The following is a 54,870-nucleotide window of genomic DNA, read 5'->3' on the forward strand; positions in this document are numbered from 1 at the left end:
TCTGAGCCTGTTTCTGCTTCAAGCTAGCCGCAGCCAGCATTGCCGCAATCACGACAAACAGATGCCCCTCAGACGAATCAAGCAGAAATGAGTTAAACAGATGACAAGCCATATAACTGGTCAGCACTGCAATCAGTAAATTACGGCACGTTTGTGCTTGGCGCCATCCAGCACGAAAACAGCACAACATCCAACCAAGGAACAGCACCAAGCCCAATAGGCCACTATGAACCGTCTGCAACAGATATTCATTATGTGGGTTATTGATACTATAGCCAGTTGTTTGATTACCATACCAGAAACTGCCTGCGCCATTTCCCAGCAATGGGGCTTGTTTGATTAGCCGAAACGACTCGCGTGCAAAAGAGAGCCGTTGCCCCATTGAATTATCACAAGCTTGATGTTGCCTCTCTGTTGGTGCTTGCAGGCACTGCTTGATTTCTTGTATCCCAAGAGCAAAACGATCGCTAGCACGATTTGGTACCAGTATCATTACCAATAACACCAGTATGCCGCCTGCCACAGCTACCATGCGCATCCGGCAGGATAACGCCAGCAGCAACCAACTGCCCACACCGACAAACAAAGCAATATAACCAGTACGTCCCTGTACCATGAGTAAAATATTGGCTACTGCCAATATCACTAGCAAGCAATAACCCCAGCGTTGCCAGCCAACCGCAGAGAATGTGCGAGCAAGCCAGAACAGTGCTGCAAATGCCATAAAAACATTCTGAGTAATATGCAGTTTAAACACTGTCGGGTTTTCAGGATCAATACCAAGCAATGAAATATGGCTGATGCCAACACAGAAACTGAGCAGCAGGATCACTGCGTTTGCCAGTAAAAAACCGCTAATCACGCGTGATACCAGGTGTGGTTGCTTAAGAAAAAACAGTGCCAGTGGTAGCACAAATAGCAGTTTTTTATATTTGCTGACCATCTTTGCACCATAGTCATGGTGCTGTGTCAGTAGTGAGAGCGCCAACAGCATAAACATCACTGCAGGCAACCAAACTAAGGGATGACGTAGTAACGGCAGTAGATAACCGAAATCGGGCTTCCAGAGTAAGCAGATCACCACCATTCCCAGTGAGAGATTCATCAGAAAATTCGATGTTGGGAAGGAAAAACCCAGTAGAAAAGCCGTCGTACTGAGCAGATAAAAATGCCAGCCAGCAGCATCTATTGATAATGGAAATGGGATTTTATTCAATGACATAATGAAAAGCTCATCGGTTGTTCGCGACTCTATTCGCTATTATAGTTCGGTTATTGATTGGGTTATTGGCGGCAGAAATGGCTGGCAAGCCAAGCAGCATATCCGATTATGCTAGGACACTAAGATACCCCCGATTGGGACCACTTTTGTTGCCAAATTATCCCAAGCAAGGTGCAAAATTCTCACTCAGTGTACGTAAGCTGCGGTTTGTCTACACTGTCGCTGGCCAAGCTGGCGGTGCTAGTAACGTTGTTTACTGAGACTGGCTCTAAATAACGGTCTATGGCACTGATCACATCAGCACTCGGGATCGCTTCCAGATAGCGCTCGCTAGTATTGGTATCAACTTGATTAGGCTCAGGTAATTGACGATAGTCACCTGCCCAAAGTAACGTATGTGGTGCTTGCCAAGGCGACCACTGAGCCAGATTGCTAGGGCCAAACAACACTACCGATGGCGTCTGAAGCGCTGCGGCCATATGCATTGGAACCGAATCGACCCCCACAAACAGTTTGGCGCGTTCAATCAGAATGGCCAGCTCAGGCAACGCCAAAGCACCGGCTAAATTGACCACACGTTCTGGCTGCAAACAGCCAGCAACAATCGTCGCCGCCATCACAAGCTCTTCCTGTGCAGCACCGCCGGTTAATACCACCCTTTCACCACGAGCGGTAATGTGGTTTATCACCTCAGTGAAGCCAGTGATCGACCAGGTTTTAAATGCCCAACGCGCCGTAGGCTGTATCAGGACAAAATCGGTGAGTTGATGCTGTTCAATGAGACGTTGGACACTATCAACATCGCGTGCTCGGTAGCTCTGCCTAACTGCTGTAATAACTTCAGGCAGTGCTAATGGGGTAAGAATATCAAGATTATTTAACACCGTATGCTGTTGCTGATGTCCCTCCATCGGCACCAACAGCGAATGGCAAAAACGCCATAAGCGATTATGACGCTTAGGGTGGTCAAACCCCAAGCTGAACGCCGGTTTCAAACAACGGCAGTAGAGTGCAGCGCGCCACTGTTCAGAAAGATTAACCACTAAATCATACTTTGCAGCACGTAGACTATTCCACAACGCCCGCTCACCACGATATCTCACTTTATAATTTTGCTGTTTTAGAGTGCGATCAACAGTATAGGCAAAGTTAACATCCGGATTACCGGCCAGCATCGCCTCAGTTCCTTTATAGAGCAGAACATCGATCAATGCATTCGGGTAGTGGGCACGCAGTGTACTTAGCAGGGGAGTAATCAGCAACACATCACCAAAGTGACGCAATTTAATGACTAGGATCCGTTTAACCTGCTCATGTTGAAGTAAATGTGCTGGAATTGCACTATCTGCAATTGCACTATCTGGAATTGCACTATCCGGCAAACACTGGGAGAGAGCCTTTTTCGATACTCCTGAACGTTGGGTCATGGTCATCTTTTGTCGTCTCGAAAAATGCCTAGTCATGCTTGTCTGTTAAGTCATGTTTGTTCACGCGGATACACGGTACTGGGGTGCCATTATATCGACAAATTAAATATAATGAAGTGCAATTATCATAAAAAAAGAGCAGTTTGAGCTCAATCTGTCATCTCCAAATCATTTTATTACTCATCACTGCTGACAATCAGCAAAATTTGTTATCCGCGACTCACTCAAGCTAACCAGTGTAGTTACTCCGAGCTAGAACGCCAAAGGCAATTACCCCCTTTTTTGCTCACCAAATCCAAACGTGCTTCATGTGCGGCAACCTCTTCTGCGCTGGCATAAATCACCCTAATTGAGGCGTTATCAGCCCGTGAGATCGGCTGAATGTTCTGTACTGCCTCTACATTTGATGCGTGGTTTCCCTCAACCTGAAAGGCAATTGAAGTTTGCCCACCAGTCATGGCCAAATAAACTTCGGCCAAGATCTCAGCATCAAGTAATGCACCGTGCAGCGTGCGCTTACTGTTATCTATTTCATAACGGCTGCATAGCGCATCAAGGTTGTTACGCTTGCCTGGAAATAGGCGTCGTGCCAACAACAGGCTATCAGTCACGCTACAGAACGTTTCCGTTTTTGGCATATCGCGCTGGAGCATGCGTAACTCATAATCAATAAAGCCGATGTCGAACGCGGCGTTATGGATCACTAATTCAGCACCTCGAATAAATTCGATGAACTCGTCAGCAACTTGAGCAAATTGCGGTTTATCAGCCAGAAACTCGTCACTGATACCATGTACCCCATAAGCTTCAGGATCAACCAGTCGATCAGGCCGCAAGTAAACGTGGTAATGTCGCCCAGTCAAACGACGGTTGATCACCTCGACAGCACCGATCTCAATGATCCGATGCCCCTCGTAGTGAACACCTAATTTATTCATACCGGTAGTTTCGGTATCGAGTACAATTTGTCGATTGGGTATCGCTATCATTTTACCGTGCTCATCTATTCATCAAACCGTGGAATAAAACAGACGCAGAGAGTCTACCAGAGATGCTTAAGAAGATAGAAATTTTCACTGATGGCTCCTGCCTTGGCAATCCAGGGCCGGGGGGTTACGCTGCCATTCTGCGTTACAAACAACACCAGAAAGAGCTAACTGGTGGATATCGCTTAACCACCAACAACCGCATGGAACTAATGGCAGCGATTGTTGCACTTGAGGCTCTGACTGCACCGTGCCAGGTAGTGTTGAGTACCGATAGCCAGTACGTTCGGCAAGGCATTAGCAGTTGGATCCACAACTGGAAAAAACGCGGTTGGCTCACTAGCGAGAAAAAACCGGTCAAGAACGTTGATCTGTGGCAACGGCTCGATCTGGCAATTCAGCGCCACAAAATTGATTGGCTGTGGGTCAAAGGCCATTCAGGACATACAGAAAACGAACGTTGCGACAGTTTAGCGCGCCAAGCGGCTGAACAACCTACCCTTGACGATATTGGTTATCAAAACACACTGTAGTTGCGAGCCGGCAGTCACAGAACAAGATCCCGACACAACGCCAGCGTGTCATGCCACCCGGTTGATAACGACGTTATTCATGCTCACAATTCATGCTCACAACGTTGATTGACGCCAACCGCACGGCCTAGCGGTGTTTTTTTGCTCAAAACCTTACCGAACACCGGAGTAAGCGGCAACATGCGCTTACGTGCCACGGTTAAGTTCAAACAGCCAAAGATGGATAAACCGGAAACACCGCTGCCAGCGATCGCCGCGCGCCAAGGCTTAGGATGGAAACATTGTTGTGCCATAACCTGATAATTGAGCTGTTTCAGCCAGTGCCGCAGTGCACGTTGTGTCACTCGATGGTAGCCAGTACAGCTTTTATCCTGCTGAATGGACAGCCTTTGTGAGATCGCAGCCAAACTGATCGGATTGAATGTGCTGATCAGCAGCCAGCCATCATTTATCATGACACGATCGAGCTGCTGCAACAGCAGTTGTGGATCGTGGCTATAGCAAAGTGTATGTGCTAACAGGCAGGCATCAATACTCTTTTCAGCAAATGGCAACCGTAAGCTATCGGCGCACAGATGCAACTTGTTACCGGCCACATCTACGTTCATCTGATGCAAGATCGGACACCCTTGCGTGTTCAGTTCCGCACTCAAGTTACCCAATTTCAGCAGATGAAAACCAAACAGCTTCGGCCACCAGAGTTCCAGTTGCTGTTCGAGCGCAGCACGATAATATTCACCCCACGCTATTTCTGCCCAAGAGCTTGGTATTTGACTTTTTGATGGCGTGTTGATTGACTTCATGCTCTATTATCCTTCAATTGGCGATGAGGCCAAAAGCAGCGCGGCGATGACACAATCGAACTGATTCAATCTGGTTTGCCAAAGCAAATGAGTCCAGCGAACTATTCAATCCCGCTCAAACCTGCAACTTGGTCAACTCGATAACGGGTTTATCGATTCTATCCAAGCTGCTCCATAAACAACATCAATATCTGCCGGTCAAAGAGTTAGACTACTCATCTGGCGTTAACCATGCCTATGGAGAAACATCATGGCCCTTATCACTATTGCCGCTCTACGGGATAACTATATTTGGCTGCTTAGCCAACAGCAGCAGTGTGTGATTATTGATCCGGGTGACGCGAGCGCTGTTCTGGCAAAGCTTGAGCAGTTACAGTTAACACCGGTTGCGATACTGCTCACTCATCATCATGCAGATCATGGTGATGGTGTCTCAGCTATCGTCAAACACTACCCTGGTTTGCCGCTTTACGGCCCAGCAGAAACTGCACACTACGGTACCGATTACCTGTTAAATGATGGTGATATTTTTCAACTCGTTGGCCGAACCTTCACCACCTTTGCTGTTCCTGGACACACCGCAGGGCACCTGGCGTTTTACAGTGCGCCGTACCTGTTTTGTGGTGATGTACTCTTCTCCGCCGGCTGCGGACGTGTGTTCGAAGGCACGCCGCAGCAGATGCATCACTCACTGCAACGATTAGCACAACTCCCTGATGAAACCCTAATCTGCTGTGCACATGAATACACTCTGGCTAATCTCGCATTTGCCAGAATGCTACTGCCAGAAGATCAGCAGATTTTAGACTATCAGCAACAAGTTGAACAATTGCGCGCAAAAAAACAACCAAGCGTTCCTACAACATTGCAGCTCGAGCGAAAAATAAATCTATTTTTACGCTGCAATGATATTGATTTACAGAAAAAAATAGGCGTCTTTTCACCACCTGAGCCACTCCATACCGTTTTCGCAGCATTACGTCGTTTCAAAGATAACTTATGAGCTTTGTGGTTGTGTTGTTGGCACAAGCAAAGTATTATCTACTGTCTTTTAAATAATCAACCAACCGACGACTCGAAAATGAAGGCTAAAGCGATATTTCTCGCCTCCGTTTTGCTTGCCAGCTGCCAATCCTCAAAACAGGATAATGCGTCGGCAGCAGAGCAACATAAATCAGAAACATCAACCGATCATGGGCAAGCACAAAAGTTAATGATCGATGATCTTGCCGGTTTGGCATGGTTGCCTGATGAGCAAGCCAGTAGCACACAATCTGAGTTGTGGCGCTCGATCCGTCGTGGTATGCAGCTGGAGATCCCGAGAAATGATCGGGTTCACGAGCAAAAAGAGAATTATTTAAAACGCAAAAACTCGCTTCAAGACATAGCCATTCGTTCTGAACCCTATATGCACTTCATCGTTGAGCAGTTGAAACAGCGCAATATGCCGATGGAGTTAGCGCTACTGCCGATGGTAGAGAGTGCCTTCAATCCTCATGCAACTTCACACGCCAGCGCTGCAGGATTATGGCAAATTATGCCGCAGACCGGGCGTAATTACGGGCTAAAAAACAACCAATGGTATGATGGTCGTCGTGATGTGGCGGACTCCACCAGTGCAGCGCTCGATATGTTGCAGTATCTCAATCGCATGTTTGACGGAGATTGGCTGTTAACCATGGCCGCCTACAACTGTGGCGAGGGGCGTGTGCTACAGGCAATCAAGCGCAATAAAAGTGAAGGTAAACAGACTGATTACTGGTCACTAGCATTACCGAAAGAGACCATGTTATACGTGCCGAAGATACTGGCATTAAGCGACGTGATCAGACACAACCAACGCTATGGGCTGCAACTGCCGGAGACCGATGAGACGCGAGCTCTGGCACAGTTCGATATCGGTCAACAGATCATGCTAAAACAAGCGGCACAAATGGCTGGATTACCGTTAGCGCAAATGAAGGCATATAACCCAGGCTATAAACGCGGTGTCACCGCCCCCAATGGCCCACACTACATCATGGTGCCAAGACAGAACTTGGCACAGCTACAAGATTCACTCTCGAGCGAAAAGATAGTCGTGCCTGCCTCGGCGCTGGTGATTAAAAATGACAGCAAATCTGCCAACGGCAGCTACAAAGTACGCTCCGGCGATACACTGACCAGCATCGCGAAACGACTGGATGTCAAAACGAAAGATTTAAAACGCTGGAATGGCTTAAAAGACAATAGCGTACTAAAAGTAGGGCAGACGCTACAGGTGGCTAACAAGAGCAGCATCACCTATAAAGTGCGCAAAGGCGATTCACTCTACAGCATTGCTCGTCGCCACGGTGTCAACGTCAACGATGTTAAACGTTGGAATTCAGAATTGAGTAAAAAAGGTAACCAGTTACAACCTGGAATAAAATTAACGCTCTATGTCAATCACAGCAATGCTTCAGGCAGCTAATCTGCCGGCCATGGTTAGGTGTTAACATTGCTCGGTTACTCATCATCACTTATGAACAGAATCACCTTATTTAGCGCAGTGCTTGCCGTTGCTGCGGTGCTGTTTAGCCAGGCAATGCAACAGCCAGCAATGGCTGCCAGCGGCAGCAACCATGCCATTAATCAGCAACATATTGATCAACTGACAGAACAACAGCACGTTATCCATTACCTACAGCAACACCAGCGTTTGCCTGACTATTACGTCACCAAACAGCAGGCACGAGAACAGGGTTGGGATGCGCGTCGCGGCAATTTATGCCAAGTATTGCCAGGTAAAGCGATTGGCGGCGATCGTTTCTTTAATCGCGAAGGCCAACTACCGATGGTCAAAGGGCGTCAGTGGCGCGAGGCAGACATTAACTATCGCTGCGGCCACCGTGGCAGTGACCGTCTGCTCTACTCCAATGACCAACTGATTTTCGTTACCCACGATCACTACCAAAGCTTTATACGGATAGAGTGAACTGATGCAAAACAACTGCTTTGATTTTGATCTGATCCCTGATCTCGCTACTTTCTACCGCGATTTCGCGACGCAATTCACCTTAGAACAGGGGTTTGGTGCCAACTTAGATGCACTGTGGGATGTTGTAACTGCAGATATCCCACTGCCGGTTAACATTGTTTTTATCCACCTTAACCCACAACGTCGACAACAATTCGCCGCCATCATTGCGCTGTTTGAGCAGGCGGAACAGGAGCTTGCGGGGCGGCTACGATTTCAGATCACCGACCGCCTACCCCAATCACCTGCTTGCTAGCTCACTGACACAACCGTGCTCATCACCGTTAGCAGCAAAACAGGAACAATACGCCAACTGTCGCCATAATACGAGGCGACAGCGCGCAGCAAAATCGTGCTGACGACGCCTCACCCCTCTCCTTCCGCCAAGGCACGCAAATACTGAAATATCTGCCGTTGTGACTTTGGAGGCTTATTGGCAGTTTTTTCCTTCTGTGCATTACGCACCAGCGAACGCAACTGCTGGCGGTCAGCCTCTGGATAAAGCTCTAATACTGCTGGAATGGCATCATCACCCTGCTCCAGCAGACGATCGCGCAGCATCTCCAGTTTATGGAACAGCGCGACTTGCTGATTATGGCGATTTTTTAGTTTATCCAATGCAGTCTGGATTGGCTCTACATCACGCCCGCGCAACATTTTACCAATCAGTTGTATCTGACGCCGCCGCCCCTCTTTCTTGATTTTCTGTGCCAACTCAATCGCGGCACGTAAATCTTCATCAAGTGGAATACGATCGAGCGCGTTCTTTCCCAGTTCCATCAACTCAACACCTAGCACCTTCAGTGCTTCGGCATCGCGCTTAATTTCGCTTTTACTGACCCAGATAATCTCGTCATCGTCCTCGTTTTCCTGCTCCGGGACATCGTCGAGCCAATCTTCAGAAGGTGTATTCATAGTAGGCTCCGCTAAAAAGAGGCATATGCTAACAGGTTACTGGCGGTATGCGAAATTCTCGACGCTTCCTGTTAGACTAAAGAACAGCAAGCGTATACACGCTGGGGTACGCATCAATCAACAAGATCAGTAACAATATGGTGCTGATCGTTACGTTACCCCACCATACCGTGCCATCACGGCATATTCATTTAACGATTTTCTGATCAATTATGGCCGACGGATGAAAATAGTCACTCAGATTGCACCACAGCGTAAAGCACTGGAACAGGCTGTCGCCTACGCGCTAGAACTGGCAAGCTCCGCTTGTGACGGCGCAGAAGTTGCGATAGCGAAAACCACTGGCATCAGCGTGAGTACACGCTTTGGTGAAGTAGAGAATGTCGAATTCAACAGCGATGGCGCACTGGGCATCACCGTGTATTGTCAACAACGTAAAGGGAATGCCTCCTCGACCGATCTCAGTCAGGAAGCGATTGCGCGCGCCGTGCAAGCCGCATTAGACATTGCGCGCTACACCAGCCCTGATCCCTATAATGGCCCGGCCGAAAAATCGCTATTAGCATTTGAAGCACCGGATCTTGACCTTTTTCACCCCACTGAACTCGATGCAGAACAAGGCATTGAGTTAGCCGCACGCGCCGAACTGACCGCACTAGCAGCCGATAAACGCCTCACCAATACCGAAGGTGCCAATTTCAACAGCCACTATGGCATCAAGGTATTTGGTAATAGCCACGGTATGTTACAGAGTTACTGCTCGAGCCGTCACTCACTCTCATGCAGTGTTATCGCCCAGCAACAGGGGGAGATGGAGCGTGACTACGCTTATAGCGTCAGTCGAGCAATCGCCGATCTCGCCAGCCCAGAATGGGTAGGCGAAGAGTGCGCACGCCGCACCCTGGCCCGTTTATCACCGCGTAAATTGCCGACCATGAAAACCGCCGTGCTGTTTGCCGCTCCAGTGGCGACGGGGTTATTTGGCCATTTAGTCGCTGCCATCAGTGGCAGCAGTGTGTACCGTAAGTCGACCTTTCTGCTTGATTCACTCGGGCAGCAGATCCTACCACAGTGGTTAACGGTGGAAGAACAACCTCACCTGCTGAAAGGTCTGGCCTCTACGCCGTTTGACAGCGAAGGCGTGCTAACACAACGACGTGATATTGTTAAAGATGGGGTACTGCAAACCTGGTTATTAAACAGTTACGCGGCGCGTAAACTGGGGTTACAAACCACTGGTCATGCTGGCGGTATCCATAACTGGCGGATTGCTGGGCAAGGTGAGGATCTGGCGGGAATGCTACGTCAACTCGGCACCGGACTCCTGGTCACTGAACTGATGGGACAAGGTGTCAGTACAGTAACGGGTGACTACTCACGTGGCGCGGCTGGCTTCTGGGTGGAGAATGGGCAGATCCAGTATCCGGTCAGTGAGATCACTATTGCTGGTAACCTAAGAGAAATGTTTCGCCATATCGTCAGTATCGGTAGCGATATCGAGACGCGCAGCAACATTCAATGCGGTTCGGTACTACTGGCAGACATGCAGATTGCTGGTGAATAAATCGGATTTATGGCACTAGATTGTCGCTCTACCGAAATGGGAGAGCGACAATTCGGTTATCTTGAACTTGGTTGGTTCGAACTCAGTGCGCTGAAACAATACCGCCGATAGCGTCAAGCGTACTTGGTTCAATTAATACACCGCACTGCCTGTTCAAGAAGCCTTGCGAGCCATAATTTCAATAATCTGGCGATCAGTTTGCTGCATTGAGTGGTTGGCTAACGCGCAAAGGTTAGCGATCGACTGCTCAACATCGTCAGCCACAATGCCCTCATTACCGGTCACACCGGTATTATCCAGCGCCATCAGCACCGACTTCCAGGCCGATGCCGCACTGGTAGAGACCTTCATCGCACAGCTATTCGAAGCACCATCACAAATCATGCCACTGACATCACCAATCATACTACTGATAGCCCTGGCAATAGTCTCATAACGACCGTCGATCAACCACACCATACCGGCAGCAGCCCCCATCGACGCAGTAGTTGCTGCACAAAGTGCCGATAAGCGCGGCAACTGATGATGGATATAGATTGCACTGAGATGAGACAACATCAGTGCTCGAGCCAACTGCTCCTCGCTGGCGTCAAAGTGCTCCGCCACAACCACCACTGGCAGTGTCGCTGCAATGCCCTGATTACCTGAACCGGAGTTACTCATTGCCGGCAGCGTTGCACCACCCATGCGTGCATCAGAAGCGGCACTGGTACGGATCACGATATTGCTGGATAGATCACGCGCTAATAGCCCCGCAGCACGCTGCTTTTCCAGTGTGGCTCCGATATGCAGCCCCCACTGACCGGTTAATCCTTCACGTGACAATGCTTCATTTAATCGTGCTGCCTCAAGAATAAAGGCAATCTGCTCTGGTGGTACTTCGCTAATAAAGTCAAAAATCTGTCGCAAAGAGCTGTGTGCCAGTTGTTGACGAGCCTCTTCAGCCTGACTGGCTGCCTCCGCTTCATCCAACATAAACAGACATTGGCCCTGTTTTTCGATCTGTATAATACGCGTATGCCCACCAGCAATAGTGACACTGGCCCACTCATCACCTGCATACACTTTCGCTCGAGAGTAGAGGATCTGATCACAAGGCTGCTGTAGCATCACACTCACCGCACCAGCGTGCAGCAGCGCCTTAGCGTCAGCAATCTGCTGCTCACTGGCGTGGCTCAACACTTCTAACCCGGCCTCAGCATCACCCCCGATTGCGCCTAATGCCGCCGCGATCGGCAAACCAACCATACCGGTACCGGGAACCGTCACACCCATACCATTTTTCATTAGGTTAGGAGAGACCCAAGCCTCGATACGCTCAACTGGCGCAGCCAATTGTGCAGCCGCAGTCGCACTGGCCAACGCCAATGAAATCGGTTCAGTACAACCCAGTGCAGGCTTAACCTCCTCCCGCACAATGTGAATAAATTGTTGCCACAAGGCGTGATTCTCTGGTTTAGACATCATCAATACCCCAATAGGAGAAAATGGCTCCCCGACGTCAACCGATTAGGAGCAATTAGATCGTTTATTGTCTTGTTTTATTACCAACAGCGCGTTACTTGGCTGCCGATAGTGAATGCGCTCTAGCGCGATAACAAAATCATACTGCTTGATGCAGAGAAAAATTTCACAATCTCAACCAGCCTCGGGCAGGTAAAGGAGAATTTTTTTCTCTTTCTCAGATAAGACACGCCCCCTGCCAAGGAGGCAGTTGGGAGGGAGCGTGTTTCGTGGTGAGCCGTCAACCTCAGTCACAGAATTGAAATTAGCATTTTTAATTCAATAAATTGAAAAAAATCACCGCATGTTATTTAAGCTTGAAAGTACCGCTTTGGTCTGCTGCCGCCAGTAAACAGAGCTGACGAGCGACTTGGTAAGATGCCTCAAATGACTTCAGTGGCAGGAATTCGAACCGAGAGTGGAAATTATGTGCGCCTGTGAAGAAATTGGGAGTTAGCAACCCCTTAGCTGAAAGTGCTGCACCATCAGTGCCACCCCGCATTGGGATCGGCTTTGGAGTAATCGCTAACTGTTCCATGGCACGAAACAGCAGTTCAATCGCGCGCTTATCCTCAGCAATCGCATTACTGATATTGCTGTAGACATCCTCAATTTGATACTCGACTTTAGCAGTGGGATATCGCGCAGCGATTTTCTCTGCTACATCAGCAATCTGCTGTTTCCGATCAGCAAAACTGGCCTGATCAAAGTCACGAATGCTAGCCTCAAGCCGAGCATGACTCTGTACCGCCTCAAGGCCATTAAACCAAATGTAACCTTCACGATCTGCGGTATGTTCCGGTGTCTGCTGGCGGTCAAAGTGGCTGATGTAATCCATCGCCATCAATAACGGATTGACCAGTACACCCTTAGCAGACATCGGATGCGCAGTCACGCCAGTAAAATGGATCTGTGCCGAAGCAGCATTAAAGTTTTCATAGACAATTTCACCCAACTCACAGCAATCGATAGTCCAGGCAAAATCGACGTTAAAGCGTTGCTCAATATCAAGAGCCTTAGCACCACGTAACCCGACCTCTTCATCTGGCACAAAGGCGACCACAATATCACCGTGGCGATCGGCGTCTGTCAGGTTTTCCAGCAAAGCCATTACCACCGTCACTGCTGCTTTGTTATCCGCCCCTAACACGCTGGTACCGTCGCTGAAAATGATCTCCTGATCACGATAAGCCAAGATTTCCGGATGCTCTTCCACACGCAGCCAAATCTGTTCGTCACGATTAAGACAGATATCCTCACCAGTAAAGCGCAGGATTTGCGGGCGAATATCAGGTGACAATCCCACATCAACGGTATCAGTATGTGTAATAAAACCAATACGTGGCGCACCCACCACGTTACCCTTTTTCACTGCTGTCACAGTGGCATACTGATCCACTACGATCTGTTCTAGGCCTAGTTGCTCCAGCTCTTTCGCCAGTAATTGCGCCATCTCATGCTGACCAGGTGTTGATGGCAATGTGCTAACAGCCGCATTACTCTGGCTACTGATGGCCAAATAGCGGAAAAAACGTTCAGTTAATTGATGAGATAAAGACATACTAATTCCTTCTTTGTGAATAACAGTTGTTGGCTGTAACAGCTGTTTAATGTTATTTATGGTGGGCTAGATCAAATAAGAACAGGAAATCGACATGAAAAGCAAATTGACTACACTTGCTCTGGGAGTTGCCGCACTAACATTGAGTTCCACCTTGGCGGCGAAAACGCTGGTTTACTGTTCAGAGGGAGCACCCGAAAATTTTAATCCGCAGTTATATACCGCTGGCACCAGCGTTGATGCCAGCGCGGTGCCTATTTACAACCGACTGGTCGATTTTAAAGTCGGTACCACCGAGCTGCAACCGAGCCTAGCGGAAAGCTGGCAGATCAGCGAAGATGGCACAGTCTACACTTTCCACCTGCGTAAAGGAGTAAAATTCCACGATAACAAATACTTCACACCGAAGCGTGACTTCAACGCCGATGACGTAATTTTCTCTTTTATGCGGCAAAAAGATCCAAATCACCCCTACCACAGGGTCTCTGGTGGCAGCTATACCAATTTTGATAGCCTTGAGTTTGGCAAACTGATCACAGCAATCGATAAAGTTGATGATCACACGGTGCGCTTCACATTAGCGCACCCAGAGGCACCCTTTATTGCTGATCTTGGTTGGTATTTTGCTTCCATTCTGTCAGCGGAGTATGCGCAGGCAATGCTGAAAAATGGCACCCCGGAGCGGGTAGATAGTGATCCGATCGGCACTGGTCCATATAAACTAGTTCGTTATCAAAAAGATGCACGAATTCTCTATACCGCCTTCCCTGAACATTGGCGTGGCAAAGCAAAAATTGACCGCCTAATCTTCACCATTACGCCTGATGCCTCGGTGCGTTATGCCAAACTGGAAAAGAATGAATGCCAAGTGATGCCATTCCCCAATCCAGCCGATCTGCAACGCATGGCGAACAATAAAAACATAAAATTATTGAGCAAGTCTGGCTTAAATACCGGATTCCTTGCATTTAATACCCAGCGAGCACCATTAGACAAAGTGAAAGTGCGCCAGGCACTGGCGATGGCAATTAATAAAGCGGCTATTATTGACGCGTTATTCTACGGCACCGGCACCGTGGCAAAAAATTTATTACCGCCTGGTGTTTGGAGTGCACATAGCGAGCTGAAAGATTACGACTACGATCCCAAACGAGCCAAAGCACTACTCAAAGAAGCCGGTTTTGCCAACGGTGTGACTATTGATTTATGGGCAATGCCGGTACAGCGCCCCTATAACCCAAATGCTAAACGTATGGCAGAGATGATCCAGGCCGACTGGGCAAAAATTGGCGTCACTGCCAAAATCACCTCATTTGAATGGGGTGAATATCTCAGCAGGGTCAAAGAAGGGCAGCATCAAGCGGCACTAATGGGCTGGACAACCGCCACTGGCGACCCCGACAACTTCTTCGGTCCGCTATTCAGCTGTCAATCTGCCAATGGTGGTTCAAACTCGGCTAAATGGTGCTACGCCCCGTTCGATCAATTGCTGGTAAAAGCAAAATCGATCACAGATCAACAACAGCGTACCCAACTTTACCGACAAGCCCAAGAGATGATGCATGAACAGATGCCGGCAGTCATGATTGCGCACTCGACCATCTTTGAGCCAGTACGCAAAGAGGTCTCTGGTTATGAGATTGATCCCTTTGGTAAGCACATATTTTACCAAGTCGATATTAAATAGATCGTCTCAGTAGCCATCGCCTTTGTTGCCACACAGTCGGGTCAGAAAACGGTTCTGCCTGACTGTGATTTTGATCTGTGCTGACTCTGCTCCCAACCACTGCCTGAGTTGCCGTTAAAGGCATAATCATTCGGTCACTGACCTTCACCAATTTTTGATGCACCTCAACAAAGTTGCTTATTTTTTGTCACCCACAATCGACAACCACTGTGCTGCACCTTAATTCACTCTGCCTCTCATGTCCGCAACAAAATCTGCCCTCTATACTCCTAACACGAGCAAATAAGAATTATTGCAATTTAATTTCAGATAGATAATAAAAATCCTTAAGCCTAAAACATCAATCCAATCGAATCTTGAACACAATGAAGATACCAACATCGGTTAAGAATCACTCTTTCACCCCATGAAAAATAACAAAAAATATACAATTGCAACCATAACACCCCATTTGCACTACCTCCGCTATTAGTGTTAAAACTAACGCCAGTGAGCCATTTCTCCCTTCTGCACTTAACGTCAATGATTGCTAACTGGCACAGCCCATTTGGCAACCGAGTGTGCGAAGAAACCAGAACACACCGATAATAGATTGAATGCGCTAGCTGCTAACTGTGATGGTGTTGGCAAATGTGAAGCAGGAGGCGTTTTCTGTGTTGCATTCGATAATGATTCTCACTATTATTATCATGCCTGTTTCCTGCTGCAAGGTCTGTCGCGAACAGACGGTTTCAAGCAACAGTAACCAGCTATATACACTCGGAATTAAGACCATTTACTGAGAAGCAAACATGCATCTTCAACCGAAACAGAGCTATAAAATCAACGGATTTTCCAGTCAAATCAGCCCGGCCTACCGCCAAAAACTGCTGTCACTGGGGATGTTGCCCGGTTCACGTTTTGATGTTGTGCGTGTTGCACCACTCGGTGATCCAATCGAAATAAGAACACGTCACGTTAACCTGATACTGCGCAAGAAGGATCTCGACTTGCTTCTGTTAGATGCTCAGTAGCCTCGCGATGTAAGCAGGCTCACCGGCTTTTATTGGCCCAGGTTGCCAACAGCGACACAGTGCCGCTTATCGAACAACAGACAACCGTCCGCCGTAGCATATTGAACAACACTGGATCTATGAAAAAAATCACCATTGGCTTAATCGGCAACCCCAATTCAGGTAAAACGACCCTCTTTAATCAGCTAACTGGCGCTCAACAACGTGTCGGTAACTGGGCGGGTGTCACCGTTGAACGCAAAGAGGGGCTATTTAACACCACCCAATCGGAAGTCACACTGGTCGATCTGCCAGGTACCTACTCACTGACCACCATCTCAGAACAGACCTCACTGGATGAACAGATCGCCTGCCATTACATCCTGGCAGGAGAGGCAGATCTGCTGATCAACGTCGTCGATGCTGCCAACCTTGAACGCAACCTCTATCTGACACTACAACTACTTGAGCTTGGCATTCCCTGCATTGTCGCACTCAATATGCTCGACATCGCCAAACGCCAGCGGATTGACATAGATGCCGCAGCACTGGCTGAACGTCTGGGTTGCCCGGTGGTGCCGTTAGTCTCCACCAAAGCCACCGGTATTGACAGGTTAAAGCAAACTATCGACCAGCATCAGGCTTATCAACCTAAAGCACGGGTCGACTACCCAGCACAGTTGCTGCAACAAGCGGAACAGTTGGCCGCTGTCATGCCAACACCGCTGCCAGCAATCCAGCGTCGCTGGTTGGCAATACAGATGCTAGAGGGCGATATCTATAGCCGACAACTGACTGGGCAGGCGAACGCACTATTGGCACAATGCCAGTCAGCTATCGAACAGCAACTGGATAATGAAGCGGCACTACTGATCGCCGATGCACGCTACCAAGCGATTGCGACAATTTGTCAGGCAGTCAGTAATAGCCAACAGGCCGAACCTAACCGGCTAACGGAAATACTTGACAGCGTGATCCTGAATCGCTGGCTCGGATTACCGATCTTTCTACTGGTGATGTACCTGATGTTCCTGTTGGCGATCAACATCGGCGGCGCACTACAGCCGATGTTTGATCTCGGCTCTGCCGCAATCTTCATTCAAGGTATTCAGTGGCTCGGGCACACACTTAGCTTCCCGGAGTGGTTGACGCTATTCCTCGCACAAGGGATTGGTGGTGGTATCAATACGGTGCTGCCATTGGTACCGCAAATCGGCATGATGTATCTATTCCTCTCATTTTTGGAAGATTCTGGTTACATGGCACGCGCCGCTTTTGTGATGGATCGCTTGATGCAATCGATTGGCCTACCCGGCAAATCATTTGTACCGTTGATTGTCGGTTTTGGCTGCAATGTCCCCTCAGTAATGGGAGCACGCACACTCGACGCACAACGCGAACGGCTGATCACCATCATGATGGCACCCTTCATGTCCTGTGGCGCACGCTTGGCCATCTTCGCCGTATTTGCTGCCACCTTCTTTGGTCAAGGTGGTGCCAGCATTGTCTTCTCGTTGTATCTGCTCGGTATTGCCGTTGCTATCTTCACTGGTCTGGTACTGAAATACACCATCATGCGTGGTGAAGCCTCGCCATTCATTATGGAATTACCGGTCTACCACGTTCCACATGTGAAAAGTCTGCTACTGCAAACCTGGCAGCGGCTGAAAGGCTTCGTTCTGCGAGCGGGTAAAGTCATCGTGCTCGCTAGCATATTCATTGGCGCCCTGAACAGCTTCTCGCTACAAGGCAAACCGGTCGACAACATCAATGACTCAGCATTAGCCTCGGTCTCTCAAGTGTTAACGCCGCTGCTGCAACCAATGGGTGTTAACCGCGATAACTGGCAGGCAACCGTTGGCCTGGTCACCGGTGCGCTGGCAAAAGAAGTGGTTGTAGGAACACTCAACACGCTCTACACCGCTGAACAACTTACCAGCGAACCCTTTGATGCAGGTAATTTTAATCTGCTTAATGAACTAAACGCCGCACTGCAAGAGACTTGGCAAAGTTTGCAAGATACCTTCTCGCTGAGTGTACTGTTCAATCCCATAGAGGCTAGCAAAGGGGATGGTGAACTGAGCGAAAGCTCAATGGGTATGATGAGTGAAAAATTCGGTGGTGCAATCCCAGCTTATAGCTACCTGATTTTTGTACTACTCTACGTACCCTGCATCTCAGTGATGGGTGCAATTGCGCGTGAATCAAGCCGTGGCTGGGTCATGTTCTCAATCCTCTGGGGATTGAATATCGCCTACTCTCTAGCCACTCTGTTCTATCAACTGGCAACCTTTAGCCAGCACCCGCAACAAAGTGCAATCACTATCGCGCTGGTCGTCCTGTTTAACACACTGGTACTATTTGGTTTACGCCAAGCACGCAACAGAGTGACCTTCCACCTCTCGGCAGCGAAGACCAATCCTGTCAACTCACGGGGTGACTGCCACTAATGGCTACTTTATTACAACTTCGTGATGCTCTAGCGCTGCTCGGCAGCGCTCAGGCTCAGCAATTAAGTCGTCAACTGGCAACACCGTTGCCCTTGGTCGAGGCGATGCTAGAACGCTTAGTCGCGATAGGAAAAGTCGAACAATTGCAAATGGCGCCTAACGACTGCTCCAGTGGCCGCTGCCAAGGTTGTGCCGAAACCGCTCAATGCTGTAGCACTGTTTTTTACCGCCTGAAATAAGCGAATCAAACCACTACAGCGGCAGCGCACCACACGCTAATCTGACCACTGCTGCCGTTAACCTTTTTCTACAAACTGGTTAACGGCAGCGCTAAACTGTTGCGGATGAGAGATAAACGGTGCATGTGCTGCTTTCGCGATCACTACAGATTGGGAAGTTGGCCAATATTGATCCAACAAACCTGCCACCTTACGTGGCACCAACCCATCCAGATAGCCATAGATCCGTAGCATCGGCAAATCACACTGCGCGAATACCTGCCGCTGATCGACAGTACGCAACATCATCAACCCGGCATTCAGCACCTCAATCGTGGCGGTTGGATGACTCAGCACCGCTTGCTTCAACTGTCGGGTATCCTGTTTGGCACTCTCGGTGCCAAGTGTCTGTAGAGCAAGAAAACGCTCCACTGTACGGCTGAAATCCTGGCTTAACTGCTGCTCAAAATTGTGCAACACTTCAGGCCGAATACCGGGCCAATCTGGCTGTGTACAAAAACAGGGCGAAGAAGCGACGCTAATCAACCCACTCACGCGCTCAGGTGCCATCAACGCGACCTCTGCCGCCACCAAACCACCCAACGACCAACCTAACCAGTAGGCGCGCGCCGGTGCGACCGCTAACAGCAACGCGGCCATCTGCTGCAATGACAGCGCACCGTAACCCTGGCTACGTCCATAGCCAGGCAGATCGACCAAGTGCAGACGAAAATGTGCCGTCAATCGCGGAATAGTGCAATCCCAAACGGCGGCATTCAGCCCCCATCCGTGCAACATCACAAGATCGCGATCACCGTTACCTATTGTTTGCCAAAACAGCGCGGACATCAGTTATTCTCCTGCATCAACCACTGAGGATAAAAATCGGGAGCGCTATGCTAACAATCCACAGCCGTTGTTGGCTATGCCGGCAACCCCTAAAACTAAAACAACAGGGGATCTGTAGCTACTGCCTAAACTCACTGCCAACCAAGCCGTGCTGCTGCCCTCGCTGCGGCCTACCCAGCGCACTGGCCGATCGCCCTTGTGGTCGCTGCCTGCAAAAACCGCCAGCGTGGCAACAACTCATTTTTGTCACCGACTACCGCCCACCTCTCAGCACGCTAGTCAAACAGTTCAAATTTCAACGCTCACCCGCACTGGCAACTGCATTAGCCCGCCTGATACTGCTCGAATGGCTAACCGCGTATCGCGCACAACGGCTAGGCAAACCTGATCTGATCCTGGCTGTTCCGTTACATAATAAACGTGCCTGGCAGCGTGGTTATAACCAAACAGATCTACTCGCTCGCCCCCTCGCCCACTGGCTCGGTTGCCAATATCAGCCAGCAACACTGCGCCGAGTTAAAAGTACTGCTCCACAGCAACAACTACCCGCACGCTTACGACAACACAATCTACATAACGCCTTCCGCTGCGATGAAAACCTGGCTGGATGCCATGTTGCGCTACTCGATGATGTGGTAACTACCGGCAACACCGTCGCCGAAATCACCCGCTTGTTACAGCAAAACGGCGCGGCATCGGTACAGATATGGACGCTCTGCCGCACACTATAGGCTGAACAACACTACGCTATAAATATCGCTTATCGAACATTCCCCAGTAGGCACGATCGCTATGCTCAGTTTTGGCGCAGTTCGCACGCAGAAAACTCAACCTACCGGTCGTCGATAAGAATGATGAGCACACCCGAGAACAACATCGAGCGCGTAGCATGAATAGGATAAGCGCTCAGCCAATATCGGCAGTTTGTCAGCAAGAATAAGGGTATAAACTGACGGCGTGATCAGCTAGAATTAGCGCCAACCTTGGCTGCACGCCAATGATCACACTCACAACCTAAGCACACAGAAAATCATGTTTGAAATTAACCCAGTAAAAAATCGCATTCAGGATCTGTCTGAACGCACCAGCGTTCTCAGGGGGTATCTTTGACTACGATGGCAAACAAGAACGCCTAGAAGAAGTTAATGCCGAGCTAGAACAACCCGATGTCTGGAATGAACCTGAACGAGCGCAGGCTCTCGGTAAAGAGCGTTCAACACTTGAAGCGGTCGTCGCTACCATTGATCAACTGCAACAAGGGTTTGAGGATGTCAACGGCCTGCTGGAACTGGCTGTTGAAGCAGAAGACCAACAGACCTTTGACGAAGCGGTCGCGGAACTGGATCAACTGAGTAGCAAGCTGGAACTGCTTGAATTCCGTCGTATGTTCTCTGGCCAACACGACAGCGCTGACTGCTACCTAGATATCCAGGCGGGTTCTGGTGGCACTGAAGCACAGGATTGGGCCAGCATGTTGTTGCGCATGTACCTGCGTTGGGCTGAAGCCAAAGGCTTTAAAACCGAAATGATCGAAGAATCTGATGGTGACGTTGCCGGTCTAAAATCTGCCACCATCAAAGTGAGCGGTGATTACGCCTTTGGCTGGTTACGTACAGAAACCGGGGTACATCGTTTAGTACGCAAAAGCCCATTCGACTCTGGTGGCCGTCGCCACACCTCATTTAGCTCGGTATTTGTCTACCCGGAAGTTGATGATGATATCGACATTGAGATCAACCCGGCTGATCTGCGTATCGATGTTTATCGTGCTTCAGGTGCTGGCGGCCAGCATGTGAACAAAACCGAATCCGCAGTGCGTATCACTCACTTGCCAACCAATATCGTGGTGCAGTGTCAGAATGACCGCTCACAGCATAAAAACAAAGATCAGGCATTCAAACAGTTACGCGCCAAACTATATGAATATGAGATGCAGAAAAAGAATGCTGATAAACAGATGATGGAAGATAACAAATCGGACATCGGTTGGGGCAGCCAGATCCGCTCTTACGTACTGGATGATTCACGCATTAAAGATTTACGTACCAGCGTAGAAACACGCAACACACAGGCCGTGTTGGATGGCGACCTGGACAAATTCATTGAAGCAAGTTTGAAAGCAGGCCTATGAGGAACAGAAATGTCTGAGCAACAAGCACACAGCGCCGAGCAGGTGTTAGATCTCAACAACGAGTTGCAGTCACGCCGGGAAAAACTCGCCGCGCTGCGCGAAAATGGCATTGCGTTTCCGAACGATTTCCAGCGTGATACCACTGCCGATGTGCTGCACACGCAGTACGATGACAAAGAAAACAGTGAACTGGAAGCGTTGGGTGTTGAAGTGAGTGTCGCTGGCCGAATGATGACACGTCGCATCATGGGCAAAGCCTCTTTCGTCACCCTGCAAGATGTGGGTGGACGCATTCAGCTCTATGTCGCACGCGATGACCTGGCAGAAGGCATCTACAACGAACAGTTTAAAAAATGGGATCTGGGCGATATTCTCGGTGCTCGTGGCAAACTGTTTAAGACCAAAACCGGTGAACTATCGCTCCACTGTAGCGAACTACGCCTGTTAACCAAAGCATTACGCCCACTGCCGGATAAATTCCACGGCCTAGCGGATCAAGAAACCCGCTATCGCCAACGCTACCTGGACTTGATCGCTAACGAAAACTCACGCAACACCTTTAAAATTCGTTCCCACGTCATGGCCGCAATCCGCAACTTTATGGTCTCGCGCGGCTTTATGGAAGTGGAAACCCCGATGATGCAAGTGATCCCTGGTGGTGCTTCTGCACGCCCATTTATCACCCATCACAATGCGCTGGATATTGACATGTACCTGCGCATCGCACCAGAGCTATACCTCAAACGCTTAGTTGTCGGTGGTTTCGAGCGGGTATTTGAGATCAACCGCAATTTCCGCAATGAAGGTGTGTCACCACGCCACAACCCAGAGTTCACCATGATGGAACTCTATATGGCTTATGCCGATTACCGTGATTTAATCGAACTGACTGAATCGCTGTTCCGCACAGTGGCACAACAGGTACTCGGCACCACTCAAGTCCCGTATGGCGACGCCCTGTTCGATTTTGGTCAACCCTTTGCCAAACTGACCATGCGTGAAGCAATCAAAAAATATCGACCAGAGACAGAACTGAGTGATCTGGACGATATGGCAAAAGCAGTCGCGATTGCCGAATCGATTGGCATCAAAGTGGAAAAAAGCTGGGGCTTGGGTCGCGTGGTAACTGAGATTTTCGAAGAGACAGCCGAAAGCCATCTGATCCAGCCGACCTTCATCACTGAATATCCGGCTGAGGTCTCACCGTTGGCTCGTCGTAACGATCACAACCCAGAGATCACTGACCGCTTCGAATTCTTTATCGGTGGACGCGAGATCGGCAACGGTTTTTCGGAATTGAATGATGCAGAAGATCAGGCACAACGTTTCGCTGATCAAGTTGCAGCGAAAGATGCTGGTGACGATGAAGCGATGTTCTACGATGAAGATTACATCACCGCCCTCGAACATGGCTTGCCACCAACAGCAGGCCTTGGGATCGGTATTGATCGTATGGTGATGCTATTGACCAACAGCCACACCATCCGTGATGTGATCCTGTTCCCTGCCATGCGACCAGGCAAATAGCCCTCGCAACCCCCAACAAGCGTAGCGCTAACATACGCCAAACACCGCCAGAGTCACCAACCGATCTTGGTGACTCTGCTGTTAATAACCCGGCAACCGCAGCAACAACTGTGCCATCAACGTTATCCAACATGGCAACAACTCGGCTTTAGTGCCACATTATTTGCGATTATGCTATCGTGCCACTTGCTCAGCACAAATAAGCGGTTATAATGCCAGCCAGATCGCTCATGCGGGTGTAGTTCAATGGTAGAACGGCAGCTTCCCAAGCTGCATACGAGGGTTCGATTCCCTTCACCCGCTCCAAACGCACTTCCTACACCCGCTGCTGCAGTCCATCAACTTCTGTAAAATAGAGACATTCAGTCAAGCCCTGTCAGCGTAACGCCGACTCGATTATCCCGAAATTTACCACTCATATGGGCGTAGACAGAGGGGTGCCAGATTACATATTCGCCAAAAATTCAGCGAGCAGGCTCAATGTCTGGATACCTGCCCCTGTTGCAGTTGAACAGCTTACTTAACTCAGTGTCCGATTGTTCTCGACGACTATCGCAAGCTGACAATCGGCAAAAGAACAGAACACATGCTACCGCTATGGTGAACTATAAGGTTACCCCTGCCAGTACATCTGTTTTACAAAACAGATGTACTGGTTCAAGGTGAATCAGTTAATGATTTTCTTCTGGCGCAGTTGCTCCATGTCCTGTTCCCAGCGTTCGAGTTGTGGTTTAAGCCTGAATAAATTCTCGTTGATGGTCTGTCGTTTATAGACCAGCTTATTCTTTGCTGCATCTAGCTGATAAAACGCTTTATATTTTTCTTGCTTCATTTTTTCTACATCTGCCTGCATTTTATTATATTCGGCACGATATTTTTCTGAATATTCATAAAATACTTTGGCTCTTTTATTCGCTAACTCATGGTCATAAATATTACCACCAGCTCTTTTTCTTGCTTCTACTGCTGGTTGGTAGACTTCCTGATTATATTTCTTCTCAAAGGCCGAAGTCGAATTTTTCTCTGCATAATCTTTGAGATCTCGCCTTAGCTTTTTGTCAGTATTTTCAGTAAAGCTAATCCGATTCTGTTGATTACCATTTTCATCCTTACCCCAAAGTTCATCGAGCTTTTTTTCAGCACCGATGATGTCATTATCGACTTGCTGCAATTGGATGGTCAGGTTTTCTATTGTCTGTTTTTTTTGTTGATAACTGCGCTTCGCTTCTGCCATTTTTTCCTTGAATTGACTAGAACCGATCACAATATACCCTTCGTGCTCATCGATACTTCCAATTATCTTCCCCTTAAATTCAGGTGCAGTCTGGATATCGAAGAAATTCACCACCCATCCTGTATCAGCACTACCTATGCTCGTTATAGTCGCACTAAAAGTGACTGCTTTGCCTTTTTTCCAGGTTTTTTCCAGAATAGTATAATCATTACCCAAACTACTTACTTGCTGGTAATAGTCATTTTCAGGTAAAAATTTTCCCACTGCCAAATAGGTACGCAGATTACCTCGAACTAAAGTTTCAGTAAGTTTGATCTTATCCAGTTGTGCTTGCTCGCGAAACTCCTCTCTGAAATTTTCTTTCAATACATCCTCTGGCGGCATATGTTTATCACGGCATCCACTCAACAACAGTACGAGTAATGCTATTCCCACAGTCAATAGACCTGTAAATCTCATTTTTAACACAATCGCTCTTCCTTCTTTAATTGTTTTATTTATCTATAAAGAAATAAATAAAAAGTGTATTTTTATAAAAATAATGATATGCATTTCAGAAACCCTTCATTTTAATGAAAAGCAACCATCTCCATCAACTGAGCCTAAGCGCAGCTTGTGGTTGCAGATTAAATAATTAAGATGCAATGTCAAGATACAGCCCAAAAATTTAAATATGATTTAGCAATGCATTTTACTATCGTGACAAGATGCGCTGGGTATGATCGTGATTATGCACTACCATCAACTCACTTCATTTAACATTTCATTGACAAAAATGCACGATACGTGCATCCTCTTGCGTAACTTATATCAGCACAAGCATGAACCTTATTAATAGCGTTTTATGTTGTGCATTATGAGGATTGTGATGTAACTGCACTGGTTTTTAATCCATAGGTTGTAAATTGTGACTGACAATATAAAAAATGTCTTTGTCGCTATTCTTAGCGGCTTCTTTCTTACCTTAATGTTTCAATCTAATAGCAACTTATCTGGACAAACCTCTCCGGTGATCGCTTCATGGCTGGCACACGGTACTGGCATGTTGTGTTCATTTATACTTGTTATTTTATTGATAAAGAAAGCACCATCAAAATCTAATACTCAAGTAAGCAAGAGACACAAATGGTTGTATCTCGGTGGCATTCCTGGTTCTTTTACTGTCATTTTGGCAACAATGGCAATTAATGGCGGGATCCCTCTCTCTAGTACCATTGCTCTTAGCTTGGTTGGGCAATTACTCTTTGGCTTTATTTCAGATCACTTCGGTTTATTCGGCTCAACAAAACGCAAGCTATCACGTAGTAGTCTGTATATCTTCCCACTGATCATTTCCGGTTGTTTTCTCATCATCTATAGCCTCTAGGGAGTAATTACCGTGGATATGCTTATTTTTATTGCGTTACTGAACGGGATAGTGATTAGCTCGGCGAGAGTAATAAATGGTCAATTGAGTACCTCAGTCGGTGCTTTGCATACATCGCTTTGGAACCATAGCGTGGGTTTTCTTTTTTTGACTCCGATAGTAGCTCTATTGTACTGGCAACAGTTAAGTCAATTAGATTGGTTGCAAATTCCCGCCTATTCTTGGCTCGGTGGTGTGTTTGGTGCGCTATTCATAGCAACCAGCAGCTACGTTTTTCCCCGCATGGGAGCGCTGAATACGTCAGTATTGATTATTGGCGGTCAGATGTGTTCGGCAGTTCTGTTTGATGTGCTCAGTCATGGGGGACGTGGTCAGATGATGCAACTGTTGGGTATCGCACTGATCACCATCGGAATTATCCTATCTACACTTGAGAGAAATCATAATGATGACCGTCTATCTGAATAAGCATTATTGACTCTGCCAATTTGAATACCGCTAACTGTGTGGTGTGATCGACGCCCTTTTCTGTGATGCCTGTATTGTCCTAGTGGCGATTAGATTCACAGCAGCGGAGCAGGAGATCCCACCACTACAGAGTTAATGATGGGACAGTGTTGCTGGGTAGTGTCAAGCGATGCTGTAAGTCATGCTGCGCACAACCAGCACGGCTACAACTTAGTGATGCTTATGATGTTTGTGTGGGTGCTTCTTCTTGTCATCATGCTTTTTATGGTGTTTCTTTGACTTATCATCCTTTTTCAATTGCTCTTTGTGCAGCGCTTCTCTTCTCTGTAGCTCTTCTTTACGTAGTGCTTCCCTTCTCTGCAACTCCTCTTTACGTAGTGTCTCTCTTCTGTGCAGCTCTTCTTTGCGTATCGCTTCCCTTCTCTGTAACTCCTCTTTGTGCAGTGCTTCTCTTCTTTGCAACTCTTCCTTAGTGATAACGTCTCTTGGTGGGGTAGCGTGATGCGGCATCTGATGCACTTCATGGCCTCGGAGACTACTTGGCGCCATATTATCTGCAGCGTTAGCAGTGATAGCGCTGAGCATCAATGTGCTGTACGCCGCGATCGAGAGCAACTTGTTCATAAAACCACCTCTTAGCATAAAAAAACGGAAAATAAGACTAAAATGCAAAATAGCGGCGGATTTTTAGCATAAATAGCTAGGAAGAAAAAATAATAAAGTTAAATAAAATGTAATGATGTTGATTAGCCTGTAGATGTTGCTTACCCATAGTTGACCGTTCATCAGTAGCCGTTGGCTTCCTGGCTGAAACACAAGTTAGCCTGTCGTGCTATTGGTAATGGCATGGCGAGAAACGCGCATTTGCAAGTCAGCCTGTGGCACCCATGGTGCGCGATACATTGTGCCTACAGGCTGTAGCGGAGGAGTTCGAATCGTGGCTAGTAGAGCTTTTGTGGCGGCCCGGCAAAATTGAGTGCACCAATATGCTGCATCTCAACTTCAACCACTGAAGGACCACAATAGTTGATCGCTTCTGCCAATACGTTGTCGAACTGCGCGGCACTGCTCACCTTCCATGCTTTTAATCCCATCGCTTGTGCCAATTCACAAAATGCTGGGGTATGCAGTTGGTTGTAGTATTGACGCCCAGCGAAATATTTTTCCTGGATACCTCGCATGACACCATAACCGCCATCATTCATTATCAGCAGGGTGATATTGGTCTGCTCTTGCACCATAGTGGCAAGTTCTCCTAGCCCCAACGCCAACCCGCCGTCGCCAACCAAACCCACTACTTTGCGTTGTGGATTGGCTATCGCGCAACCAATTGCCATCGGTAGTCCCATGCCAATGGCGCCAGCCAGTGAGTGGATATTGTGTAACGCTGCATGGGCTCGGAATAGGCGGCTGCCCCAGACGCTGCCAGAAACCGTGATATCACGCACCAACAAGCCGTCAGCAGGTAGTGCTTTGTCAATTGCATCATTCAATTTGGCATATTCGCCACACTGCTCACGTAGTGCCGTCTCTGCCAGTTGTACTGCGGTAGCGATCTCATCGTCCCAAATGCTGTCTACTTTTTCACCGATAGAGAAACGGGCCGCCAATGCGTTCAGCAGCGCTTGGCAATCACCGTGTATCTGTTCATCGGCCAGATAGTTGCGGTTAGCAGCTGCCGGGTTGATATCAATCTGAACCAGAGGTTGCGGCAGCGCTAGTGACCAGGTGCGGGTTTCATTACTGCGTAGCCGTGAACCCGCTACCAGTGTTAAATCACATTGGCGAATGATCGCCTCGACACTGGGTGAATTGTGGAATGCACGCAGGCTACGCGGATGGCTGTCCGGCAGAATGCCGCGCCCGTGGCTACTGGAGATCACCGCCACCCCAACATCGGCCAACTTTTTTACTGCTTCACTACAGGCTAGTGCGCCACCACCGACCCACAGTAGTGGGCGTTTGGCATTTTTTAGCCGTTGGTAGAGCCGTTCAACTGCATGGCCATCTGCCGCAGGCAGAGGTGGTGGCGAGATCGCTTCACCCACCAGGTTTGCCGGGATCAGGCTGTTTTGAATGTCGATTGGGATCTCAACCGCCACTGGGCCGCAAGGTACAGTTTGTGCTTCCAGAATGGCTCGCTGGATCACTGCTACCGCTTGTTGTGGTGAATGTACACGGTAAGCCTGTTTTGAACAGGCTCGCAGGAAATTGAGTTGGTCTTTGGTTTCGTGAATAAAACCGGCATCAGCATCCAAGTAGGCTTTTTCAACTTGGCCGGTGATGTGCAGTAACGGGGTGTTAGCGTTTAATGCTTCGATCATCGCGCCAACAGCATTACCGGCTCCAGCTCCGGTGCTGGTAAGTGCCACACCTAATCCAGAGAAACGGCCATCAGCATCAGCCATAGTGACCGCTCCGGCTTCGCCGCGTGCGGGTACAAAGCGGATCGCGCCACGTTGCCCCACTGCGTCGGCAATCGGCAGGTTGTGGATCGAGATGATGCCGTATATCGTTGCGACTCGGTAGTGTTCCAATGTGCGAGCTATCGCTTCGCCAACCGTGATTTTTTCGCTCATGCTTTGCCTTCTAAGTATCTTGTCTGCGGTGTGGCATGCCGCCGATCACCGCTTAATTTTTTGCCGCCAATATCGGCGGGGTTATCTGTCTGCTATCGCTAACTTCAATCGCTCCAGCCATTCGGCTGATGGTTTAGCGAGAGGTACAGGCTTTTTTGTTGCATGTAGGCATGAATACCGTGCAATCCCTTTTCTCGTCCTAGCCCGCTCTGTTTAAAACCGCCGAAGGGGGTGGCTATGGAGAAGGTTTTATAGGTGTTTACCCAGACAGTGCCCGCCTCTAGTTGTTCTGCCACTGCCATTGCACGGGTAAAATCACGGCTCCAGATCCCTGCTGCCAGGCCATACACTGAGTCATTCGCCTGCTCGATCAACTGTGCCTGATCATCAAATGGCATCACCACCAGCACCGGGCCAAAGATCTCTTCTTGACAGACGCGAGCCTGATTACTCAACCCTTCAATAATGGTGGGCTGGAAGTAACTGCCTTGTGCCAGTTGTGGATCAGCCGGTATTTCACCGCCGATCAAAATCTTGCCGCCTTCCTGTTTCGCTAGGTTGACGTAATCGATCACAGTTTGCCGATGTTTGTGGTTGATCAGTGGGCCAAGGTGTACGCCGGGTGTGAAGGGATCACCAATGCGTAGTCCAGCCGTAAGCTGGCAGAGCCGTTCGAGCAATGGTTGATAGAGTGAGCGATGTACAAACAGGCGTGAGCCGGCAATGCAAGCTTGCCCTGCCGAGCTGAAGATACCGTAGCAGATACCACGCGCAGCTAGCTCAATATCAGCATCTTCCAGTACGATGGTTGGCGATTTACCGCCCAACTCCAGTGAAGTCGGGATCAGTTTCTCGGCAGCGATGTGGGCCAGGTGGCGACCTGTGTTGGTGCCTCCGGTAAATGAGATCTTCTTCACTAACGGATGGCGTACCAGCGCTTCACCTATCACCGAGCCGCGCCCAGGCAGCACACTGAGCAGACCGGCCGGTAAACCTGCCTGTTCAAACAGTTCAGCCAGTTTTAGCGCTATCAATGGCGTGGCTTCGGCAGGCTTTAAGACTACCGCGTTGCCTGCTGCCAGTGCTGGAGCAATCTTCTGCATTTCACTGGCGATCGGCGAGTTCCACGGCGTGATCGCCGCGATCACCCCCAATGGCTGATACTGACTGAGTGTCAACACATCGCGGTTACGCTGAGTCGGCAGTTCGCCTTCCAGTACTTCACAAGCAGCAGCGAAATAGCGTGCGGTGCCTGCGGCACTGAGCACCAGCGCTCGAGTTTCTGCCAGCGGTTTGCCATTATCACGTGATTGCAGTTGTGCCAGTTCCTCTACCTGCTGGGTGATCAGTTCACTGACACGATGCAAGATTGTCGCACGTTGGTGCGGTAGCTGGTGGCGCCAACTGGCAGCTCGCCAAGCCTGCTCTGCGGCCTCGACCGCTTCGTTGACATCTTCAACGCTGGCAGCGCGCAAGCGGGCATTGAGGCTGCCATCGGCTGGGAAGGTCGAACTCATCTCTTCGCCCCGCCCTTCACGCCAACACCCTGCAACAAAGATTTTTAACATTTCCATAGTCTGCTCCTCTATTTCACACTGCAAAGCCACCATCAACCAATCTGCGGCAGGCTTGTACTGCACTCAGTGCAGCCAGTGTTGATGTTTTAGGGTTGCTCGCCAGCGGTTTACCACACAGCTCTATCTGAAATTCACCAAACAAGCCGACCACGTGTAAACGGTGAGTATTGCGTTGAGTCTGTGGATCAACTTGTAGCTGGACTTGAGTCTGTTCCATGCCTAAGCCATACAGAGCAATGGTGGCAGCAACATTGGCATTGGCCGGAAAGAGTTGTGCTGCTTCACGCGCTGAACCTTGAAAGAAAATTTGTGGCTGAGTGACCGCATTGAGGTCAATCATTCGTTCTGCCGCACTGCCGCGCCAACTGGCCGGACTTTTACTGGACTGATACGTGACGCTCTGTAAGCCACCTTCACGCGCAGCGGCCAGACCATCCATGCCTGCTACCGCGCCAGAGAGTACCAGCAAACGACCATGATGCTGCTGACAAGCTTGCTGCAAGCGCTGCTGAAGTGCTGCATCGGCTAATGCTCCAGTTGAGATCAACGCCAGTTGCCAACCTCGGCTCACAATCGCTTCGCCCCATTCAGCTACAGCCTGTTGGCTGGCACACTCCAGCACCAAGTCAGGCTGCCCATCACATGCGCTAAGTTCAGTTAATGGCTGCACCTGCCCCTGGAAGCGGGCATTAATTTCGGCATGATATTTGTCACGCGCGACGATCCAACCAACAGTGACACCGGGTGGTAAACGGGCAATTACCTCCTGAGCCATCGCTCCATAACCAATCATCATGATTTTTTTCATGTCGTTGCTCCTGTTAGAGATGGCGGTTAAAACCACCTGAGACATCCAGCGCCGCGCCGGTGGTAAATGAGGCCATTGGTGAAGCCAAGAACAGGAGAGCACGCGCTGCTTCTTCTGCCTTGCCCAATCGCCCCATCGGGATGCCGCGTTTAGCGGCTATTGTGGCGGTCCACTGCTGCCAATCCAGTTGTTGATCCTGACGATCAGCAAAGCGCCGCCGCCACTGATCCGATTCCACCATGCCCAGCAGGATCGAGTTGACCCGAATGCCTTTACTCACCAGTTCTTTTGATAGCGTTAAGGTCATATTGAGCAGCGCGGCTCGCGCCGCTGAGGTGGCGATCATGTGCTCTTCTGGTTGCAGTGCCAGCAACGAATTCACACAGGTGATTGATCCGATATCTGAACGCTCCAACAGTGGTAGAAAAGCGTCTACCGGGTTGATTACGCCAAACAGTTTTAATTCCGCTTCATGTAGCCATGCTTTACGTGGGGTTTCGGCAAAATGGGCAACGAAGCCTTGCCCGGCGTTGTTGATCAACATATCGACCGCACCAAACCGCTGATCAACCTGTTGGGCAAATTCAGTCACCTGATCCTGATCCAACACGTCGCAAGGATGCGCCAAAATTTCTGCCTGTGGAAAACGCTGTTGTAGTTGCTCGGCAGCAGCTTTGAGTTTTGCCACATCGCGGCCACAGAATGCCACCTTGGCGCCCTCTGCCAACAGTAAATGTAAGGTCGCTAATCCGATCCCGGAAGATCCCCCAGTAACGACGGCGATCCGCTGTTCAATGCCAAAATTCATGATAGGCGTTCTCTTATAAAGTCTTGCAAATAACGGTTGAATTGCGGTGCCGCATCCAGGTAGCTGGCATGGCCTGCCGCTTCAATCAGCCGTAGGGAAACCTGCACTCTCTGTGCCAACAGCTCAGCCTGTTCGGGAGGGGTGATGCTATCTTGGCGGCCACACCACACTTGCAATGCTGTACGACAGTGTTGCAGATAGTGATAGATATCATCGTTGGCCAGCATCCAAGCGGCAGCAAGAAAACCTTGTGGATTCAGATTCGCCATGCCACTACGCACCCAATCGATATCTGCAGCTTCAGCCCCCGGGCGCAGTAACGCCGTTGCACGTTGTTCGGCATAACCTTGTGGGCCTAGCGTCTCAATCAGTTGCTGGCGCTGTTGATAAACCTGCTGACGTTTCTCAGCACTGGCGCTACCGTAGCCTTGCGCCGGATCAGCCAAGATCAGCCCCGCTAACTGTTGCGGATAGCTAGCGGCAAAGGCACTACCGATCAGCGCACCAAGTGAGTGGCCGACAATAATCGGCCGCTCAAGTTGTAGCTGGTTGATCAGCGCAGCCAGTGCTTGAGCATAATCGGCGGCTGTGGGCTGTGGTGACGTTAATGGCGCACTACTGCCATAGCCAGGGGCATCCCAAGCTATCAGCCGATAATGTTGACTCAGTGCACAATCCTGGAGCTGCTTGTGCCAAGAGGCTGATCCCGAGCTGATGCCATGCAGCAGTATGACTGCATGGCCTTGCCCAGCTTCACGCCAACTGAGTGGAAAGCCGCCACAATCGGCCTGTTGACGTTGAGCGATACTGTTCATCAGTTACGCTTCACTTTTGACAGTGGATGATCATCGGGATAGGTCGGGATCGCCGGTTTTGGATTGCCGAGCATGACACACATCAGCGCTTCCTCTTCGCCGTGGTTGAATAAGCCACGATATACCCCCGGGGGCACAGAGATCAGATCACGCTCTTTCAGTTGTGTTTGGTAATACTCGTCACCATCACGCACCGTTAAGGTGATACTGCCTTTCAGCATAAAGAACACCTCTTCCACATCAGGATGCACGTGCAGTGGCCCTTCACACTTGGCCGGTAACACCATGGTGGAAAAGGTGAAGTGCTCCGCCGGGATGGTGTTGCTATCGCTGGCAACGCCAGTCGCACCGGTGCCAATATAGCGCATCTGTGCCCGACGATATTTCGGATCAAAATCGGCCTGAAATTTGAGGGCATTCCAGTCATATTTACGTCCGGCAAAGCGGGCAATGCGTGATTCAACCCACTGTTCCATGCTCTGATCTTGCGGTTTAATTGCCGCGCTGTTTTCACTCTGGGACATGTTGTCTCTCCTTTAATGGCCTAACTAGTTGTCTCTACAATTGCGTGTCTCGACCACGGCTTGTCGCTATCGCTGATCAGTCACAAGCCGGGTCAGTATTTTTTCAGTAATGGCAACAACAAGGCTGAGCCGCTCAGCGCCACCACCACCAGGAACAGCAGGCCGCTATCCATGTCGTGACTGGCAGCGATCAGCACTCCCATCAACACTGGTGCTAATGCACCCGCAAAGTTGCCCAATCCGTTAAAAATGCCACCAGCAGTCGCACTGACCCGGCTGCTCGTCGCTTTGGCTAGCAGAGCAAAAATATTTGGTGCACCAGCGCCCCACATGAAGGTGCTGAATGACATGGCAATCACTACACTGTTGGTCTCTTGTAGCTGCAACACCAAGATCAAACCCACCGCAGCTCCACATAGCGAGATAAAGCAAGCCAACGCACGGCGATCGAAGCGATCAGATAACCAAGCACCAACCACTTCACCAAACAACATGGCGACAAACGGCAGTGATGACAGACAACGAGCATGTTCCAGGTTGATCCCTTTGCCGTTGATCAAATAGCTTGGTAACCAGCCATTCATGCCCCATAAGTAGGTCAGAAAGGCGATATTGAACAGGCAGATCATCCAGAAATGTGGCGTGCGGAATAGTTCGCGCCTTAGTTGTTTACGTTCAGCTACTGCCGGTTTGTTGCTGCCGCTTGTGCTGCTAGCTTGGGTGCGGCTGAACTTTAGGTGGCTCAGGCCAAACAGCACCATTAACATGGTTGGCAGAGTCAAAAATGCCATGAAGAAGAAGGTGCTTTGCCAATCGAAGGTGTTGAGGATGTATAGCGTGACCGGGAAACCAAGCGCGGCGCCAATCGGTGTGCCGAGTAGCCAGAGCATGGTGGCACGGGCTTGTAACCGTTGCGGAAATGCTTGACGTACAATCACGTAGGCCATCGGGATCAGTGGCCCTTCAGCGATGCCAAGCAGAATACGCAACAACATCATGGTGTAGTAGGAGTGTGTCAGCCCCATCAGCACCATCAGGATGCCCCAAGAGATCATCATACCGATCAGTACCTTGACCGGATTAAAGCGGTCACCAACACCACTGAGCAGCATCGATGAAACACCGTAGGAGAATAGGAATGCACTCATTAACAGCCCAAGCCGAGCCGGATCAAAACCGATCCCCATCGCTTGCTGAAATCCTGGATCAGAAAACAGTGCAGCAATGCTGATTTTGTCGAAAAATGCCAGCAGCACACAGCTAAAAAGTGCCACCGGAACCAGCCAGCGCACCCGCTCTGGCGTATTTTCGGCAACAGCATCCCCCGCCCGCTGATCGCGGGCGTCAATATCTTGCATGGTCATAAAACGCTCCTTACGGTCGGATGTTATTTCAGCGTCATAAGAGGAAACTCCACATCCGCCAGTTGCTGGGGATCTAATACGCGACCACTGGCTAGCCAGCGCTTGCCGAGTTTAATCGCACGTGCATCGTTAAAGGCCACCATCTGCACCAGTTGTCGATCGCTATTCAGAGTAAAGAACAGTGAAGATTGCGCATCTGTGCGTGCAATGTGGTGAACACCACCGGTTGGAATACCGAGGATCTGAATATTGACTTGATATTGATCAGACCAGAGCCATGCCACATCGTCATAGCTGGCCGCAGAAGCATCCAGCATCGCGTTGGCAGTACTGATCGCTTGATTTTGTGCATAGGCCCAGGACTGGAGTGAGATCCCAAGTGCTGGATGGCGGGTGACATCTCCAACAGCAAAAATGGCTGGGTGGCTGGTGCGTCCCTGACCGTCGATCACAATGCCGCCCTCTATTTGCAAACCGGCGCTCTCTGCCAGTGCCAGATTCAGTTCTACCCCGATGCCGACCACTACCAAGTCAAATGGTTGGGCAGCACTACAACCTGTGGCGATCCAGGCGTGGTTCGGATCGTCGCTATTTTCCTGCAGTTGAATGTCACCACAATCGCAATGTACCGTGACGCCATGCTGTTGATGCAGTGCTAGCAGTGCCGCCGAAACGTCGTTACCAACGCTGCGCATACAGAGTGCCGGTTGACGTTCAAATAACGTCACATCAACACCTAATTGACGCGCAGAAGCAGCGATCTCTAGGCCGATCCAGCCGCCGCCAATAATCGCCAAATTTTGACACTGGCGCAGATGTTGGCGCAGGCGCAATGCATCGTCCCATGAGCGCAATGTCATCACTCGCGGGTGTCTTGCCCACTCCGCACCAGGTAGACGAGGCTGCCCACCCGTAGCAATCACCAGTTGATCAAAGGCCAGTTGAGTACCGTCATCAAGTATCACCTGTTGCCGATCGGCATCGATCGCCTTAGCGCGCGCAGGCCGTAACCAGTCGATCGCCAAACTGGCCACCACCTGTTCACTAAATAGCCGACTCAGTGCAATCTGTGGCTCCAGCAGTACCGCTTTTGACAGTGGTGGCCGCTCGTAAAAATCATACGGCTCATCACTGATCACCGTAAGTTTGCCACTGTAGCCGCGATCGCGCAGGGTTTTTGCCGTCCAGCCACCCGCCTGGCCACCACCAACTATCACTATGCCACCACTCATAATGTCTCCTTCTTATGCTGGCGGCGCGTCTGGTGATCAATCCCACCTTCAACTGCCCACTCGGTAAATGAGACCAGTGAGTGTTCCAACTCGCGCGGCTGCCAGTTTTCGGTCAGGTAGTCGTCGTTGGTGTAGTACTCAAATGCACCACCAGTCGGGCTGTTGACATACCAGAAATAGGCCGATGAGATGGGATGGCGGCCGGGGCCAATGAAGGTGCTCCACTGCTGGCGATTCATGGCAATACCGCCACCGATCACTTCATTAATATCCCGCACGTTAAAGGCAACGTGGTTCAAGCCGCGCGGACGATTAGGTAGCTTGAGCAGAAACAGATCATGGTGACCACCACGCACTTGAGCGCGCAGGAAAACGGCACGATCGATATAACGATCAGAAACCTGAAAACCGAGCTGTTGACAGTAAAACTGTTCTGTTGCTGCCAAATCCTCAACAAAAAACACCACATGACCGATATTGATCGGTTGTGCTTTTTCATACAGTGGGCTGGCCTGATCGATCCGACGCACATCGCCCCACTGGTTGATCGGTGTCACCTGGAGCGACACCGGTTGCTGTCGGCTGACGGCAAAACGCAGTGTCATGCCGTTAGGATCCTGGCACTCGAGCGCTTCACCCACCACCCGAAAGCTGGGCAGATGCTGCAAACGTGCCTGCAGGGCAGTCAATGCGCTAGGACTTGCCACAGCCCAAGTGATACGGCGCAGAGTTGAACCTGCTTCAAACGCTGGTGGTAATTGCGTGCTGTGCTGCGGATAGAGCACCACGCTGGCTCCACTTAAGGTGGTAAACTCACGCGAGTTGTCATCTGCAGGTTGTGTAACTGCTTGCAGGCCAAAGTCCTGCATAAACCTTTCGCTCAACGGCAGATCTTCGACGCCAAACTCCAGCTTTTCAATTCCTGTTACGTTCATTGTTATGCCTCACCTTCTGGCTGAATAGGTTTTTCAGGCGTCATCAAACCCCGACCAATGGCGCACCATTAGTCCATCTGAACCTGAATAAATATTAAATGTGCTTCTCTAGCCTACCGCTTCCTGCATCTCTTCTTGCGTTTCTATTTGCACTTCAGCACCGAGGAAGCGCGATATTTTTGCAGCGGCATCACGCACTTCAATCCTTAGTCGTTCACGATCAGCTTGCGGGATCTCGCTGGAGGGCACCATAATGCTGACCACTGCTTCTACCTGGTGCTCACGATTAAAAATGGGGTAGACAATTGAGGAGATACCGAGCCGAAAGTAGGACTCACCAATCACATACCCGCGCGCCTTATCCTGCTGTACCATTTGCCATAACGCTTCACGGTTAGCGGGTGTGCCCAACCCTTCTCCGGGCAGTTCCTCATGTGGAAACAGGCGCTCAAACTCTTCCCGGCTGAGACTACTCAGTAACATACGCCCGAGTGAAGTCCGGTGTACGGGTAAGCGTGAACCAATACTGACCTGGTTAATTTGCGAACCTGCCGCACTAACACGGGCGATATAGACCACATCACGCTCATCACGGATCGCCAGATGACTGCTACATTGGCTACGATCACGCAGTTGCTCAATCACTGGTTGTCCAAGTTGGGCAACATCCAGCGAAGCGATGTACTCAAACCCGAGACGCAATACTTTGATTCCCAATCCAAAAGTATTAGTGCGTGGATTACGTTCCAAAAAGCCGAGATGCTCTAACGTCTGTACTACCCGATAAGCACTCGCTTTCGGCATATCAACCAACCGGTGTAACTCAGCAAAAGTCATCTCTTTATGCTGTTCACCGAATGCCAGTAGCAGTTGTAATCCACGATCCAGACCGGGGATCAAATATTTGCATCTCTGATCGTCCGCCATATGCTCCTCCATTGTCTCTAGCCGTTAGTTAAATATGAAACCACCGTTAACCGGCAATAGCTGACCGGTGACAAAATCTGCTAGGGGTGACAGCAAATAGAGCACGCTACCTGTGACATCTTCTGGCTGTTGAACTCCAGCCAGTGCGCGCCCCTGTTCATAGAGCTGGTGACGCTCTGCTGGCACATATTCCGTTGCTTCTACCCGCGTCAACCCCGGAGCGATTGCATTGACGCAGATACCATGTACACCCAGTTCGCGTGCCATCGAACGCGTCATTGAGATCACTGCCCCTTTGCTGGCAACATAGGCCATCAATCTTGGCGCTCCCCACAATGCAGTATCTGAAGCAATATTGACAATTTTACCATGCGCCGTTTTTGCCAACAGTGGCACAGCAGCCTGGCTGACCAACCAGGTGCCTCGCACATTAACCTGCATAACGCGATCCCACAGTTCAATGTCATACTCCATCATGGTTTTACCACCAACACCGGTGGCGAGCGCCGCGTTATTGACTAAACCATCAATCGCTCCATGTTCGCCGATCGCAGCAAAAACGGTACGGATCGATTCGGGAGAAGCAAGATCGATCAGGTGAGTTTCAACCTCTGCCCCCTGAGCACGCAACGTAGCCGCACTGTCGTACAACTCTTGTTCTAGGATATCGCACATCACCACACGAGCGCCGGCGCTGCTCACTGCGCTGGCAAAACTGCGCCCCAAACCACGTGCAGCCCCCGTGATCACAATTCGCTTGCCTGCTAACAGCGTCTTCACTGGGCAACCTCATTCAATGTGGCCAACTGCTGCTGTGCGGTACGCTGCATCATGCGCCGTAAGCGTGATAGCCCCACATCATGCTGATAGAGATATTCGCGACCACGCGCATTCGGTGCCAGGTTCTCCAGCACGATGCGATCCTGTTCCAGAACATCCCAGTGCAACTGCTCAAGGCGATTGCGATACATAAAGCGCCAGATATCACGCTGCCAATCTTTGACTTTACGGATCCGCCAGAAAAACACCCGGCAGTGATCTTTATCTTCCGGCACCACCATGCCGATGATCCAGAAATGTCCACCTGGCCCAAAACGTTTTTTGTACGGGATCGACAGGCGCATCCAGTACGTCCCGCTGCTGGCAAACTCCACCCAGTCAAAATTGACGCCCATCTGATCACTCTTCTTAAAGATGAAGCCGCTGTCAGTGGGTTCTAACGTCATATCGGCTTTGCGATCACCCTCAGCCATCGAGTGCGAAGAGGAGTGGAGATAGGTGCCATGCATAGGATCCATCACATTTTCCAATGCATACTGATAGTTGCATTTCCAGCTCGCGGTACAGAGAAAATTGCTGTACTCCTCTGCATTAGCCAACTCTTGTGGGAAGCTCAATTCACACGGTTCTTCATCTGCAGTAACACCAAAATAGAGGAACACCGCACCGTGGATCTCTTTGGCGGGATAGCTACGTAAACATTTTTGGCCGACTAACGGGCAACGATCAACCGCAGGGACATCTTGCACCACACCATCGCCACTGACTTCAACCCCGTGGTACCAACAGGCAATACGATCACCCAAGTTCCAGCCCATTGATAGACGTGCGCCACGGTGTGGGCAGCGATCTTCCAGTGCATGGATCTGCCCTTGCTGGTCACGCCATAATACAATCTGCTGCTCTAGGCGGGTGATGCCCACCGGATTACTACTCACTTCCCAACTGGCCAAAACTGGGTACCATATGCCCCGTATCCCTTGCTCCAGATACTCTTCTACTGTTTGTGCCGTGGATGATGTATGCGTTGTCATTATCTTCTCCCCAATACCCTGCTCACGCTTTTGGGCATCTGCAAGTTAAAAACCGTTAGTCTGAAGAAACGTGCGGAAGCTCTGCTCGCTCCACGGCTGGCCACTGCGATCAAATACACGCTGCTGATTGAGCGCGTTGACCAGTTGATCCAACTGCTCGATCCCCTGTTCAAAAATCTGTTCCAATGTCGCGATCAGTGCCGTTTCAAACGGATCTGGCACGCGTGCGCGCGTTTGCCAGATCACATTCTGATATTGGCCTGGCTGGTGAATATGACCATTGCCACCGATACGATCAGGTTTGACCTGTTGGGTATCTGGCAAATAGGGGTTGATATCGGTAATCGGTTGCATATTACTCCTCCGAAATGAAGGTGATTTGGATTTGATTGTCGATCACCCGGGTGGGGTAAGTGCGCAAATTGCGACCTCCGGGTTCACGCAGACACTGCCCAGTACGCACATCAAACTGAGCTTCATGCAGTGGACACTCAACTTTGCCATCTTCCACAAAGCCTTGGCTTAGCAAGGCATAAGCATGTGGGCAAACATCTTCCAGTGCGTAATATTGACCATCAACCAAATAAACGCCGATCTCTTTTCCCTCTATGTTGGCAGAGAAAGGAAAATCAGCCTTTACTTGCGATACTTCACACACACTCCTCCAGCTCATCGTTTTTTCCTCATGCTAAGTGTTTCATATATGAAACTAAGTTTATTATTTAATACACCCACTATAGATATGGCTAACATGCCGTCAAGATGTACAGTCTATTTTTGTTAAAAAAAGGTTGGCAAATAGTTAACAATGCGATGAGGATCACAAAAAAATCGATATGATTGCTATGCTATTCACGCATATTGCCAAGCAAGCGAGAGGAAAAGGAGAAAATACGAAGAGTGTGCCAACTGACTCAGTCGGAGCACTGAATCATGAGCCCACCAACAACATTATAGTGGGCAAGTTTAATTAAACTTTAATTACAATAGGTTATGGAGAAGTACCTTCCGCATTGCCCAGCACTACATCGATCTGGATCAGTGCATCTTCCAGCAACTCGGCTACCCCGACCACTCTTCTGGCCGGAACACCTCCTGGGAAGAAAGTGCTGTAGACCGCATCAACGGCAGCAATATCTTCAATATTTTTCAGGAAAATGTTTACCTTAACCACATCGGCCATCGCGTGTTCGATGCTCTCTACAATCGCTTTGATGTTGTTTAAGCACTGTTCAGTTTGCTGCTTAATGCCACCCGCCACTTTTTTGCCGCTGATCGGATCTAACGGTAACTGGGCTGATAGATGGTTATAGTGCGAAAAAGCAACGGTTTGTGTTGATAGTGGGTGGTTGGGTGCTTTAGTGGTATTTCTGGCTTTGATCACAATACCGTGACGATCTTCAACCTGTTGTGGTGGTGTGCCATCACCGTGTGATACCACTGCTTCAATTTGCACTAACGCATCCATTGGCAGTGCTGAAGCGGCAATCACGGTGCGAGCTGGAAAGTAAGCTGCTGCACGTGCGATCGCAGAATCAGGGAAAAAGGTGGTATAAACCTGATCTACTGCTTCAAGATCTGATAGATTTTTCAGGAACACATTGATTTTCACAATATCATCGATTGGCACATCGATACTTTCTAGGATAGCTTTCACATTCTTCAGGCACTGCGCTGCCTGTTCGCGTACCCCGCCGCTGACTAATTTGCCTGATTTGGGGTCAATCGGTAACTGTGCGGTGATATTGTTATAGTGCGAAAAGGCCACTGTCTGAGTGGAGAGCGCACAGACTGGCGCGTTAGCCGTGTTATTGGCTAGCTTGATCAAATCGCCTGCTTGTGGTGCATTCGGAATGGTGCCCTCACCATTCGAGATCAATGCTTCAACCTGCACCAGTGCGCCAAGTGGCAAAGCGGCAACTGCAACTGTGGTACGTGTAGGAAGATAGGTAGGAAAGAAGGTTTTGTAAACCTGATCAACAGCATCTAGATCTCTAATATTTTGGACAAATACACTGATCCTGATCACATCGTTCATCACGTGGCCGATGCTGGCTAGCACTGCCTTGATGTTGTTAAAACATTGTGTTGCCTGTGCTGCTATGCCGCCATCCACCAATTTGCCGCTGTTAGGATCAATCGGTAACTGAGCAGAAAGGTTGTTGTAATGCGAGAAGGCCACAGTATGTGAATAGGGGCCGAGATCTGTTGGTGCGTTATCACTGTTTCTTGCTAGCACTGCATTAAAGTTGCTCATATAAATCTTCTCCGTTAAGATTTTTATAAAAAATTCTATACAATTTTCATGCCACATCTCACATAACTCATTGAAAATAAATTATTTCACATATAAAACTTATTGTATAGATAACTATTTATTATATTTCGTTCTTATAAGGTCGATTATATAGCTAAAAATAGTTATATGGTGGCTGCCGCAGCGGTTGTTATGGTGGGGCAAGAATGTGTGCAAAGATTAAGCATCACACCACTTCATTCAAAGCTTGTGTTATCGGCAGGATGTATCGCTGAGGACAGCGGTGATTTAGGTGAGATATTACTGGGAAAAGAAGTCATTAACGGTAGATATTACTGGCAGTTACATCACTGGCCGTAGAAACAGCAAGTAGAAACAGTAAATAGAAACAGTAAATAGCACAGTCCGATTGCTCGGCGTACTTCCCTGTGCGCCAAAGTCAGTGAATCACTGTCACTGAGTCACTGAGTCACTGAGTCACTGAGTCACTGCCGCAGTGAGTGAAGATTTCGCTCGCTGCACAACAACAAAATGGCCACTACAATCCCGCTAGTCAGATCGGTTTTGATGCCTGTTACGCCAATATCGCGCCAAGATGTGCTCGCAAACGATCAATGTCGGTAGCTATGTTCGGCTGCTTCATCACATCGTTGCAGATAAATGTCGGTAATGCTTCCATGCCAATAAATTGATTTATCTTATGAAAATGCAGATAGACACCATCTACGCCAACACCGTGGAAAAATTGATCCGGCTCGGTAAAGGCTTCTAACGGCGCATTCCAAGTGAGACTCAACATATACTTTTTCCCTTGTGACAGGCCACCAGAACCATATTTTTTACTGGCATCAGACTGTGAACGGCCATCGTTGGCATACAATTTGCCATGTCCAGCAGTGAAAACCTCATCGATATACTTCTTCATAATCCAAGGCTCTCCCATCCACCAACCAGGCATTTGGTAGATTACGATATCAGCCCACAGCAGTTTCTGTAACTCGGTGTCGATATCATAACCATCATCAACCACGGTGACTTGTACCTGATGATTGGCTGCCCGCAGAAAATCCTCTGCAACATCACTTAACGTTTGATTTAGTTGACCAGCGGAGTGCGAAAACTGTTTTTTTGCATTAATAATCAGAATATTGCTCATGAGTATTGGGTCTTGTCAGAATAAAAAGTGTTATGGCTAGGATAACCATCTGTTTCCTGGTGCGGTGCAGTGTAAGCGATCCTCAGGTTGTCGTCACTCGCCGTTTAACACTGTTTAACCATAAATAACACCCAGTTTTATTGCGCTCTACAGTAACCAATGGCGTTGGATCCGCTATCCTCCCGACAGCATGTGTTCTCGATTAGTCTGTTTAATAAATAGTTAGCTGACTATCGTCGATTTCTGGCACACCAACGGGCTGGCGTGTTGAATCCCCAATGGAAAAAAATCGCACAGACAGTTCTGGAAAAGCGCGGTATTCTTGTTATTGGTTACTTTCTCGATCAACTTTCAAGGAATTTTTTCTGTATGACATTGGCCTTTATTGCTGTAATTGTTGGTTTAGCTCTGCTGGTATGGAGTGCTGACCGTTTTGTTGAGGGTTCAGCCTGTACCGCTCGCCATTTCGGCATGCCTCCGCTGTTAATTGGCATGGTGATTGTCGGTTTCGGCACTTCAGCACCAGAGATGGTGGTTTCCGCCTTGGCTGCTTCACAGGGCAATCCTGGCATCGCACTGGGTAATGCTTATGGTTCCAATATCACTAACATTGCGTTGATCCTTGGTATCACCGCTCTGCTCAGCCCGATTGCTGTTCATTCACAGGTACTGCGCAAAGAGTTGCCTATCCTGGCTCTGGTAACCGGATTAGCCGCATGGCAGTTGTGGGATGGCGCAATTTCGCGCTTTGATGCCGTGGTGTTACTGGTAATCTTTGCTGGTCTCATGGCCTGGAGTATCTGGCAAGGCTTAAAACAAAAAGATGATGCGTTGGGCAGTGAGACTGAGCAAGAGCTACAGATAAACACAATGCCGATCAACCGCGCACTGCTCTGGCTGGTGGTCGGGCTACTGCTGCTGATCGTCAGTTCACGTATTTTGGTCTGGGGTGCAGTCGAAATCGCTCACAGTTTCGGCGTCAGCGATCTGATTATCGGTCTGACCATTGTTGCGGTGGGCACCTCGTTACCCGAGTTGGCCTCTTCGGTCATTGCTACCCGTAAAGGTGAACACGATATCGCGCTAGGCAACGTGCTTGGTTCAAACCTGTTTAACACTCTAGCAGTAGTTGGTATTGCGGGTATCATCCATCCAATGACCGTCAGTGCAGACGTTTTAAACCGCGACATGTTAGTGATGGCTGTGCTGACATTATCACTGTTTGTACTTGGCTACCGGTTTGCTAAACCTGGACGCATCAACCGAGTTGCTGGTGCATTACTGTTAACTAGCTATATCGGCTATACCGCCTATCTGCTGTACAGTGTATTTGGGCAGTAATGCGTCGTCACGCTAAGCAAGGGCTAGCATCACCGCTAGCCCTTGGTTGTTTTGATGTTAAGTGATGCGAAAAAACAAACGCTAGTTCTGCGTTTCACGCGCTGTAATGTAAGCCAATGCCTGATCGATACGCGCTAACGTGCATTGCTGCCCTATCGCGTGTACCGTAACATCCATCCCCGGTGACTGCCCTGCACCGGTCACCGCAACGCGCAGTGGCATTCCCACTTTACCCATGCCAACAGCCAACTCATCAGCACTACTCTGGATCGCGTGATGTATGCTCTCTACGCTCCACTCCCTGATCGCTGCCAATTTCTCACGCACCAATTGCAATGGTTGACGCGCCACCGGACGCAGATGTTTCTTCGCTGCATCTGCATCAAACTCACTGAAATCCTGATAGAAATAGCGGCTGGCTTGTGCCATCTCTTTTAATGTTTTGCAGCGTTCACCCATCAGCTTGACAAGCTCTGTTAATACTGGGCCCTGAGTAGTATCGATTCCTTGCTGCTCCATGTGCCAAGCTAAGTGAGTTGCCACCTCTTCCGCAGGCAAATGATTGATATAGTGATGGTTCAACCACTGTAACTTTTCAGTATTGAACGCGCTGGCAGACTTATTGATCGCCTCAATGGTAAAGTGAGTTTTCATCTCATCGAGGGAAAAAATCTCCTGATCACCATGTGACCACCCCAACCGCACCAAGTAATTTAATAAAGCCTGTGGCAGATAGCCGTCGTCACGGTACTGCATGACACCTACCGCACCATGACGTTTGGAGAGTTTCTTACCATCATCACCCAAGATCATCGAAACATGGGCATACTCCGGCACCGGTGCGCCGAGCGCTTTCAGAATATTGATCTGGCGTGGTGTGTTATTAATATGGTCTTCACCACGGATGACATGGGTGATTGCCATATCCCAGTCATCAATCACCACACAAAAATTGTAGGTAGGCGCGCCGTCGCTACGGCGAATGATCAGATCATCCAGTTCCTGATTACTGAATTCGATCGGGCCACGGATTTTATCATCAAAAATCACCGAGCCGGTTTGCGGGTTACGGAATCGCACCACATGCGGCTGATGTTCATCGTGATTGCTAGCGTTATCTCGGCAATGACCATCGTAACGCGGCTTTTCACCTGCCGCCATCTGCTGTTCACGCACGCTCTCCAGACGTTCCTTCGAGCAGTAGCATTTGTAGGCGGTGCCTTGTTGCAACATCTGCTCAATCACCGCGTTGTAGCGATCAAAACGTTTGGTCTGAAAATAGGGGCCTTCATCCCAATCCAGATTTAACCAGTTCATCCCCGCCATAATGGCATCTATCGCCTCTTGGGTTGAACGTTCGAGATCGGTATCTTCAATACGCAACACAAACTCACCGCCGGCATGACGGCTAAATAACCAAGAATAAAGCGCAGTACGTGCGCCGCCAACATGAAGATAGCCAGTAGGACTTGGGGCAAAACGGGTTTTGATTTTCATTCAATTCACAGCCTTATGATGCAACGTCTTAGGTTAAATTGCCGCTAGTGCTCTTGCCAGCGAGAGTTTGCCAGTTAAAAACTGTCGCACATTCTACCACTACCGATTAATTCCTCAATGCCAGTGCACTCTCTGCTGCCGTGTATAGCCAAGGCAGTAGTACCGAATTATCCTGCTGTTTCCAATAAAGATCTCAACAGTCAATTGACTAAATTTGCGTCGAACAACTGAAATCATTTTAAAAAGCGTTGACTCATATCGAACTATCCCTATAATGCAGCACCAGCAAGAGGGCGATTAGCTCAGTTGGTAGAGCATCTCCTTTACACGGAGGGGGTCGGCGGTTCGAGCCCGTCATCGCCCACCATCTTGCTGCATGATTGTTTGGTACGTGACTATTAACTCCGGCTCAACTTTCATGGTTAGTTGTTGTGCACGCTGGCGGTTAAGCTTGTTAAGTGTGTCGACAAAGCAGTAAGTAGCAAAATGAGGGCGATTAGCTCAGTTGGTAGAGCATCTCCTTTACACGGAGGGGGTCGGCGGTTCGAGCCCGTCATCGCCCACCATCATTTTTCTATTAACGTATTGCTACTGTTGTTTGTTGTCCGAGCATTGTTGTTGGCCTGGTGTTATTTCAGTTCTAAGCTGAGCACACAGTTATCAATTAGCCAATAAACTGGCCTCGACATCAAATTTTTACACAGTAAGCGGCTGAAGTGGGTGATTAGCTCAGTTGGTAGAGCATCTCCTTTACACGGAGGGGGTCGGCGGTTCGAGCCCGTCATCACCCACCACTTCTGCGGGTCGTTAGCTCAGTCGGTAGAGCAGTTGACTTTTAATCAATTGGTCGCAGGTTCGAATCCTGCACGACCCACCACTTAAAACCACTCCTTAGCTTGTTGTCGATGCTAGTACACCGGAAGGTAACATGGCGCTAGCGCTTGGCATCCGCAGAGCTCCCGCGTTCGGTTATTGGTCTATTTCTGTACTATAAGATTGATTTATGCACCAGCTCAATCTCTATACCATCTGGCCTGTAACCTGATCTCAAGCTGATTACAAGCCAAGCCCTGCTTACTGCAAAAATGGATTGGTGATGCGCTCATGCCCAAAACTGGACATCGGTCCATGACCAGGAATAAACATCACTTCATCACCTAACGGCAGTAGTTTATTACGAATTGAAGCGATCAAAGTTTGATGGTTCCCTTGAGGAAAGTCGCTACGCCCTACACCACCGTTAAACAGCACATCCCCCACCAATGCCAGACCGGCTTCTCGGGCAAAAAACACCATATGACCAGGAGTATGTCCGGGAGCATGCAACACCTGCAGTCTGACTTCACCAATCTGTAACTCGTCACCTTCTACCAGCCAACGCGTCGGAGTTAATGGAGGGCAGTCACTAAAACCAAATAGCTGGCTCTGTGCTGGCAATCCCGCTAACCAGAAGTCATCTTGCTTGCCTGGGCCGTAAATCGGCACCTGATAATGCAGCGCAAGTTCAGCCGCAGCACCAACATGATCAAGATGCCCATGAGTCAGCAGAATCTGGCTCACCTGCACCCCACTGTCATTCACTGCTGATTTCAGCTTTTCACTATCACCACCAGGGTCAACCAGTGCAGCCTGCCGCGTTGTCTCACACCAGAGTAAGGTACAATTTTGGCTAAATGCCGTAACAGGAATAATGCGATATTTCATAAAGCCCCATAAAGCAACGCCACCCATGCAGCACATGAGTGGCGTTAACAGTATTAATGTTGTTCTGCCGTGATTACCAGCTACGCACTGGGCCAGTATCAATGTGCACAAAGTTGCTACGTGGGTAGTATCCTACACCACCGGCACGCATTTTCAATGCCGCACTGCGGATATGGCGTAACTCAACACCTGGGATATTAAAGTCCATGGCCTGTCCCTTAGTGTGATAGCTGTTCTTTGCCACCCCACTACTGCGCTCACGCAGATTATTATTGGTGGTCAGAGAACGATATCCAGACATCAGTTGTATCGGTTTATTGCTACCAAGCAGCCCCTGTAGGCGGTAGATATAGTCAAAAAGACCCGGGTCGATCTCCATGCTTCGATTGATACGATGATCACGAAACAGGTGATTTAATCGCAGTAGTTCTTCTTTGACATAATCAGTTCCGTCAAAAAACTCTGCCTTAATGAACTCCCCGGTGTGCATATTTTTTAATTGTAAAATGCGCGGCCGATCGGTACCGAGGCTGGCAACCACTGTTTTTGGCAGCATTGCCATTCCCATCATAGCTGCACCTGACACCAACCATTTGCGACGTGAATGATCAATTTGGTTCATATATTCGTTTTACCCAGCAACAGTATCAAAATAAATCCAATGGGCGGCAAGATAACCGGCAGCCGAAATAGAGTCAACAACCACTTCACCATCCTTACATCAATTGACAAAAATAGAGATTGATCGAGCTAACTCATCATTTGGAGCTTTTTGATCTGTACCATGATCGGAGGGTAACCCCAGGAAAAAACAACAGACATGTTAATGTATATAGCCCAGTATATGAAAAACTGGAAGCAGGCATAACCCGGAAAATAGCGCTCAGCCGCCTAACGGACAGGCTACAATCTGGGAAAACAGCTCGGAAGGCAGTTCGCGAAGCGGATAAAAAAATGGGTGGACAAGATGCCCACCCGCTGAAAACCGATTGAATTTAAAGCATTAACTGCTTGGCTTGAGTGATAATACTCTCTGCCATTTTTACTGAGATATCATAGTGATAGATGTCAGTACGATACTGCGGTTTTTCCTGCTCATCGACCCAAGCAGTCAAATAGTAAAGGCGTACCGGGATCTGTTGCTGCACATCGACATGTGTAGTTTTTCCTCTTTTTAGCGTTGCTGAAATACGCGCATTATCCCATCCAGCATCGTTGAGTAGCATCTGCGCCAAATCTTCCGCTTTGCCCACCCGCACACAACCGGAACTGAGTGCGCGAATATCTTTGTCGAACAATTCACGTTTCGGTGTGTCATGCAGATAGATAGCTTTCGAGTTCGGCATATTGAATTTGTACAACCCCAGTGAGTTATCAGCGCCCGGGGCTTGTTGTAGCCGATAGGGGAAGTTGCGTGTAGAAACTGAACTCCAATCGATACTGGTAGGATCAACCACACCATGCTCCACACTGTTTCCGCTAAAGACACGGTAACGATGGCGAACTAAATAGCTAGGATCACGTCGGGCCTTGGGTAAAATATCTTCACGGATCAACTTGACTGGCACATTCCACGGCGGATTGATCACCACACTATTGAGTGAACTGTTCATTAGCGGCGTTTTACGCTTCGGCATTCCGACAATCACATTCGATGCCAACACCTCACGGCCATTGAGATAGTAGCTCAGCGAGTAGTTCGGAATGTTAACCATAATAGCGGTCTTTACATTTCCGGGTAGTATCCTCAGCCGCTGCATATTCAGCGCCAGCAATGCCGCACGCTGCTGTTGTGAGGTATTCAGCCAAGCGCGCGTCTGGCTGCCAATAACGCCATCAGGTGTCAAGCCGTGCCACTGTTGAAACTGCTTTACCGCATCGACCAACTCTTCACCGTAGTACTTATCAGCCACCACGCGCTTGCTCTGTGATGCTGAAGAACTCGTCCCACCAGTAAGCAACAATGGCATCGCTGGATTGTGATACACCTCCGAGACCAACAGCCGAGGAATAGTCTCCGGGGTGGGTTTTAACATTTCGGTACGCAACAAGATTTCACGTAACATCGGTAGATCACTACTACGCTGCCCTGGACGTAAACTGACTGACTCCTTCATTCTCGGCCACGGCTGCTGGTCTGCCAACACCGCACGCAGTGCCCGCTGCATTTTTTTATACTGCGGATGTTGTGGTTCTAATCGATTGATATAGTTTAATGTTCTATGCTGTTCAACAGCCTGCAACCAGCTATTGACAAGTACACTGGCCGGCGCAGGTAATTGACTTAGCGTGGTGCGGTATAGCTTGTGATACCCCTCTCCCCCCAATGAGGAGATAAACTGTAAGTAACCAAGCAACGCATCCGTCAACACAATATCACGTGCCATGTCACCAATTTCGGGGTGAAGTAACGTCTTAACCCATTGTGAAAACTGAGGTTGAATACCGGATATTGCCAACTCGGCCAGTTGTTGCTGAAACTGTGACTGTGCGTGTTTATCTTGCCACAGTGGCTGCATCTGATTAGCAGTGTAGAGTTTCGCTAGCAGCGCAGGGTAATACAACCGAACGCCAACCGGTAGCTTAGCCTGTAATGACAACTGACTATTCTGCTCAGAGCTAAGCGCTAATGGCACCACAGGCATAGCCAGCAACTCTGCTTGAACAACCAAGGATTGCATGGCAAAGGATGCAACAATGCAGATTAATATTTTATTTTTTGTTTTTTTACCCACTTTAATCAACATCATTAAGCCTCTTTACCATATAAAAAACTACTTATCTCACTACTTGGTTCAGTATAGAAACAGAATAGTCTTTTTGCCGTTGGCTTACGGACAGTCCACAACCCTGCGATGAACTGTTGAAATAGAAGCCTGATTGGTTAGATTTGCTGCTCAACTTGACATTCATGCGTTACTCTGCGCGTTCACTATCTAGCGCTGGAATAACTCAAATCTATGCGCTGTGTCGCAGTAATGCAATTACAACCAGCAATACTTTGCTGTCATTTGATACTGAAAATAAACCCTGCTCAAAAGTGAAAAATGACCAAGCAACCTGCATGAAAATAAAAATAACTGTTATATTAATACATTACCATGAGGTAGAGTTAAATAATAAATATATTCATAGACTTAATCAGAAGATCGTGACGCAATCTTAGTGTTAGTGTGCTCTTTGGATTTGGGATGATTGATGGCAACGATTGATCTGGCTGACTCCGTGGGCAAATTGGAATCTTGGTGGCTAGTATCATCTTTTTTGTTGTTATAATCGCTAGCGTACTGATTTATTGTCTCTTTTTGAATGCAAAGGAATTCTTATAATGGCTGATATCATTGATTGGTTTGATTTTGAAAAAGTGGATCTGCGGGTAGGTACTGTGATCAGCGCAGAGCTGAATGCCAAAGCACGTAAACCGGCGTACATTATCAAAATCGACTTAGGGCTGATTGGGATACGTCAATCTAGCGCCCAGATTACTGACCATTACTCTGCGGAAAATCTTATTGGTCAGCAAGTGCTCTGTGTGTGTAACTTCGAACCCAAACGCATAGCCGGTGTGAAATCGGAAGTACTAGTAACTGGAGTACATGATGCAGAGGGCAAGGTGGTACTAGCCAGTTTCCAGTATCCCGTTCCCAACGGAAGTCGTCTGCTTTAGCCACGTTTCTTTATCAGAGCGATAATTTATCTGCATCAGAAGACACGGCTCAGTATGGTTGGCGGTACGTCGATTGCACCGTGGGCAGTTCCCAGTAACTCGGGTATTCACAAAGCCATCGTGCATGCCTTGAAACGTTGGCCTGCGTTACTCACTTATCTTGACGATGGGCGAATACCGATTGACAACAATCATATTGAAAATTGCATCCGTCCTATCGCCTTGGGGAGGAAGAACTGGTTGTTTGCCGGTTCATTGCTGGCCGGGCAGCGCATGGCCGGTATCATGAGCCTGCTGCAAACCGCTAAACTCAATGGCATAGAGCCGTTTACCTGGTTGCACTTTGTGTTGACGCATCTTCCAACGTGGAAAAATAGTCAACTGGACCAACTGCTGCCTCTGCCCGGTAACACCTTCTCCTCATCCACCTAATCTGCCGCTCACCTTAACCGCTTAACATAAACTCGCAAGGTGAGATCGCCGGATGTTTACCTTCATGACACCATAACCCGCAATCATCAGTGCCGTGCAATGTGGCAGTTGTTGAAAAAGGTTCGTCATTTTATGGAAACCCTCAGCCCATTCCCCGGAGCTAAACATGGGATGGCAAAAGTGTAGCGGTATTAGGAGCGGCTATTTAGGTTTATATCCCCCACTTTTTCATGCAAAACTTAATAAACTCGCGTAATCTCAGAGGCATTTTTTGGTCACGAAGATAAATTAAATTAATCGGGCGAATAGGTAAGGGGTAATTCTTTAGGATCTCAATCAATGTGCCATTTTGTAATTCATTTTCTAACAAAATCTCAGGCTGTATCATAATTCCAGCCCCATTTAAAGCAGCATTTTTTAGCGCAAATCCATTGTTTATTCTAACATTCCCATTTAACTCCACACGAATATTTGAATTCTGAGTTGAAAAGGCCCAGTTATGGAGAATGCTATGACCATTGAATAGCAAACAATTATGATTTTCCAGATCTAACGGTGTCTCAGGTTCTCCATAACGAGCAAGGTATCGTGGCGCCGCGCACACTACTAAGCGATAAGGCTTCAACGGTCGGGCTATCATCCCCGAATCTGCAACATCACCAATTCGAAATGCGAGGTCATATTGACCGCCAATCAAGTCAACCACGAAATCACTCAGCACAAGATTAATTCTCACATCAGGGTACATATGCATGAATTCGTGAATATGGTTCGCCAAGTATTCTGAGCCAAAAGTAATCGGTGCAGTGATTTTCAGGGTGCCGGAAGGCTTCGAGTTAAACTCACGTATTTCAGATACCTTCGCCTGCATTTTTTCCAAAATTTCTATGCAGTGATGGTAATACATAGTACCAGGCTCGGTCAGGCTTTGTTTGCGAGTGGTACGGTTCAGAAGCTTAATCTCAAGATTTGACTCAAGTCTATTAATGTGCTTGGCAACCATAGTTGAAGAAATGCCAAGAATATCTGCAGCCGAAGCATAACTACCGCTTTGAACTACAGTAACGAACGTTTCCATGCTGGTGATTTGATCCATTAAACACCTGGAGTTGTTAGTGAAAAAAGAATACACATGTTTTTAGTTATGCACCAGTTACACTATCATAACTTCGTACAGAATTTTGACAATCGTAACGTATTACATACAACTTCACAAGGTACATAACAATGCCAATCGCTATATGGGCGCTTTCTATCGGTGCTTTTGCAATCTGCACCAGTGAATTCGTCATCATGGGTTTACTGCAACAGATTGCGTTAGATCTTAGTGTAACTATTCCACAATCAGGTTTTCTAGTTACTGGATATGCTTTAGGGGTAGTCTTAGGTGCACCTTTCCTCACTCCTTTTTTAGTGGGATTAAAGCGTAAAGCTGTGTTAGTGGGATTAATGCTGTTATTTACTGTGGGCAATTTAGCTTGTGCTATTGCTCCAGACTATAACACTATGCTTCTAGCCCGTATATTTACTGCTTTGGCTCAAGCCGCTTTCTTTGGCTTGGGAGCCGTGGTTGCAACACGTCTTGTAGAACCTCACAAGCAGGCCAGCGCAATCGCAGCGATGTTCTTGGGGGCAACTTTAGCTAACATTTTCGGCGCACCCATTGGAGCCTTTATCGGACAGGAAATTGGTTGGCGTAGCACCTTCTATATTATCGCAGCCCTAGGTGTCATCTCCGCTATATCTATCGCTAAGATACTTCCTAATATTGAAACAGAAGCGCCAAGTAATTTAAAGCAGGAGTTTGCAGCACTTATCCAGCCAGGCATGATCCGTGCGTTACTAATCACTATCTTTGGTTTTGGCGGCACCTTTACTGCCTTCACATATATCTCACCAATATTGACAGACATTACAGGCATGTCTCTCAGTTATGTACCGGCAATACTGTTACTGTTTGGTGTTGGCATGGCAGTAGGCAATCCAGTAGGCGCTCGCTTAACGAATATCAGTGTTATTTTTGGTATGCGTAGCACTCTCCTATTACTGATGGTAATGCTTCTGGCATTATATTTCTCTCTTGCTTCACCTATTGCTATGGTTGTGGTCACATTCCTGTTTGGCGCAGCAATGTTCGCTACGATCCCTTCATTACAGACTTACGTATTATCAGAAGCGAGCAAGGCTCCGGTACTTGCATCTGCGTTCAACATCGCTGCATTCAATCTCGGTAATGCGGGTGGCGCATGGCTTGGTGGTGAAGTCATCGACTCCGGAATAGCACTGCAATATTTACCGCTAGTTGCTACCGCCGTGACCGGCGTAGGTTTATTAATGGCGATAACCGTAAGCCAAAAAAGAAAATCTGCAGAAGTAGCTACCGCTTAATGTTCAATATATATTGGCTCCGAGTATCGGAGCCAAATTTGGGGTCACGTATTCAATGTGTAGATTTGGTTATTGCAGGTAATACTCACGCTCAATGAATGTACCAGAGCGGGATTCCACTTTTAAATTGATTAATTTTAAACCAAGAATGGCGTTACTACGTAAAAAAACATCAATTTATTCCTGAAATTTCATCAGATTTTATGTACAGACGCCTAAAGTATAAATATTAATCAAAGTAGAATCCCGCCCCGTGAATGTACCGATAATTTTGTCATGCATTTCTACTGATTTTGAGTATCCGAGAGTCTTGCGTTAGCGCTGATCTGTTGCTGTTCCACATCATACGCGGCGCGGTTTTCGATATTGCTAAAGCCCAGTGTGCCGGTGTCGAGGCGGTTTTTCTCCGCTTCGGCTTCCGAGGCGATCACCGCACCATCCAACTGGGTGTGTGCGCCAACCTGGATATCATAGCCGCCCTTGCTGTCAACGATCACCGAAAAGTGATCCACTTTTAGGGTAAATTCGATCAATCAAAATTGATCCACTACTTTACTCAGATATCACTCCTGAGCGTCGTTTGTCCTTCAATCGATAACTGTCACCACTCA

50 protein-coding genes, 5 tRNA genes and 3 pseudogenes (1 of these 58 running past the window's edge) are annotated in these 54,870 nt (G+C 48.8%); 25 read left to right on the forward strand and 33 right to left on the reverse strand.

The features are described from left to right. The 3 genes from EOJ37_RS01695 to dnaQ form a co-directional block, all read right to left on the reverse strand. Positions 1-1,222: the 5' portion of an O-antigen ligase family protein gene (locus EOJ37_RS01695; protein ID WP_127957000.1), read on the reverse strand. It extends 35 nt beyond the left edge of the window; the window shows 1,222 of its 1,257 coding nt (coding positions 1-1,222); it begins with the start codon at positions 1,220-1,222; its stop codon lies off the left edge, out of view. A gap of 182 nt (positions 1,223-1,404) precedes the next feature. Beyond that, the gene (gene rfaQ, locus EOJ37_RS01700; RefSeq protein ID WP_127957002.1) at positions 1,405-2,649 is read right to left on the reverse strand and encodes a putative lipopolysaccharide heptosyltransferase III; all 1,245 of its coding nucleotides are present in this window, start codon (positions 2,647-2,649) and stop codon (positions 1,405-1,407) included. Positions 2,650-2,891: 242 nt separating this feature from the next. Beyond that, entirely contained in the window at positions 2,892-3,638 is a 747-nt protein-coding gene (dnaQ, locus tag EOJ37_RS01705) for a DNA polymerase III subunit epsilon (RefSeq protein WP_127957004.1), read from the reverse strand. A gap of 62 nt (positions 3,639-3,700) precedes the next feature. Here dnaQ and rnhA point away from each other — a divergent pair, with 62 nt between their 5' ends. Further along, positions 3,701-4,168: a ribonuclease HI gene (gene rnhA, locus EOJ37_RS01710; RefSeq protein ID WP_127957006.1), complete on the forward strand. Its 468-nt coding sequence runs from the start codon at positions 3,701-3,703 to the stop codon at positions 4,166-4,168. Between the two features lie 83 nt (positions 4,169-4,251). Here the strand turns inward: rnhA and EOJ37_RS01715 are convergent, their stop codons facing one another. Further along, a complete protein-coding gene (locus EOJ37_RS01715; RefSeq protein ID WP_127957008.1) occupies positions 4,252-4,971 on the reverse strand; it encodes a methyltransferase domain-containing protein in 720 nt (239 codons plus the stop codon). Positions 4,972-5,221: 250 nt separating this feature from the next. On the opposite strand from EOJ37_RS01715, the gene gloB reads away from it, so the two are divergent. From gloB to EOJ37_RS01735, 4 genes are all read left to right on the forward strand, one after another. Next, on the forward strand, positions 5,222-5,974 hold the full coding sequence (gloB, locus tag EOJ37_RS01720; RefSeq protein WP_127957010.1) for a hydroxyacylglutathione hydrolase: 753 nt from the start codon (positions 5,222-5,224) through the stop codon (positions 5,972-5,974). Between the two features lie 78 nt (positions 5,975-6,052). Beyond that, complete coding sequence (mltD, locus tag EOJ37_RS01725; protein WP_127957013.1) at positions 6,053-7,423, forward strand: murein transglycosylase D; 1,371 nt, start codon at positions 6,053-6,055, stop codon at positions 7,421-7,423. Between the two features lie 114 nt (positions 7,424-7,537). Next, positions 7,538-7,927 carry a ribonuclease domain-containing protein gene (locus tag EOJ37_RS01730; RefSeq protein WP_420820609.1) on the forward strand — a complete coding sequence of 130 codons (390 nt, stop codon included), beginning with the start codon at positions 7,538-7,540 and terminating at the stop codon, positions 7,925-7,927. A gap of 4 nt (positions 7,928-7,931) precedes the next feature. Then, positions 7,932-8,225, forward strand: coding sequence for a barstar family protein (locus EOJ37_RS01735; protein ID WP_127957017.1), 294 nt, complete (start codon positions 7,932-7,934; stop codon positions 8,223-8,225). Positions 8,226-8,335: 110 nt separating this feature from the next. On the opposite strand, the gene yjgA is transcribed toward EOJ37_RS01735, so the two are convergent. Next, positions 8,336-8,884: a ribosome biogenesis factor YjgA gene (gene yjgA / locus EOJ37_RS01740; RefSeq protein ID WP_127957019.1), complete on the reverse strand. Its 549-nt coding sequence runs from the start codon at positions 8,882-8,884 to the stop codon at positions 8,336-8,338. A 223-nt stretch (positions 8,885-9,107) separates the two neighbouring features. Between yjgA and pmbA the strand changes: the two genes are divergently transcribed. Next, the gene (gene pmbA, locus EOJ37_RS01745) at positions 9,108-10,448 is read left to right on the forward strand and encodes a metalloprotease PmbA (RefSeq protein ID WP_127957021.1); all 1,341 of its coding nucleotides are present in this window, start codon (positions 9,108-9,110) and stop codon (positions 10,446-10,448) included. A gap of 153 nt (positions 10,449-10,601) precedes the next feature. Here the strand turns inward: pmbA and EOJ37_RS01750 are convergent, their stop codons facing one another. After that, entirely contained in the window at positions 10,602-11,912 is a 1,311-nt protein-coding gene (locus tag EOJ37_RS01750) for an L-cysteine desulfidase family protein (RefSeq protein WP_127957116.1), read from the reverse strand. Positions 11,913-12,258: 346 nt separating this feature from the next. Continuing rightward, the gene (pepT, locus tag EOJ37_RS01755; protein WP_420820607.1) at positions 12,259-13,512 is read right to left on the reverse strand and encodes a peptidase T; all 1,254 of its coding nucleotides are present in this window, start codon (positions 13,510-13,512) and stop codon (positions 12,259-12,261) included. A gap of 94 nt (positions 13,513-13,606) precedes the next feature. On the opposite strand from pepT, the gene EOJ37_RS01760 reads away from it, so the two are divergent. The 4 genes from EOJ37_RS01760 to EOJ37_RS01775 all read left to right on the forward strand — a co-directional run bounded on the left by EOJ37_RS01760 (position 13,607) and on the right by EOJ37_RS01775 (position 18,880). Next, positions 13,607-15,199, forward strand: coding sequence for an ABC transporter substrate-binding protein (locus EOJ37_RS01760; RefSeq protein WP_127957025.1), 1,593 nt, complete (start codon positions 13,607-13,609; stop codon positions 15,197-15,199). Positions 15,200-15,990: 791 nt separating this feature from the next. Further along, complete coding sequence (feoA, locus tag EOJ37_RS01765) at positions 15,991-16,212, forward strand: ferrous iron transporter A (protein ID WP_127957027.1); 222 nt, start codon at positions 15,991-15,993, stop codon at positions 16,210-16,212. A gap of 119 nt (positions 16,213-16,331) precedes the next feature. Continuing rightward, positions 16,332-18,641, forward strand: a complete 2,310-nt coding sequence (gene feoB, locus EOJ37_RS01770; RefSeq protein WP_127957029.1) for a Fe(2+) transporter permease subunit FeoB — start codon at positions 16,332-16,334, stop codon at positions 18,639-18,641. Further along, positions 18,641-18,880, forward strand: a complete 240-nt coding sequence (locus tag EOJ37_RS01775; protein ID WP_127957031.1) for a FeoC-like transcriptional regulator — start codon at positions 18,641-18,643, stop codon at positions 18,878-18,880. The genes feoB and EOJ37_RS01775 overlap by 1 nt, the downstream gene beginning before the upstream one ends. Before the next feature lie 57 nt (positions 18,881-18,937). Here the strand turns inward: EOJ37_RS01775 and bioH are convergent, their stop codons facing one another. Then, positions 18,938-19,708 (reverse strand): pimeloyl-ACP methyl ester esterase BioH, encoded by a 771-nt coding sequence (gene bioH / locus EOJ37_RS01780; protein ID WP_127957033.1) that lies wholly within the window; start codon positions 19,706-19,708, stop codon positions 18,938-18,940. A gap of 47 nt (positions 19,709-19,755) precedes the next feature. On the opposite strand from bioH, the gene gntX reads away from it, so the two are divergent. From gntX to EOJ37_RS01800, 4 genes are all read left to right on the forward strand, one after another. Then, positions 19,756-20,439: a DNA utilization protein GntX gene (gntX, locus tag EOJ37_RS01785; RefSeq protein ID WP_127957035.1), complete on the forward strand. Its 684-nt coding sequence runs from the start codon at positions 19,756-19,758 to the stop codon at positions 20,437-20,439. A gap of 301 nt (positions 20,440-20,740) precedes the next feature. Continuing rightward, a protein-coding gene (gene prfB / locus EOJ37_RS01790) for a peptide chain release factor 2 (protein WP_127957037.1) occupies positions 20,741-21,839 on the forward strand; the annotation gives its coding sequence in 2 pieces (ribosomal slippage) (positions 20,741-20,815 and positions 20,817-21,839; 1,098 coding nt in all). 9 nt (positions 21,840-21,848) lie between these two features. After that, a complete protein-coding gene (gene lysS, locus EOJ37_RS01795; protein ID WP_127957039.1) occupies positions 21,849-23,366 on the forward strand; it encodes a lysine--tRNA ligase in 1,518 nt (505 codons plus the stop codon). Between the two features lie 232 nt (positions 23,367-23,598). Beyond that, positions 23,599-23,672 (forward strand) — tRNA-Gly (locus EOJ37_RS01800). A 361-nt stretch (positions 23,673-24,033) separates the two neighbouring features. Here the strand turns inward: EOJ37_RS01800 and EOJ37_RS01805 are convergent. Continuing rightward, on the reverse strand, positions 24,034-25,059 hold the full coding sequence (locus tag EOJ37_RS01805; RefSeq protein WP_240651654.1) for a DUF1202 family protein: 1,026 nt from the start codon (positions 25,057-25,059) through the stop codon (positions 24,034-24,036). Between the two features lie 448 nt (positions 25,060-25,507). Here EOJ37_RS01805 and EOJ37_RS01810 point away from each other — a divergent pair, with 448 nt between their 5' ends. Continuing rightward, positions 25,508-25,966 carry a DMT family transporter gene (locus tag EOJ37_RS01810; protein WP_127957043.1) on the forward strand — a complete coding sequence of 153 codons (459 nt, stop codon included), beginning with the start codon at positions 25,508-25,510 and terminating at the stop codon, positions 25,964-25,966. A gap of 18 nt (positions 25,967-25,984) precedes the next feature. Continuing rightward, complete coding sequence (locus tag EOJ37_RS01815) at positions 25,985-26,434, forward strand: DMT family transporter (RefSeq protein ID WP_240651655.1); 450 nt, start codon at positions 25,985-25,987, stop codon at positions 26,432-26,434. Positions 26,435-26,644: 210 nt separating this feature from the next. Here EOJ37_RS01815 and EOJ37_RS01820 read toward each other — a convergent pair whose 3' ends face one another. The 17 genes from EOJ37_RS01820 to EOJ37_RS01900 all read right to left on the reverse strand — a co-directional run bounded on the left by EOJ37_RS01820 (position 26,645) and on the right by EOJ37_RS01900 (position 43,230). Next, on the reverse strand, positions 26,645-27,058 hold the full coding sequence (locus tag EOJ37_RS01820; protein ID WP_127957047.1) for a hypothetical protein: 414 nt from the start codon (positions 27,056-27,058) through the stop codon (positions 26,645-26,647). Between the two features lie 317 nt (positions 27,059-27,375). Continuing rightward, positions 27,376-29,013 (reverse strand): thiamine pyrophosphate-binding protein, encoded by a 1,638-nt coding sequence (locus tag EOJ37_RS01825; RefSeq protein ID WP_127957050.1) that lies wholly within the window; start codon positions 29,011-29,013, stop codon positions 27,376-27,378. Between the two features lie 104 nt (positions 29,014-29,117). Beyond that, entirely contained in the window at positions 29,118-30,587 is a 1,470-nt protein-coding gene (locus EOJ37_RS01830) for an aldehyde dehydrogenase (RefSeq protein ID WP_127957052.1), read from the reverse strand. Between the two features lie 16 nt (positions 30,588-30,603). Then, positions 30,604-31,398 carry an aspartate dehydrogenase gene (locus tag EOJ37_RS01835; RefSeq protein ID WP_127957054.1) on the reverse strand — a complete coding sequence of 265 codons (795 nt, stop codon included), beginning with the start codon at positions 31,396-31,398 and terminating at the stop codon, positions 30,604-30,606. Positions 31,399-31,411: 13 nt separating this feature from the next. Beyond that, entirely contained in the window at positions 31,412-32,206 is a 795-nt protein-coding gene (locus tag EOJ37_RS01840; protein WP_127957056.1) for an SDR family oxidoreductase, read from the reverse strand. Continuing rightward, entirely contained in the window at positions 32,203-33,021 is an 819-nt protein-coding gene (locus tag EOJ37_RS01845) for an alpha/beta fold hydrolase (RefSeq protein WP_127957058.1), read from the reverse strand. Before EOJ37_RS01845 ends, EOJ37_RS01840 begins: the two co-directional genes overlap by 4 nt. Next, entirely contained in the window at positions 33,021-33,545 is a 525-nt protein-coding gene (locus EOJ37_RS01850) for a cupin domain-containing protein (protein WP_127957060.1), read from the reverse strand. Before EOJ37_RS01850 ends, EOJ37_RS01845 begins: the two co-directional genes overlap by 1 nt. Before the next feature lie 92 nt (positions 33,546-33,637). Continuing rightward, entirely contained in the window at positions 33,638-34,909 is a 1,272-nt protein-coding gene (locus EOJ37_RS01855) for an MFS transporter (protein WP_127957062.1), read from the reverse strand. Between the two features lie 23 nt (positions 34,910-34,932). Beyond that, on the reverse strand, positions 34,933-36,141 hold the full coding sequence (locus tag EOJ37_RS01860) for an NAD(P)/FAD-dependent oxidoreductase (protein WP_127957065.1): 1,209 nt from the start codon (positions 36,139-36,141) through the stop codon (positions 34,933-34,935). Beyond that, the gene (locus tag EOJ37_RS01865) at positions 36,138-37,076 is read right to left on the reverse strand and encodes a VOC family protein (RefSeq protein ID WP_127957067.1); all 939 of its coding nucleotides are present in this window, start codon (positions 37,074-37,076) and stop codon (positions 36,138-36,140) included. Before EOJ37_RS01865 ends, EOJ37_RS01860 begins: the two co-directional genes overlap by 4 nt. Positions 37,077-37,184: 108 nt before the next feature. Next, positions 37,185-38,003 (reverse strand): IclR family transcriptional regulator, encoded by an 819-nt coding sequence (locus EOJ37_RS01870; RefSeq protein ID WP_127957070.1) that lies wholly within the window; start codon positions 38,001-38,003, stop codon positions 37,185-37,187. A gap of 24 nt (positions 38,004-38,027) precedes the next feature. Further along, the gene (locus EOJ37_RS01875; RefSeq protein ID WP_127957072.1) at positions 38,028-38,783 is read right to left on the reverse strand and encodes an SDR family oxidoreductase; all 756 of its coding nucleotides are present in this window, start codon (positions 38,781-38,783) and stop codon (positions 38,028-38,030) included. Next, a complete protein-coding gene (locus tag EOJ37_RS01880; RefSeq protein WP_127957074.1) occupies positions 38,780-39,817 on the reverse strand; it encodes an aromatic ring-hydroxylating oxygenase subunit alpha in 1,038 nt (345 codons plus the stop codon). Before EOJ37_RS01880 ends, EOJ37_RS01875 begins: the two co-directional genes overlap by 4 nt. A 45-nt stretch (positions 39,818-39,862) precedes the next feature. Then, positions 39,863-40,171: a recombinase-like helix-turn-helix domain-containing protein gene (locus tag EOJ37_RS01885; RefSeq protein ID WP_127957076.1), complete on the reverse strand. Its 309-nt coding sequence runs from the start codon at positions 40,169-40,171 to the stop codon at positions 39,863-39,865. A 1-nt stretch (position 40,172) separates the two neighbouring features. Beyond that, complete coding sequence (locus EOJ37_RS01890) at positions 40,173-40,490, reverse strand: non-heme iron oxygenase ferredoxin subunit (RefSeq protein WP_127957078.1); 318 nt, start codon at positions 40,488-40,490, stop codon at positions 40,173-40,175. A gap of 318 nt (positions 40,491-40,808) precedes the next feature. Next, entirely contained in the window at positions 40,809-42,074 is a 1,266-nt protein-coding gene (locus EOJ37_RS01895) for a RidA family protein (protein WP_127957081.1), read from the reverse strand. 574 nt (positions 42,075-42,648) lie between these two features. Next, positions 42,649-43,230, reverse strand: coding sequence for an NAD(P)H-dependent oxidoreductase (locus tag EOJ37_RS01900; protein ID WP_127957085.1), 582 nt, complete (start codon positions 43,228-43,230; stop codon positions 42,649-42,651). A 264-nt stretch (positions 43,231-43,494) separates the two neighbouring features. Between EOJ37_RS01900 and EOJ37_RS01905 the strand changes: the two genes are divergently transcribed. Next, positions 43,495-44,571 carry a calcium/sodium antiporter gene (locus EOJ37_RS01905; protein WP_240651650.1) on the forward strand — a complete coding sequence of 359 codons (1,077 nt, stop codon included), beginning with the start codon at positions 43,495-43,497 and terminating at the stop codon, positions 44,569-44,571. Positions 44,572-44,652: 81 nt separating this feature from the next. Here EOJ37_RS01905 and gltX read toward each other — a convergent pair whose 3' ends face one another. Continuing rightward, positions 44,653-46,068, reverse strand: coding sequence for a glutamate--tRNA ligase (gene gltX / locus EOJ37_RS01910; RefSeq protein WP_127957088.1), 1,416 nt, complete (start codon positions 46,066-46,068; stop codon positions 44,653-44,655). Between the two features lie 291 nt (positions 46,069-46,359). Between gltX and EOJ37_RS01915 the strand changes: the two genes are divergently transcribed. The 4 genes from EOJ37_RS01915 (at position 46,360) to EOJ37_RS01930 (ending at position 46,945) form a co-directional block, all read left to right on the forward strand. Next, positions 46,360-46,435, forward strand: a tRNA-Val gene (locus tag EOJ37_RS01915). A gap of 123 nt (positions 46,436-46,558) precedes the next feature. Beyond that, a tRNA-Val gene (locus EOJ37_RS01920) sits at positions 46,559-46,634 on the forward strand. 152 nt (positions 46,635-46,786) lie between these two features. Then, positions 46,787-46,862, forward strand: a tRNA-Val gene (locus tag EOJ37_RS01925). Between the two features lie 7 nt (positions 46,863-46,869). Continuing rightward, positions 46,870-46,945, forward strand: a tRNA-Lys gene (locus EOJ37_RS01930). A gap of 197 nt (positions 46,946-47,142) precedes the next feature. On the opposite strand, the gene EOJ37_RS01935 is transcribed toward EOJ37_RS01930, so the two are convergent. The 3 genes from EOJ37_RS01935 to ldtD form a co-directional block, all read right to left on the reverse strand. After that, complete coding sequence (locus EOJ37_RS01935) at positions 47,143-47,772, reverse strand: MBL fold metallo-hydrolase (protein ID WP_127957091.1); 630 nt, start codon at positions 47,770-47,772, stop codon at positions 47,143-47,145. 73 nt (positions 47,773-47,845) lie between these two features. Beyond that, positions 47,846-48,394 (reverse strand): peptidoglycan L,D-endopeptidase MepK, encoded by a 549-nt coding sequence (mepK, locus tag EOJ37_RS01940; RefSeq protein ID WP_127957094.1) that lies wholly within the window; start codon positions 48,392-48,394, stop codon positions 47,846-47,848. A gap of 373 nt (positions 48,395-48,767) precedes the next feature. Next, positions 48,768-50,519 carry a L,D-transpeptidase gene (gene ldtD / locus EOJ37_RS01945; protein WP_420820610.1) on the reverse strand — a complete coding sequence of 584 codons (1,752 nt, stop codon included), beginning with the start codon at positions 50,517-50,519 and terminating at the stop codon, positions 48,768-48,770. Between the two features lie 581 nt (positions 50,520-51,100). On the opposite strand from ldtD, the gene EOJ37_RS01950 reads away from it, so the two are divergent. From EOJ37_RS01950 to EOJ37_RS01960, 3 genes and pseudogenes are all read left to right on the forward strand, one after another. Next, on the forward strand, positions 51,101-51,439 hold the full coding sequence (locus EOJ37_RS01950) for a tRNA-binding protein (RefSeq protein ID WP_127957101.1): 339 nt from the start codon (positions 51,101-51,103) through the stop codon (positions 51,437-51,439). Between the two features lie 87 nt (positions 51,440-51,526). Beyond that, positions 51,527-51,871 (forward strand): annotated as a pseudogene (locus tag EOJ37_RS01955) (IS66 family transposase); the annotation flags it as partial. A 60-nt stretch (positions 51,872-51,931) separates the two neighbouring features. After that, positions 51,932-52,057: pseudogene (locus tag EOJ37_RS01960) on the forward strand (IS630 family transposase); the annotation flags it as partial. A 25-nt stretch (positions 52,058-52,082) separates the two neighbouring features. Here the strand turns inward: EOJ37_RS01960 and EOJ37_RS01965 are convergent. Further along, positions 52,083-52,967 carry a LysR family transcriptional regulator gene (locus EOJ37_RS01965; protein ID WP_127957107.1) on the reverse strand — a complete coding sequence of 295 codons (885 nt, stop codon included), beginning with the start codon at positions 52,965-52,967 and terminating at the stop codon, positions 52,083-52,085. Positions 52,968-53,098: 131 nt separating this feature from the next. On the opposite strand from EOJ37_RS01965, the gene EOJ37_RS01970 reads away from it, so the two are divergent. After that, on the forward strand, positions 53,099-54,259 hold the full coding sequence (locus tag EOJ37_RS01970) for an MFS transporter (protein ID WP_127957110.1): 1,161 nt from the start codon (positions 53,099-53,101) through the stop codon (positions 54,257-54,259). Between the two features lie 201 nt (positions 54,260-54,460). Here EOJ37_RS01970 and EOJ37_RS15010 read toward each other — a convergent pair. Further along, positions 54,461-54,574 (reverse strand): annotated as a pseudogene (locus tag EOJ37_RS15010) (IS1 family transposase); the annotation flags it as partial. Continuing rightward, positions 54,544-54,792 carry a hypothetical protein gene (locus tag EOJ37_RS14630; protein WP_206194003.1) on the reverse strand — a complete coding sequence of 83 codons (249 nt, stop codon included), beginning with the start codon at positions 54,790-54,792 and terminating at the stop codon, positions 54,544-54,546. The gene EOJ37_RS14630 and the pseudogene EOJ37_RS15010, both read right to left, overlap by 31 nt. Positions 54,793-54,870: the final 78 nt, after the last annotated feature.

The organism is Serratia microhaemolytica, from assembly GCF_004011885.1.
In the GTDB taxonomy this organism is placed as follows: Bacteria; Pseudomonadota; Gammaproteobacteria; order Enterobacterales; family Enterobacteriaceae; genus Serratia_G; species Serratia_G microhaemolytica.

What these genes read in the sequence shown, in the direction of transcription:
- feoA (WP_127957027.1), top strand. Translation starts at nt 15,991, where the DNA reads ATGCATCTTCAACCGAAACAGAGCTATAAAATCAACGGATTTTCCAGT.
- gntX (WP_127957035.1), top strand. Translation starts at nt 19,756, where the DNA reads ATGCTAACAATCCACAGCCGTTGTTGGCTATGCCGGCAACCCCTAAAA.
- EOJ37_RS01760 (WP_127957025.1), top strand. Translation starts at nt 13,607, where the DNA reads ATGAAAAGCAAATTGACTACACTTGCTCTGGGAGTTGCCGCACTAACA.
- EOJ37_RS01715 (WP_127957008.1), bottom strand. Translation starts at nt 4,971, where the DNA reads ATGAAGTCAATCAACACGCCATCAAAAAGTCAAATACCAAGCTCTTGG.
- EOJ37_RS01830 (WP_127957052.1), bottom strand. Translation starts at nt 30,587, where the DNA reads ATGGAAATGTTAAAAATCTTTGTTGCAGGGTGTTGGCGTGAAGGGCGG.
- EOJ37_RS01840 (WP_127957056.1), bottom strand. Translation starts at nt 32,206, where the DNA reads ATGAATTTTGGCATTGAACAGCGGATCGCCGTCGTTACTGGGGGATCT.
- pepT (WP_420820607.1), bottom strand. Translation starts at nt 13,512, where the DNA reads ATGTCTTTATCTCATCAATTAACTGAACGTTTTTTCCGCTATTTGGCC.
- EOJ37_RS01775 (WP_127957031.1), top strand. Translation starts at nt 18,641, where the DNA reads ATGGCTACTTTATTACAACTTCGTGATGCTCTAGCGCTGCTCGGCAGC.
- dnaQ (WP_127957004.1), bottom strand. Translation starts at nt 3,638, where the DNA reads ATGATAGCGATACCCAATCGACAAATTGTACTCGATACCGAAACTACC.
- EOJ37_RS01730 (WP_420820609.1), top strand. Translation starts at nt 7,538, where the DNA reads ATGCAACAGCCAGCAATGGCTGCCAGCGGCAGCAACCATGCCATTAAT.
- EOJ37_RS01825 (WP_127957050.1), bottom strand. Translation starts at nt 29,013, where the DNA reads ATGAGCGAAAAAATCACGGTTGGCGAAGCGATAGCTCGCACATTGGAA.
- EOJ37_RS01735 (WP_127957017.1), top strand. Translation starts at nt 7,932, where the DNA reads ATGCAAAACAACTGCTTTGATTTTGATCTGATCCCTGATCTCGCTACT.
- EOJ37_RS01750 (WP_127957116.1), bottom strand. Translation starts at nt 11,912, where the DNA reads ATGTCTAAACCAGAGAATCACGCCTTGTGGCAACAATTTATTCACATT.
- bioH (WP_127957033.1), bottom strand. Translation starts at nt 19,708, where the DNA reads ATGTCCGCGCTGTTTTGGCAAACAATAGGTAACGGTGATCGCGATCTT.
- EOJ37_RS01850 (WP_127957060.1), bottom strand. Translation starts at nt 33,545, where the DNA reads ATGTCCCAGAGTGAAAACAGCGCGGCAATTAAACCGCAAGATCAGAGC.
- EOJ37_RS01865 (WP_127957067.1), bottom strand. Translation starts at nt 37,076, where the DNA reads ATGAACGTAACAGGAATTGAAAAGCTGGAGTTTGGCGTCGAAGATCTG.
- EOJ37_RS01885 (WP_127957076.1), bottom strand. Translation starts at nt 40,171, where the DNA reads ATGCAACCGATTACCGATATCAACCCCTATTTGCCAGATACCCAACAG.
- EOJ37_RS01900 (WP_127957085.1), bottom strand. Translation starts at nt 43,230, where the DNA reads ATGAGCAATATTCTGATTATTAATGCAAAAAAACAGTTTTCGCACTCC.
- EOJ37_RS01820 (WP_127957047.1), bottom strand. Translation starts at nt 27,058, where the DNA reads ATGAACAAGTTGCTCTCGATCGCGGCGTACAGCACATTGATGCTCAGC.
- EOJ37_RS01855 (WP_127957062.1), bottom strand. Translation starts at nt 34,909, where the DNA reads ATGACCATGCAAGATATTGACGCCCGCGATCAGCGGGCGGGGGATGCT.
- EOJ37_RS01835 (WP_127957054.1), bottom strand. Translation starts at nt 31,398, where the DNA reads ATGAAAAAAATCATGATGATTGGTTATGGAGCGATGGCTCAGGAGGTA.
- EOJ37_RS01895 (WP_127957081.1), bottom strand. Translation starts at nt 42,074, where the DNA reads ATGAGCAACTTTAATGCAGTGCTAGCAAGAAACAGTGATAACGCACCA.
- gloB (WP_127957010.1), top strand. Translation starts at nt 5,222, where the DNA reads ATGGCCCTTATCACTATTGCCGCTCTACGGGATAACTATATTTGGCTG.
- EOJ37_RS01845 (WP_127957058.1), bottom strand. Translation starts at nt 33,021, where the DNA reads ATGAACAGTATCGCTCAACGTCAACAGGCCGATTGTGGCGGCTTTCCA.
- EOJ37_RS01815 (WP_240651655.1), top strand. Translation starts at nt 25,985, where the DNA reads ATGCTTATTTTTATTGCGTTACTGAACGGGATAGTGATTAGCTCGGCG.
- gltX (WP_127957088.1), bottom strand. Translation starts at nt 46,068, where the DNA reads ATGAAAATCAAAACCCGTTTTGCCCCAAGTCCTACTGGCTATCTTCAT.
- pmbA (WP_127957021.1), top strand. Translation starts at nt 9,108, where the DNA reads ATGAAAATAGTCACTCAGATTGCACCACAGCGTAAAGCACTGGAACAG.
- feoB (WP_127957029.1), top strand. Translation starts at nt 16,332, where the DNA reads ATGAAAAAAATCACCATTGGCTTAATCGGCAACCCCAATTCAGGTAAA.
- mepK (WP_127957094.1), bottom strand. Translation starts at nt 48,394, where the DNA reads ATGAACCAAATTGATCATTCACGTCGCAAATGGTTGGTGTCAGGTGCA.
- EOJ37_RS01890 (WP_127957078.1), bottom strand. Translation starts at nt 40,490, where the DNA reads ATGAGCTGGAGGAGTGTGTGTGAAGTATCGCAAGTAAAGGCTGATTTT.
- EOJ37_RS01860 (WP_127957065.1), bottom strand. Translation starts at nt 36,141, where the DNA reads ATGAGTGGTGGCATAGTGATAGTTGGTGGTGGCCAGGCGGGTGGCTGG.
- mltD (WP_127957013.1), top strand. Translation starts at nt 6,053, where the DNA reads ATGAAGGCTAAAGCGATATTTCTCGCCTCCGTTTTGCTTGCCAGCTGC.
- EOJ37_RS01965 (WP_127957107.1), bottom strand. Translation starts at nt 52,967, where the DNA reads ATGGATCAAATCACCAGCATGGAAACGTTCGTTACTGTAGTTCAAAGC.
- EOJ37_RS01970 (WP_127957110.1), top strand. Translation starts at nt 53,099, where the DNA reads ATGCCAATCGCTATATGGGCGCTTTCTATCGGTGCTTTTGCAATCTGC.
- EOJ37_RS01880 (WP_127957074.1), bottom strand. Translation starts at nt 39,817, where the DNA reads ATGACAACGCATACATCATCCACGGCACAAACAGTAGAAGAGTATCTG.
- rnhA (WP_127957006.1), top strand. Translation starts at nt 3,701, where the DNA reads ATGCTTAAGAAGATAGAAATTTTCACTGATGGCTCCTGCCTTGGCAAT.
- EOJ37_RS01950 (WP_127957101.1), top strand. Translation starts at nt 51,101, where the DNA reads ATGGCTGATATCATTGATTGGTTTGATTTTGAAAAAGTGGATCTGCGG.
- EOJ37_RS01935 (WP_127957091.1), bottom strand. Translation starts at nt 47,772, where the DNA reads ATGAAATATCGCATTATTCCTGTTACGGCATTTAGCCAAAATTGTACC.
- lysS (WP_127957039.1), top strand. Translation starts at nt 21,849, where the DNA reads ATGTCTGAGCAACAAGCACACAGCGCCGAGCAGGTGTTAGATCTCAAC.
- EOJ37_RS01805 (WP_240651654.1), bottom strand. Translation starts at nt 25,059, where the DNA reads ATGAGATTTACAGGTCTATTGACTGTGGGAATAGCATTACTCGTACTG.
- rfaQ (WP_127957002.1), bottom strand. Translation starts at nt 2,649, where the DNA reads ATGACCCAACGTTCAGGAGTATCGAAAAAGGCTCTCTCCCAGTGTTTG.
- yjgA (WP_127957019.1), bottom strand. Translation starts at nt 8,884, where the DNA reads ATGAATACACCTTCTGAAGATTGGCTCGACGATGTCCCGGAGCAGGAA.
- ldtD (WP_420820610.1), bottom strand. Translation starts at nt 50,519, where the DNA reads ATGTTGATTAAAGTGGGTAAAAAAACAAAAAATAAAATATTAATCTGC.
- EOJ37_RS01870 (WP_127957070.1), bottom strand. Translation starts at nt 38,003, where the DNA reads ATGGCGGACGATCAGAGATGCAAATATTTGATCCCCGGTCTGGATCGT.